At 70.8% G+C, this 56,839-nt stretch carries 52 protein-coding genes and 3 tRNA genes (1 of these 55 cut by a window edge); 27 read left to right on the top strand and 28 right to left on the bottom strand.

Going from position 1 to position 56,839, the window contains the following annotated elements:
- Nucleotides 1–394: the 5' portion of a LacI family DNA-binding transcriptional regulator gene (locus tag ACGFIO_RS36680; RefSeq protein ID WP_392833950.1), read on the bottom strand. It extends 587 nt beyond the left edge of the window; the window shows 394 of its 981 coding nt (coding positions 1–394); it begins with the start codon at nucleotides 392–394; its stop codon lies off the left edge, out of view.
- A gap of 149 nt (nucleotides 395–543) precedes the next feature.
- On the opposite strand from ACGFIO_RS36680, the gene ACGFIO_RS36675 reads away from it, so the two are divergent.
- The 4 genes from ACGFIO_RS36675 (at nucleotide 544) to ACGFIO_RS36660 (ending at nucleotide 4,503) form a co-directional block, all read left to right on the top strand.
- Entirely contained in the window at nucleotides 544–2,334 is a 1,791-nt protein-coding gene (locus ACGFIO_RS36675) for a ricin-type beta-trefoil lectin domain protein (protein WP_392833947.1), read from the top strand.
- Between the two features lie 9 nt (nucleotides 2,335–2,343).
- Entirely contained in the window at nucleotides 2,344–2,595 is a 252-nt protein-coding gene (locus tag ACGFIO_RS36670; RefSeq protein WP_392833945.1) for a hypothetical protein, read from the top strand.
- Nucleotides 2,596–2,647: 52 nt separating this feature from the next.
- Nucleotides 2,648–2,878 carry a hypothetical protein gene (locus tag ACGFIO_RS36665; RefSeq protein ID WP_392833943.1) on the top strand — a complete coding sequence of 77 codons (231 nt, stop codon included), beginning with the start codon at nucleotides 2,648–2,650 and terminating at the stop codon, nucleotides 2,876–2,878.
- A gap of 311 nt (nucleotides 2,879–3,189) precedes the next feature.
- Entirely contained in the window at nucleotides 3,190–4,503 is a 1,314-nt protein-coding gene (locus tag ACGFIO_RS36660) for a squalene monooxygenase (RefSeq protein WP_392833940.1), read from the top strand.
- A gap of 39 nt (nucleotides 4,504–4,542) precedes the next feature.
- Here the strand turns inward: ACGFIO_RS36660 and dhaK are convergent, their stop codons facing one another.
- The 7 genes from dhaK to ACGFIO_RS36625 form a co-directional block, all read right to left on the bottom strand.
- The gene (gene dhaK, locus ACGFIO_RS36655; RefSeq protein ID WP_392833939.1) at nucleotides 4,543–5,538 is read right to left on the bottom strand and encodes a dihydroxyacetone kinase subunit DhaK; all 996 of its coding nucleotides are present in this window, start codon (nucleotides 5,536–5,538) and stop codon (nucleotides 4,543–4,545) included.
- On the bottom strand, nucleotides 5,535–6,149 hold the full coding sequence (gene dhaL, locus ACGFIO_RS36650) for a dihydroxyacetone kinase subunit DhaL (protein WP_392833937.1): 615 nt from the start codon (nucleotides 6,147–6,149) through the stop codon (nucleotides 5,535–5,537). The genes dhaK and dhaL overlap by 4 nt, the downstream gene beginning before the upstream one ends.
- Nucleotides 6,146–6,883: an HAD-IA family hydrolase gene (locus ACGFIO_RS36645; RefSeq protein ID WP_392833936.1), complete on the bottom strand. Its 738-nt coding sequence runs from the start codon at nucleotides 6,881–6,883 to the stop codon at nucleotides 6,146–6,148. Before ACGFIO_RS36645 ends, dhaL begins: the two co-directional genes overlap by 4 nt.
- Nucleotides 6,880–7,740, bottom strand: coding sequence for a class II fructose-bisphosphate aldolase (locus ACGFIO_RS36640; RefSeq protein WP_392833934.1), 861 nt, complete (start codon nucleotides 7,738–7,740; stop codon nucleotides 6,880–6,882). Before ACGFIO_RS36640 ends, ACGFIO_RS36645 begins: the two co-directional genes overlap by 4 nt.
- Before the next feature lie 19 nt (nucleotides 7,741–7,759).
- Nucleotides 7,760–8,461, bottom strand: coding sequence for a LuxR C-terminal-related transcriptional regulator (locus ACGFIO_RS36635; RefSeq protein ID WP_392833932.1), 702 nt, complete (start codon nucleotides 8,459–8,461; stop codon nucleotides 7,760–7,762).
- A 26-nt stretch (nucleotides 8,462–8,487) separates the two neighbouring features.
- The gene (locus ACGFIO_RS36630) at nucleotides 8,488–9,357 is read right to left on the bottom strand and encodes a hypothetical protein (protein ID WP_392833930.1); all 870 of its coding nucleotides are present in this window, start codon (nucleotides 9,355–9,357) and stop codon (nucleotides 8,488–8,490) included.
- A 73-nt stretch (nucleotides 9,358–9,430) separates the two neighbouring features.
- The gene (locus ACGFIO_RS36625) at nucleotides 9,431–10,144 is read right to left on the bottom strand and encodes an MBL fold metallo-hydrolase (protein WP_392833928.1); all 714 of its coding nucleotides are present in this window, start codon (nucleotides 10,142–10,144) and stop codon (nucleotides 9,431–9,433) included.
- A gap of 92 nt (nucleotides 10,145–10,236) precedes the next feature.
- Here ACGFIO_RS36625 and ACGFIO_RS36620 point away from each other — a divergent pair, with 92 nt between their 5' ends.
- Together ACGFIO_RS36620 and ACGFIO_RS36615 are read left to right on the top strand one after the other, a co-directional pair.
- Nucleotides 10,237–11,640, top strand: coding sequence for a class I SAM-dependent methyltransferase (locus ACGFIO_RS36620; protein ID WP_392833926.1), 1,404 nt, complete (start codon nucleotides 10,237–10,239; stop codon nucleotides 11,638–11,640).
- Between the two features lie 270 nt (nucleotides 11,641–11,910).
- Nucleotides 11,911–12,726 carry an SAM-dependent methyltransferase gene (locus ACGFIO_RS36615; protein ID WP_392833925.1) on the top strand — a complete coding sequence of 272 codons (816 nt, stop codon included), beginning with the start codon at nucleotides 11,911–11,913 and terminating at the stop codon, nucleotides 12,724–12,726.
- A gap of 44 nt (nucleotides 12,727–12,770) precedes the next feature.
- Here ACGFIO_RS36615 and ACGFIO_RS36610 read toward each other — a convergent pair whose 3' ends face one another.
- Entirely contained in the window at nucleotides 12,771–13,712 is a 942-nt protein-coding gene (locus tag ACGFIO_RS36610; RefSeq protein ID WP_392833923.1) for an AraC family transcriptional regulator, read from the bottom strand.
- 100 nt (nucleotides 13,713–13,812) lie between these two features.
- Here ACGFIO_RS36610 and ACGFIO_RS36605 point away from each other — a divergent pair, with 100 nt between their 5' ends.
- Nucleotides 13,813–14,694, top strand: a complete 882-nt coding sequence (locus ACGFIO_RS36605; protein WP_392833921.1) for an NADP-dependent oxidoreductase — start codon at nucleotides 13,813–13,815, stop codon at nucleotides 14,692–14,694.
- A gap of 91 nt (nucleotides 14,695–14,785) precedes the next feature.
- Here ACGFIO_RS36605 and ACGFIO_RS36600 read toward each other — a convergent pair whose 3' ends face one another.
- The 3 genes from ACGFIO_RS36600 to ACGFIO_RS36590 are packed head-to-tail and all read right to left on the bottom strand — an operon-like array spanning nucleotide 14,786 to nucleotide 16,351.
- Nucleotides 14,786–15,175, bottom strand: a complete 390-nt coding sequence (locus tag ACGFIO_RS36600) for a hypothetical protein (RefSeq protein WP_392833920.1) — start codon at nucleotides 15,173–15,175, stop codon at nucleotides 14,786–14,788.
- A gap of 50 nt (nucleotides 15,176–15,225) precedes the next feature.
- Nucleotides 15,226–15,774 (bottom strand): peptidase inhibitor family I36 protein, encoded by a 549-nt coding sequence (locus ACGFIO_RS36595; protein ID WP_392833917.1) that lies wholly within the window; start codon nucleotides 15,772–15,774, stop codon nucleotides 15,226–15,228.
- A gap of 16 nt (nucleotides 15,775–15,790) precedes the next feature.
- Nucleotides 15,791–16,351, bottom strand: a complete 561-nt coding sequence (locus ACGFIO_RS36590; RefSeq protein WP_392833915.1) for a peptidase inhibitor family I36 protein — start codon at nucleotides 16,349–16,351, stop codon at nucleotides 15,791–15,793.
- 161 nt (nucleotides 16,352–16,512) lie between these two features.
- Here ACGFIO_RS36590 and ACGFIO_RS36585 point away from each other — a divergent pair, with 161 nt between their 5' ends.
- A complete protein-coding gene (locus ACGFIO_RS36585; protein ID WP_392833913.1) occupies nucleotides 16,513–20,250 on the top strand; it encodes a hypothetical protein in 3,738 nt (1,245 codons plus the stop codon).
- Nucleotides 20,251–20,589: 339 nt separating this feature from the next.
- Here the strand turns inward: ACGFIO_RS36585 and ACGFIO_RS36580 are convergent, their stop codons facing one another.
- Complete coding sequence (locus ACGFIO_RS36580) at nucleotides 20,590–21,429, bottom strand: alpha/beta fold hydrolase (protein WP_392833911.1); 840 nt, start codon at nucleotides 21,427–21,429, stop codon at nucleotides 20,590–20,592.
- 161 nt (nucleotides 21,430–21,590) lie between these two features.
- Here ACGFIO_RS36580 and ACGFIO_RS36575 point away from each other — a divergent pair, with 161 nt between their 5' ends.
- Both ACGFIO_RS36575 and ACGFIO_RS36570 read left to right on the top strand, forming a co-directional pair.
- Nucleotides 21,591–22,094, top strand: coding sequence for a SigE family RNA polymerase sigma factor (locus ACGFIO_RS36575; RefSeq protein WP_392833910.1), 504 nt, complete (start codon nucleotides 21,591–21,593; stop codon nucleotides 22,092–22,094).
- Between the two features lie 33 nt (nucleotides 22,095–22,127).
- On the top strand, nucleotides 22,128–22,835 hold the full coding sequence (locus tag ACGFIO_RS36570) for a hypothetical protein (protein WP_392833907.1): 708 nt from the start codon (nucleotides 22,128–22,130) through the stop codon (nucleotides 22,833–22,835).
- A 6-nt stretch (nucleotides 22,836–22,841) separates the two neighbouring features.
- Here ACGFIO_RS36570 and ACGFIO_RS36565 read toward each other — a convergent pair whose 3' ends face one another.
- Nucleotides 22,842–23,237, bottom strand: a complete 396-nt coding sequence (locus ACGFIO_RS36565; RefSeq protein ID WP_392833905.1) for a DUF4440 domain-containing protein — start codon at nucleotides 23,235–23,237, stop codon at nucleotides 22,842–22,844.
- A gap of 48 nt (nucleotides 23,238–23,285) precedes the next feature.
- Nucleotides 23,286–25,217, bottom strand: coding sequence for an alpha/beta fold hydrolase (locus ACGFIO_RS36560; RefSeq protein WP_392833902.1), 1,932 nt, complete (start codon nucleotides 25,215–25,217; stop codon nucleotides 23,286–23,288).
- Between the two features lie 130 nt (nucleotides 25,218–25,347).
- Here ACGFIO_RS36560 and ACGFIO_RS36555 point away from each other — a divergent pair, with 130 nt between their 5' ends.
- From ACGFIO_RS36555 to ACGFIO_RS36545, 3 genes are all read left to right on the top strand, one after another.
- Nucleotides 25,348–26,520 carry a sensor histidine kinase gene (locus tag ACGFIO_RS36555; RefSeq protein WP_392833899.1) on the top strand — a complete coding sequence of 391 codons (1,173 nt, stop codon included), beginning with the start codon at nucleotides 25,348–25,350 and terminating at the stop codon, nucleotides 26,518–26,520.
- A complete protein-coding gene (locus ACGFIO_RS36550) occupies nucleotides 26,517–27,188 on the top strand; it encodes a response regulator (protein WP_392833897.1) in 672 nt (223 codons plus the stop codon). Before ACGFIO_RS36555 ends, ACGFIO_RS36550 begins: the two co-directional genes overlap by 4 nt.
- Before the next feature lie 119 nt (nucleotides 27,189–27,307).
- Nucleotides 27,308–28,408: an FAD-dependent oxidoreductase gene (locus ACGFIO_RS36545; protein WP_392833894.1), complete on the top strand. Its 1,101-nt coding sequence runs from the start codon at nucleotides 27,308–27,310 to the stop codon at nucleotides 28,406–28,408.
- A 15-nt stretch (nucleotides 28,409–28,423) separates the two neighbouring features.
- Here ACGFIO_RS36545 and ACGFIO_RS36540 read toward each other — a convergent pair whose 3' ends face one another.
- From ACGFIO_RS36540 to larE, 7 genes are all read right to left on the bottom strand, one after another.
- The gene (locus tag ACGFIO_RS36540; protein WP_392833892.1) at nucleotides 28,424–28,693 is read right to left on the bottom strand and encodes a hypothetical protein; all 270 of its coding nucleotides are present in this window, start codon (nucleotides 28,691–28,693) and stop codon (nucleotides 28,424–28,426) included.
- A 264-nt stretch (nucleotides 28,694–28,957) separates the two neighbouring features.
- Nucleotides 28,958–29,230 carry a hypothetical protein gene (locus tag ACGFIO_RS36535; protein WP_392833890.1) on the bottom strand — a complete coding sequence of 91 codons (273 nt, stop codon included), beginning with the start codon at nucleotides 29,228–29,230 and terminating at the stop codon, nucleotides 28,958–28,960.
- Nucleotides 29,231–29,354: 124 nt separating this feature from the next.
- Nucleotides 29,355–30,320, bottom strand: a complete 966-nt coding sequence (locus ACGFIO_RS36530) for a lysophospholipid acyltransferase family protein (protein ID WP_392833888.1) — start codon at nucleotides 30,318–30,320, stop codon at nucleotides 29,355–29,357.
- Entirely contained in the window at nucleotides 30,317–31,894 is a 1,578-nt protein-coding gene (locus ACGFIO_RS36525) for a lactate racemase domain-containing protein (RefSeq protein WP_392833887.1), read from the bottom strand. The genes ACGFIO_RS36530 and ACGFIO_RS36525 overlap by 4 nt, the downstream gene beginning before the upstream one ends.
- Before the next feature lie 32 nt (nucleotides 31,895–31,926).
- Nucleotides 31,927–33,120, bottom strand: coding sequence for a zinc-binding dehydrogenase (locus ACGFIO_RS36520; protein WP_392833885.1), 1,194 nt, complete (start codon nucleotides 33,118–33,120; stop codon nucleotides 31,927–31,929).
- Entirely contained in the window at nucleotides 33,117–35,393 is a 2,277-nt protein-coding gene (locus tag ACGFIO_RS36515; RefSeq protein ID WP_392833882.1) for an HAD-IB family hydrolase, read from the bottom strand. The genes ACGFIO_RS36520 and ACGFIO_RS36515 overlap by 4 nt, the downstream gene beginning before the upstream one ends.
- Before the next feature lie 100 nt (nucleotides 35,394–35,493).
- Nucleotides 35,494–36,306, bottom strand: a complete 813-nt coding sequence (gene larE / locus ACGFIO_RS36510) for an ATP-dependent sacrificial sulfur transferase LarE (protein WP_392833880.1) — start codon at nucleotides 36,304–36,306, stop codon at nucleotides 35,494–35,496.
- Nucleotides 36,307–36,394: 88 nt separating this feature from the next.
- Here larE and larB point away from each other — a divergent pair, with 88 nt between their 5' ends.
- The 4 genes from larB to ACGFIO_RS36490 are packed head-to-tail and all read left to right on the top strand — an operon-like array spanning nucleotide 36,395 to nucleotide 39,923.
- Nucleotides 36,395–37,081 (top strand): nickel pincer cofactor biosynthesis protein LarB, encoded by a 687-nt coding sequence (gene larB, locus ACGFIO_RS36505; protein WP_392833877.1) that lies wholly within the window; start codon nucleotides 36,395–36,397, stop codon nucleotides 37,079–37,081.
- Nucleotides 37,078–38,277, top strand: a complete 1,200-nt coding sequence (larC, locus tag ACGFIO_RS36500) for a nickel pincer cofactor biosynthesis protein LarC (RefSeq protein ID WP_392833874.1) — start codon at nucleotides 37,078–37,080, stop codon at nucleotides 38,275–38,277. The genes larB and larC overlap by 4 nt, the downstream gene beginning before the upstream one ends.
- Nucleotides 38,274–39,092, top strand: coding sequence for a hypothetical protein (locus tag ACGFIO_RS36495; RefSeq protein ID WP_392833872.1), 819 nt, complete (start codon nucleotides 38,274–38,276; stop codon nucleotides 39,090–39,092). The genes larC and ACGFIO_RS36495 overlap by 4 nt, the downstream gene beginning before the upstream one ends.
- An 18-nt stretch (nucleotides 39,093–39,110) precedes the next feature.
- Nucleotides 39,111–39,923 (top strand): hypothetical protein, encoded by an 813-nt coding sequence (locus ACGFIO_RS36490; protein WP_392833870.1) that lies wholly within the window; start codon nucleotides 39,111–39,113, stop codon nucleotides 39,921–39,923.
- On the opposite strand, the gene ACGFIO_RS36485 is transcribed toward ACGFIO_RS36490, so the two are convergent.
- Entirely contained in the window at nucleotides 39,910–40,476 is a 567-nt protein-coding gene (locus tag ACGFIO_RS36485; protein ID WP_392833867.1) for a hypothetical protein, read from the bottom strand. The two genes, ACGFIO_RS36490 and ACGFIO_RS36485, sit on opposite strands and share 14 nt — an antisense overlap.
- Before the next feature lie 260 nt (nucleotides 40,477–40,736).
- On the opposite strand from ACGFIO_RS36485, the gene ACGFIO_RS36480 reads away from it, so the two are divergent.
- Nucleotides 40,737–41,183 (top strand): hypothetical protein, encoded by a 447-nt coding sequence (locus ACGFIO_RS36480; protein ID WP_392833865.1) that lies wholly within the window; start codon nucleotides 40,737–40,739, stop codon nucleotides 41,181–41,183.
- Nucleotides 41,184–41,246: 63 nt separating this feature from the next.
- Here the strand turns inward: ACGFIO_RS36480 and ACGFIO_RS36475 are convergent, their stop codons facing one another.
- Nucleotides 41,247–41,864 carry a TetR/AcrR family transcriptional regulator gene (locus tag ACGFIO_RS36475; protein WP_392833862.1) on the bottom strand — a complete coding sequence of 206 codons (618 nt, stop codon included), beginning with the start codon at nucleotides 41,862–41,864 and terminating at the stop codon, nucleotides 41,247–41,249.
- A 123-nt stretch (nucleotides 41,865–41,987) separates the two neighbouring features.
- Between ACGFIO_RS36475 and ACGFIO_RS36470 the strand changes: the two genes are divergently transcribed.
- Entirely contained in the window at nucleotides 41,988–42,392 is a 405-nt protein-coding gene (locus ACGFIO_RS36470; protein WP_392833859.1) for a Dabb family protein, read from the top strand.
- A gap of 9 nt (nucleotides 42,393–42,401) precedes the next feature.
- Here ACGFIO_RS36470 and ACGFIO_RS36465 read toward each other — a convergent pair whose 3' ends face one another.
- Complete coding sequence (locus ACGFIO_RS36465; protein WP_392833856.1) at nucleotides 42,402–43,274, bottom strand: hypothetical protein; 873 nt, start codon at nucleotides 43,272–43,274, stop codon at nucleotides 42,402–42,404.
- Between the two features lie 276 nt (nucleotides 43,275–43,550).
- Here ACGFIO_RS36465 and ACGFIO_RS36460 point away from each other — a divergent pair, with 276 nt between their 5' ends.
- From ACGFIO_RS36460 to ACGFIO_RS36450, 3 genes are all read left to right on the top strand, one after another.
- On the top strand, nucleotides 43,551–44,507 hold the full coding sequence (locus ACGFIO_RS36460) for a hypothetical protein (protein WP_392833854.1): 957 nt from the start codon (nucleotides 43,551–43,553) through the stop codon (nucleotides 44,505–44,507).
- Between the two features lie 210 nt (nucleotides 44,508–44,717).
- On the top strand, nucleotides 44,718–45,854 hold the full coding sequence (locus ACGFIO_RS36455) for an FAD-dependent oxidoreductase (RefSeq protein ID WP_392833852.1): 1,137 nt from the start codon (nucleotides 44,718–44,720) through the stop codon (nucleotides 45,852–45,854).
- 10 nt (nucleotides 45,855–45,864) lie between these two features.
- Entirely contained in the window at nucleotides 45,865–49,464 is a 3,600-nt protein-coding gene (locus ACGFIO_RS36450; protein ID WP_392833849.1) for a BTAD domain-containing putative transcriptional regulator, read from the top strand.
- 136 nt (nucleotides 49,465–49,600) lie between these two features.
- Here the strand turns inward: ACGFIO_RS36450 and ACGFIO_RS36445 are convergent, their stop codons facing one another.
- Nucleotides 49,601–51,232 carry a VWA domain-containing protein gene (locus tag ACGFIO_RS36445; protein ID WP_392833847.1) on the bottom strand — a complete coding sequence of 544 codons (1,632 nt, stop codon included), beginning with the start codon at nucleotides 51,230–51,232 and terminating at the stop codon, nucleotides 49,601–49,603.
- A gap of 92 nt (nucleotides 51,233–51,324) precedes the next feature.
- Entirely contained in the window at nucleotides 51,325–52,500 is a 1,176-nt protein-coding gene (gene eis, locus ACGFIO_RS36440) for an enhanced intracellular survival protein Eis (RefSeq protein ID WP_392833845.1), read from the bottom strand.
- Between the two features lie 146 nt (nucleotides 52,501–52,646).
- Here eis and ACGFIO_RS36435 point away from each other — a divergent pair.
- The 5 genes from ACGFIO_RS36435 to ACGFIO_RS36415 all read left to right on the top strand — a co-directional run bounded on the left by ACGFIO_RS36435 (nucleotide 52,647) and on the right by ACGFIO_RS36415 (nucleotide 55,244).
- Nucleotides 52,647–52,719: transfer RNA gene (locus ACGFIO_RS36435), tRNA-Gly, on the top strand.
- Between the two features lie 39 nt (nucleotides 52,720–52,758).
- Nucleotides 52,759–52,829, top strand: a tRNA-Cys gene (locus tag ACGFIO_RS36430).
- Between the two features lie 15 nt (nucleotides 52,830–52,844).
- Nucleotides 52,845–52,919, top strand: a tRNA-Val gene (locus ACGFIO_RS36425).
- A gap of 311 nt (nucleotides 52,920–53,230) precedes the next feature.
- Nucleotides 53,231–54,142 carry a hypothetical protein gene (locus tag ACGFIO_RS36420; RefSeq protein WP_392833843.1) on the top strand — a complete coding sequence of 304 codons (912 nt, stop codon included), beginning with the start codon at nucleotides 53,231–53,233 and terminating at the stop codon, nucleotides 54,140–54,142.
- 148 nt (nucleotides 54,143–54,290) lie between these two features.
- Nucleotides 54,291–55,244, top strand: a complete 954-nt coding sequence (locus ACGFIO_RS36415) for a restriction endonuclease (RefSeq protein WP_392833840.1) — start codon at nucleotides 54,291–54,293, stop codon at nucleotides 55,242–55,244.
- 120 nt (nucleotides 55,245–55,364) lie between these two features.
- Here ACGFIO_RS36415 and ACGFIO_RS36410 read toward each other — a convergent pair whose 3' ends face one another.
- Entirely contained in the window at nucleotides 55,365–56,351 is a 987-nt protein-coding gene (locus tag ACGFIO_RS36410) for an abortive infection family protein (RefSeq protein ID WP_392833839.1), read from the bottom strand.
- Nucleotides 56,352–56,839: the final 488 nt, after the last annotated feature.

The following is a 56,839-nucleotide window of genomic DNA, read 5'->3' as shown; positions in this document are numbered from 1 at the left end:
CGACGAACGGGAAACCGGTGCGACGTAACGCGATCAGCTCGTCGCCGGACTCGGGCGGGAGGATCAGCAGGGCCCCGGCGACGTCGCGGCGGGAGGGCAGGCCGGGCAGCACCGAGCGGTCCTGGGCCAGCTCACCGGCGTCGAGCAGGCAGTTGTCGAGCCGTTCGGCGATCGACGAGACGATCGCGCCGAAGTAGTCGGTCAGCACGTACGGACAGCGGACCAGCACCGGCGCGGCGGGACGAGGCAGCGGGGCGCCCCGGCGTTCGTAGGCGCGGCGGACGAGCGCGCGGGTGTGGTCGGCGACGTTCGGGTGGTCGTTCATCACCCGGGACACCGTCGCGATGGAAACGCCCGTCTCGGCGGCAATCTCCCGGACCGACGGCCTAGCCATCTGTTACATCGATCCGTTTCATCGGATCACCATACTCCACGTTGTTAATTAAGACTCTTGACGAATAGAGCAGGGCGGATGTCTCATGTTCCCAGGCATCACGTAACACATTTGTTACAAGCTGTTTCATCCCCAACGGAGGTGCCATCGTGAAACGCATCCTGGCGGCCGTCGTCATCTCGGCCGCCGCTGTCGTGGCGGTCCCGGCGAGTGCCGAGGCCGCGACATCCGCGAACGTCTGGCTCACCACCCCCGACCGAGCCAACCTGCTCACCCAGAAGGCGGCGGTGAACTTCGGCTCCGGCGGCAGCGGACCGGTGATCACCGTCAACCCCGGCACCACGTACCAGTCGATGGTCGGCTTCGGCGCCTCGTTCACCGACGCCGCGGCGTGGAACGTGTTCAACTCTCCGCAGCGCACCAACATCATGAACGCGCTGTTCAGCCCGTCCGGTGGCATCGGCCTGAGCTGGCTGCGCCAGCCGCTCGGCGCCACCGACTTCAGCCGCTCGTTCTACACCTACGACGACGGCGCGGCCGACCCGTCGCTCTCACGGTTCTCCGTCGCGCACGACCAGGCGTACATCCTGCCTCTGGTCCAGCAGGCCCGGAGCCTCAACCCGCAACTGTCGGTGATGGCCACGCCGTGGAGCGCGCCGGCCTGGATGAAGACGAACAACAACCTGGTCGGCGGTTCCCTGGCCGACGACCGGGTCGCGGTGTACGCCGACTACCTGGTCAAGTCGGTGCAGGCGTACCAGGCGGCGGGCGTACCCATCGCGTACCTCAGCGTGCAGAACGAGCCGAACTTCTCCCCGCCGGGCTACCCGGGCATGCTCATGCCCGCGTCCCAGCAGGTGTCGATCATCAACAACCTTGGGCCCAAGCTCCGCGCGGCCGGTCTCACCACCAAGATTCTCGGGTACGACCACAACTGGGACGACACGACGTATCCGCAGACCGTCAACAGCCAGGCGAGCGCCAACGTGGCCGGGTCGGCCTGGCACTGTTACGGCGGCAACCCGAGCGGCCAGTCGACAGTGCGTAACGCCCAGCCCGGCAAGGACATCTTCTTCACCGAGTGCTCGGGCACCGAGTCGGGCAACACGTTCGCCGACTCGCTGCGCTGGCAGGGCCGCAACCTCGCCATCGGCACCACGCGCAACTGGGCGCGTACGGTCACGACCTGGAACCTGGCCCTGGACAACAATCACGGCCCGGTCATCGGCAGCTGCGGCAACTGCACCGGTGTGGTCACCACCAACGGCAACAACGTCACCTACAACGCCGAGTACTACGTGCTCGGTCACCTGAGCAAGTTCGTCAAGCCGGGCGCCGTGCGGATCGACTCCACCTCCTACGGCGAGGGCGGCATCGAGAACGTCGCCTTCAAGAACCCCGACGGCAGCATCGCGCTGGTCGCCGTCAACACCGGCGGCCCTCAGAACTTCCAGGTCTCGTACGGCGGCCAGTCGTTCGGCTACAACCTGCCGGGCGGCGCCATGGCCACCTTCACCTGGCCCGGCGACGGTGGCACGACCCCGCCGCCGGCCGGCCGCACCGGGGCGATCAGCGGGCTCGGCGGCAAGTGCCTGGACGTGACCGGCGGCTCGACCGCGAACGGCAACCCGCCGCAGATCTGGTCCTGCACCTCGGGCCCGAACCAGACCTGGACCGTGGGTACCGACGGCACGGTCCGCGCCCTGGGCAAGTGCCTGGACGTCAAGGACAACGGCACCGCCGACGGCGCGCAGGTGCAGCTCTGGGACTGCTTCGGCGGCGCCAATCAGCGCTGGACCGCCAACGCCGGCCGGGACCTGGTGAACGCCGGCTCGGGCAAGTGCCTGGACGTGATCGGCAACAACGCCACCGACGGGACGAAGCTGCAGATCTGGACGTGCACGGGCGGCGCCAACCAGAAATGGAACGTACCGGCCTGACCGCGCACGGTGGACTCCCGCCTCCCATCCCCGGGCGGGAGTCCACTACGTTCCCGCGGAACGCTGGACACCACCACCGTCAGCACGCAGGCGCTGCCCAACAAGGAGGCCCTCGCCAGTGAGGGCCAGGTCAGCCAGCTGGAGCTCACCATGCCCGCCGAGGCCGGCAACTGGCTCGTCGAGATCACCGACAACGGGACGGCCCGGCCCGCTCCGGCGCCGCCGGCGGCCAAGGTCAAGAAGCTTCCCCAGGCCTCGTGAAGCCGCTCACCGACGGGCTCAACGCCTGATCCAGGCCGTAGAGTGCTCGGCCGTGGACAAGAATTACATCTTCCTGAACATCGTCATCACTCTGGTCGCGCTGGGGATCCTGTACCTGGTGATCAAGGCCGCGGTACGCAACGGCATGCGGGAGTTCCTCCGCGACGTCGCGCCGCCCGAGAGTGAGCACGCCGGCCACGAGACGTCGGCCCGGATGGAGCGTCTCGCGGCCCGACTGGCCGAGGTGACCCGCCGCGACCCGGCCGACCCGCCGTCGTCCTGATCGTCCGCGAGCGGTCAGAGGTCTTCCAGTCCGGGTGGCCCGGCATCGGCGGGGTGTCCCGGCTGTGAGCAGGCGGTGAGGAACGGCGTGGCGCGCATCCCGGGCGCGGCCGCGTACGCCATCCGGGCAGCCCCTACTCCCGATGGTAGGGCCAGCCTCTCCCCCAACGCAGCCGGCGGACGCGGGTTCATCGCGACAGTCAACGCACACACTGTCCTGTCGGATCATCCCCTTTCTCTGGTTTGCGGTGATGTCGCGGCGTTACGTTCGGCGGCGCGAAAGGACCCGACGGAGGGGGAAGGTGCGTTCGCGTGCGGACATCGAGGAACGGGCGGGCCGTGGTGATCGGCGCCTCGCTGGCGGGGCTGCTCGCCGCGCGGGCCCTGCACGAGTCGTTCGGCGAGGTCGTGGTGCTCGACCGGGACACGCTGCCGGAGCGGCCACGGCCACGGCGCGGCCTCCCGCACGGCGGCGACGCGCACTGGCTGACCGTGCGCGGCCGGTGGGAGCTGGACGAGCTGTTCGAGGGGCTCAGCCCGGAACTGATCGGCCTGGGCGCGCCGACCTTCGACGTGCGGACCGAGTTCCGGTGGTGGATGGACGGCCGGCCGCTGGCCACCGGGCCGTCCGGGCTGATCGGGCTGGCCGCCGGCCGGCCACTGCTCGAGTTCGCGATCCGCCGGCGGGTGGCGGCGCTGCCGAACGTGCGGATCCGGCCCGGCCACGCGGTGTCCGACCTGATCACCACGCCGGAGGGCGACCGTGTGACCGGTGTGGTGGCCATCGCGGCCGGCGGCGACCAGGTCACCGTCAACGACGTCGACCTGGTGGTGGACGCCTCCGGCCGAAGCTCGCGGGCCCGGTACTGGCTGGCCCAGCTGGGGTACCCGGAGGTCGAGGAGGAGCGGATCGAGACCCGGGTCACGGCCGTGACGCGCCACTACCGCCGCCTCCCGGGCCAGCTCGGCGGCCGGTACGGCACCTCCGTCCCGGCCTACCCGGGCCTGCACCGGGGCGGCTTCCTCCTCGCCCAGGAGAACGACACCTGGATCGCCGCCCTGCACGGCTGGTTCGGGGCGACCCCGCCGGACGACGACGCCGGCCTGGTCGCGTGGGCCGAGGAGCTCGACTCCCCCGACCTGGCCGAGGTCATGCGGACCTCACCCGCTCTCGGCGAGCCGGTGCGGACGCGGTTCCCGGCCGGCGTCCGGCTCCGCTACGACCGGCTCGGCCGGTTCCCGGCCGGGTTCCTGGTCACCGGCGACGCGATGTGCGTGTTCAACCCGGTACACGGGCCGGGCATGACCGTGGCCGCGCTGGCGGCGAGCGCACTGGCCCGGCTACTCAAGGACGGCGCCGACGACCTGGCCGCCCGGTTCTTCGCCGAGACGGCCGCGATCCTGGACGGTCCGTGGACCACGGCCTCGGCCGACGACCTGCGTTTCCCGGAAACGGCCGGCGACCGGTCGACGCTGGACCCTCGGCGCGACGCCTACCTGCTCCGGCTGCGGGCGGCCGCGACCGGCGACCCGGTGCTGGCCAACGCCTTCCTGCGGGTGACCCAGATGGTGGACCCGCCGGCGGCGCTGTTCGCACCGGAGATCGCCGGTCGCGTACCCACGTGATCAGAAAACCGGACATCGCCGGCCGCGGACCCGCGTGATTCAGAAGATCCGGATGGCGGCCTCGGCCGGCGCCGCCAGCAGAGTCTCGATCTCGTCGTCCAGGCGGACCAGGGTGAGCGAGGCGCCGGCCATGTCGAGCGACGTGCAGTATTCGTTGACGTAGCTACGGCCGACCGTGATGCCCTGCTCGGCCAGGCGCCGGTGGGCGTGGCGGTACAGAATGTACAGCTCGCTGATCGGCGTACCCCCCAAGCCGTTGATCATCAGCGCGACCCGGTCGCCCGAGGTGTACGGCAGGTCCGGCACCACCGCGGCCAGCAGGTCGTCGACGATCTGATCGGCCGCGGCCAGCTTGCGGCGTTCGCGGCCGGGCTCGCCGTGGATGCCCACCCCGAACTCCATCTCGTCGGCGCCCAGCTCGAACAGCGGCGAGCCCTTGGCCGGCGGGGTGCACGCGGTCAGCGCCACGCCCATCGTGCGCGTCACGTCGTTGACCTTGTTGCCGATCCGCAGCAGCTCGTCCAGGTCGGCGCCCTGCTCGGAGGCGGCACCCACGGCCTTGATGACGAAGAAGTTGCCGGCCACCCCGCGACGGCCGACGGTGTACGTCGAGTCCTGCACCGCCACGTCGTCGTTGACGGTCAGGATCGCGCAGCGTACGCCGTCCGCCTCGGCCATCTCCTGGCCCATGTCGAAGGCCATCCGGTCGCCGGTGTAGTTGTTGACCAGCAGCAGGACACCCTGGTCGGAGGCGAGCAGCTTGGCCGTCTCGTACACGTAGTCCATCGGCGGGGCGGCGAACACGTCACCGGGACAGGCCGCGTCCAGCATTCCCTGGCCGACGGCCATCACGTGGGCCGGTTCGTGGCCGGAGCCGGAACCCTGCACGATCGACACCTTGCCGGCGTACGGGGCGCCGGCCCGCATGATCAGGTTGTAGGCGGGAACGTACTTCAGGGTGTCCGGGTTGGCGAGGGCGATGCCCTCCAGCATCTCGGGCACGAAACTCTTCGGATCGTTGACGAATTTCTTCACGACGGCGCTCCTTGCTTCCAGGTCTCGCTGATCCGTTCGGCCAGGACCGCGACCGCCGTGGCGCCGGCGTCGACCGATCCCCTGCTCCGCTCGCCGGTGTACGACGCGCGACCCCGCTTGGCGACCATGTCCCGGGTCGCGTCGGCCGCCTCCCGCGCCGCCACGGCCGCCGCCCGTACGGCCTCCTCCTCGGTCGCGCCTTCGTCCAGAACCGCATGCAGGCGATCGGTCATCGGCACCAGCGCGTCCAGCAGCGTCTTGTCCCCCACATCGGACTGACCACGTGCCTTGATGCCCTCGATCGCCGCCCGCAGCATCGTGACCGCGTCGCCACCGGCGGCCCCCGCGCGCATGAACGCGGTGCCCCAGATCGGCCCGGACGTGCCGCCGATGCGCGACGCGATGACCATCCCGGTGCGTTTCAGGAACGTCCCCGCGTCGCTGCGATCGAGGTCGTCCCAGCCGTCCAGCAGCTTCTCGAAGCCGCGGGCGAGCGAGTACCCGAAGTCGCCGTCGCCGACCACCGAGTCCAGGTCGCCGAAGTACTTCTCATTCTCGATGGCGGTCTCGGCGATGGTCCGGACCACCCATTCGGTACGCGACACACTCATCGTGGTTCCTCCAGCAGCACGCGCAGGTCGTCGAGCGTCAGGTAGTCACCCGGGGTGGCCGCGCCCCGGTTGGCCAGCACCTCGATCGGCGTCCGGCCGGGCTCGCCCAGTTCGGAGACGACCAGGGCGGCCTCGGTGAAGTCCTCGCCCCGGGTGTAGTCGTTGACCGTGATCAGGCAGCGCAGCCCGGCGCCGGTGGCGGCCAGCAGCCCGTTGCGGGAGTCCTCGACGACCAGGGTGTCGTCCCGGTCGAGGCCGAGCCGTTCGACCGCCAGCTCGTAGATGGCCGGGTCGGGCTTCTTGGCCGGCACCACGTCACCGGCGAAGACCGGGAGGTCGTTGTCGCCGATCGCGGTGTGCAGGACCGCCCGCACCGACTCCTCGGCCGAGGTGGAGGCGACGGCGACGGTCCAGCCGGCGTCACGCGCGGCGCCGATGATCCGGGCGACGCCGGGCCGCGGCGGGACTCGGCCTTCGGCCACGAGTCGTCTGAACGTCGCGGTTTTGGCTTTGTGCCAGGTCAAGAGCAGTTGGGTACGGTCGTCCACGCTGTCGTCGAGCAGGGTGGCCATGCGCTCCTTGCCGCCGCCGATCTTGAGCTTCTCGCCGTACTCCTCCTCGCTCCACCGCACCGGCAGGCCGAACTGCTCGAACGTGGCGTTGAAGGCCGGCAAGTGGCCGTACCGCTCGGTGTCGGCCAGCACGCCGTCGCAGTCGAAGACGAGCGCGGTCACCACGCCTTCCCCGATCCCCCGAAGAGCCGGATGTGCTGCTTCGCCATCTCGGTCACGGCCTTTTTCTGGTGCCGGAACAGCGAAGGTGGATCCCACTTCTGCTGGTTTTCCGCCTCTTTCAGGAACGAGAGGCCGGACCGCATGAAGCTCTCCTTCAGGGCGGTCGAGATGTTGACCTTGGCGCAGCCCCGGGCGATGAGGTCGGTGAACTGCTCGTCGGACAGCCCGGTGCCGCCGTGCAGGGCCATCGGCACGCCGGTGGCCGCGACCAGGTCGCTGACCCGCTGCGCGTCAAGCTTCGGGGCCTGCTTGTACTGACCGTGGGCGTTGCCGATGGCCGGCGCGAAGCAATCGACACCGGTGCTGGTGATGAAGTCGACGGCCACCTCGAGCGACTGGATCGGCGCGGCGTCGTCCGAGCCGATGCCGTCCTCGACACCCTGGATGCCCTCGATCTCACCCTCGACGTGCGCACCGGTACGCCGGGCCTCGGCCACCACCTCGGTGGTCTGCCGCCGGTTCTCGGCGACGTCCAGTTCGTGCGCGTCGAACAGCACCGAGTTCCACCCGCCGGCCAGGCAGCCGGAGATGACCGCGCGGTCCGGGCAGTGGTCGAGGTGCAGCGTGACCGGCACGTCGACGCCGCGCATCAGCGCTCCGAAGATGTCGTGCAGCTGCTCCCGGCCGTACTGCCGGACCGTCTTGACCGAGGTCTGCAGGATCACCGGAGCGCGTTCCTCGACCGCGGCGGCCAGCACCGCCTCGATGCTCAGGTCGTTGACGACGTTGAAGGCGGCCACCCCGTACCGCTCGGCGAGGGCACGGTCGAGGAGCTCCTTCAGGGGCACGACGGGCATGCGCCCAGTCAAGCCACCGTCATCCGATCGCGGTATGGGGTGTATCCCCCATGCCGAGCCAGCCCTGTTCGAGGGCTTTCACCACCGCGGCCGTACGGTTGGAGGTCTCGGTCTTCCGCATGACCGCGCCGACGTGCTTCTCCACCGTCTTCGGCGACAACCCCAGCCGGGTCGCGATCTCCTTGTACGTCAGCCCGTTGCGCAGCAGCCCCAGCACCTCGCCCTCGCGGCCGGTGAAGGGCGAGACGGCCGGAAGGTATCGGAGGTCGGCCCGGACGATGGCGACCGCCGCGGCCTGGGTCAACGCCTCCAGATCGTCCACGACGCGCGCGCTGAACATCCCGCTCCGCGGCGCGAAGGTCACGCTGACCGCTATCACGTTCCCGCGCCACCAGATCGGCACCGCGACGGCCGGGCCGCGCCGGGCCGGGTCGGTGCCGGCCAGGTGCCCGGCCCGCAGCCGGCCGTACTCGGGGATCACCACCGGCCGGCGGGTGCCGAACGCCCGGCCGGTGGCCCCCTCGTCCAGGGGAAACGTGTCGCCGAGCCGGCAGAACAGCCCGTACTCGGCGGCCTTCACGTACCGGCCGGCGGCGGAGTCGATCAGCGACACGCTGCTCGCGGCCGACCCGGCCAGCCGGGAAGTGTGCCGCACCAACCGGTGCAACACCGGGGCCAGCCGCACATCGCCGCAGACGTCCGCGACCGCTTCGTCGCTCACTCCTCGAACATAGGTAACACCCGGTCTCAGCGCCAGGCGTCCAGCCGGTAGCCGGACCGGCGGCCCAGGTGCACCGCGTCGCCGCGGTCGGCCGAAAGGTTCTCCCAGCCGGAGGTAACCACGAACGCGACCGCGTCGCCGACCCGGACGGCCGAGAAGTAGCGGTGATGCAGGCTTCCGTCCCCGGTCGGCTCGCCGTCGCCGCCGAAGGCCGGCTGGTTGCGGTCGATCAGGACCGACTCGTCACCGGCGCCGACGCCGCCGCGCAGCACGTTGGTCACGGTCACGCTGCCACGGGTCTCGGTCGGGCAGGCCCGCACGGCCTCGCGCAGCCGGTCCATGAAGCGGTCGGCGCCGTCCCCGCGGAACACCATGATGTCCTCGATGGCCGTGCCCGCCGGGGTGGAGTTCTCCGGTGGGTTCTTCTCGGTCAGGTACATGAACTGGGTGGCGCGGATGCCGAGCCGGCCGGTCTGCTGGTAGTTGAGCCCGCAGAAGTCCGGCAGCTCGCCGCTGTCCCGGCGCTCCGGCGTGCTGCCGGCGCCGGGCGCGTCTGAGGCCTGCAGGAAGGCCCGGGGTGGGATGGACGACGGGATCCTCGTGGCCGTCGTCGTGACCGGCCCGGCGGCCGGCTTCGGAACGGGCGCCTGGCCGCCCGGCGCGGTGACGACGACCGGCCGGGCCCCCTTCTTGTGTTTCGCCTCGCCGGCCTTCTCCGGCGCCGGCGCGCTGCCGAGTCCCGCGTTGAAGGCCACCGGCGACCCGGCGACCGGCGGCGGCGCGGCGTCGTCGGCCAGGACGACCCGGGCGCCCAGCGTCGCGGCCGCCGCGAGCACGGCGAATCCGGCGACGCCGGCCGCGGCCCGTACGGCGGTGCGGTGATTGATGTTTCGCATGATGTTCCCCCCGGTGTTCGGCTGCTCGTGTCAGGGGAACGGCTGACGCCACCGAAATGCTGCGTACTGTCAGCTACTGGACGGATGCGGCGAGTTTCCGGAGGGCGTCGGCGGCCCCGGCGGTCAGAGGGTCGCCGTGGCCCGGGAGGATCTGCTTGACGTCCAGGCCGGCCAGCTTCTTCACCGAGGCCGCGGCCTGGGCCTGGTCGGCGGTGTACTGCGGGTCGCTGCCGGCCAGGCCGTCGGTGGTACGCAGGGCGTCGCCGGCGACCAGGACGCCGGTGCCCGGGTCGAAGACCGACACATGCCCGGCGGTGTGGCCGGGCGTACCGATGATCCGCAGCCCGAAGACCTCGTCACCGTCCTTGACCGGCGTGAGTGCGGTCGCCGACTGGATGCCGGCCACGTCGGCCTGGCCCGCGTACCAGGTGGCCTTGACGTGCGGTTGCACCCCGCCCAGCCCACCGGCGTGGTCGGGGTGCTTGTGGGTGAGGATCACGTGCCGGACCTGGTCCCACCCGGAGCCGGTGGCCTTCAGGCCCTGCTCGATCGCGCCCTCGGAGCCCGCCGTGCCCAGGTCGACGACCGCCACCTCACTCCCCCGGACCAGCAGGTACGCCGACACGAAGTTCAGGTTGACCCGCTGCCAGCCGGGCTTTTCCGCGCTCGCCGACGTCGCTGGGGGCCCGGGCGCCGCCGGTGTCTCCGCTTCCGTCGAGCACGCGGACAGGACGGTCACGCCGAGCACACCGGCTCCGGCGCTGAAGAGCAGTCTGCGTCGTTTCATGTTCAATCTTTACCACCGCCGCCTGGTTCGTCCCGGGACTCGCCGTCCACTTCCGGTACGGCCGGCGGCACTCGCTGCTCGATGATTGACCCATGATTCTCTTCCCCGGCCGGCACCACCTGCTGACCCGCTTCCAGGCGGAGCACCTGACCAAGCTGGGCGAGACAGTGGTGTGGGCCGTCACCTCGGCCAACCACGCCAACACCCGGCGTAACCCGGTGCCGTACCACCGGCGGGAGGCCGCGATCGAACGGTTCAGCGTGCGGACCGGGCTGCGGTCGGTCGTCGTACCCATCTTCGACACCGCGCCCACCACGCGGTTCGCCTCGATCACGCTGAAGAACATCACCGTCGCGACCGGCCTGGTGCTGACACCGGACAACACGGTCGTGGCCTGCTCGACGCCCGCGGTGGCTGAGTTGTACGCGTCGCTGGGCTTCTCGATCGACCTGGTCGAGGCCGCCTACGACCCGTCGCCCGCACGCCCCTGGGATGTGCTGCTCCGCCTCGCCGCCGGGGATTCCTCGTGGCGCGAGCTGGCCCACCCGGCCACGATCGACGTGTACGAGCGCTACCGCCTCGACGAGACCGTACGCACCGTCGTGAACGACCCGGTCGTCGGCGACGAGGGCGGGCTGACCACCACCCGCGACTACCGGACGTACGCCGAGGCCTTCGCCGACGCCGCCGAGCGCAAGTGGAAGCTGGTCAAGGAGCACGTCCGGCCCGGCCGCATCGTCGACATCGGCTGCGGCGCCGGGGCGATCCTGGAGATGGCCGACCGCGAACCGGCACTGCGCGAGAGCGACCTGATCGGCGTCGAGGTGGCCCGGCACCTCTACGACGAGTGCGTACACAAGAAGTCGCAGGGGGTCTTCGAGAACGAGAACGTCTACTTCTACCGCCGCAACGTGCTCGGCGGCGCGGTCTTCCCGCCCCGGTCGATCGACACCACGCTGACCTTCGCCCTCACCCACGAGATCTGGTCGTACGGTTCGCAGGAAGCGTCGATCCGCGCGTTCGTCCAGGCCATCTACGACCACACGGCACCCGGTGGCGTCTGGATCAACAGCGACGTGTGCGGGCCCGACAACAAAGACCGTCCGGTCGCGTTGCGCCTGGACGCCGCCACCCGGCCGGTCTTCGACCGATTCGCCGCCGACTACAAGTTCACGTTCGACTTCTCGACCGACGGTCCCGGCACAGTTGTTCTCCGGCTGGCCGACGCCATGGACTTCCTGACTCGCAAGGACTACACCGACAACTGGGAGTCCGAGACCCGGGAACAGTTCTGCGGACTGGAGTTCGCCGACTGGAAGCAGCTGCTCACCGACGCCGGCTTCGAGATCGACCCGGTCAGCCACGCGTACCGCAACGACTGGATCATCGACAACCGCATCGCGCCGGTGGCCGCCCTGGCCACGCCTTCCGGCGAGCCGCTGGAGTGGCCGGTCACCCACGTCCTGCTGGTCGCCCGCCGCCCTCTGAACACCTGATGGTGTGGCTGGATGCGGGGTTGCGGTGGGGTTGGCCAGGCGGCGGGGTTGCCGGTCGTCGCATAGCTCCGGGTCAGCGGATGGGTCACGAAGCCGGCTATCGCGTCGCGGGAACGGACGTCGCGGAGCCGACCCAGGGCGGCTATCACGAAGGCGCGGACCGGGACAACCATCACCGTCGATCGAAATCGGTCCTTGATCCGTCAGTTTCCGCAGGTCAGACTTCTCGGGGTCCACCGTGGACTGTCGCGCGGGTAGGATCTACCGGTCATGAGCGACAGCGATGTGCCACCTGGGATCGACACCAGCCGGATGCATCCGGCCCGACGGTACGACTACCTGCTCGGCGGCAAGGACAACTTCGAGGCCGACCGGGCCAACGCCGAGATGCTGACCAGGGCCTTCCCGGCCGCGCGGGTCGCCGCAATGGAAAACCGCAAGTTCCTCCGCCGGGCCGTCAGCACGCTCGCCCGCGAGGCCGGCATCCGCCAGTTCCTCGACATCGGCGCCGGCCTGCCCACCTCCCCCAACGTCCACGAGGTGGCGCAGGACATCGCGCCCGAGTCGCGAGTGGTCTATGTGGACAACGATCCGATGGTCCTGGCCTACGCCCGCGCCCTGCTGACCGGCTCCGAGGCCGGCGCGACGGCCTATGTGGACGCCGACCTGCGCGACCCCGACAAGATCCTCAACGGCCAGGAGCTGTGGGGTACGCTCGACCGCTCCCGCCCCGTGGCCCTGCTCCTGGTCGCGATCATGCACTTCATCACCGACGACATGAACCCGTACGGCATCGTCCGCCGCTACGTCGAGGCCATGCCGCCGGGCAGCTACCTGGTCATGTCCAACGGCACCCTGGACGCCCTCCCGCCAGAGAAGGCCGACGCCCTGCGCGCGGCGTTCGCCCGCAGCGGCGAGCCCGCGGCCCCGCGTACCCGGGCCGAGTTCGCCCGCTTCTTCGACGGCCTCGACCTGCTCGACCCGGGCATCGTCGCCGCCCCCGACTGGCGCCCCGACCCGGGCGACGACGACCGTCCCGGCCTGGCCGACGCGGCCGTACACACCGCCGTGGCCCGCATCCCCTGAGGCGTGTCTCATGACCCAGCCCCGGCCGGGTCGTGCAACACGCCTCAGATTTCGGCTCCGCCCTTGCGGTACCGGCCCGGCGCGATCCCGAACCGGCGTTTGAACGCGCCGGCGAACGCGAACTCGGACGTGTAGCCGGCCTGCGCCGCGATGACGCCGAGCGGCGCGTCCGACTGGCGCAGGAGCCGGGCCGCGGTGGTCATCCGCCACCAGGTCAGATAGGTCAGCGGCGGCCGGCCCAGCAGCGCGGTGAACCGGCGGGCGAACGGGGCCCGGGACAACCCCGCTTCGGCGGCGAGCGTCGCGACGGTCCACGGCCGGGACGGGTCGCTGTGGATGGCCCGGAGGGCGGCCGCGGTGGCCGGATCGTTCAGAGCCCGGGCCCAGCCGGTGGTCGCGGTTCCGCTCGCCGAGTGCTCGTCCAGCCAGGTACGCAGGATGTGCAGGATCAGGGTGTCGAGCAGGGCCGGAATGATCGCGTCGGTGCCGAGGCGGGGGCGCTCCAGCTCGGTGGCGAGCAGGTCCACGGTGGCCCGCAACTCCGGGTGCCGCCCCAGGTGCGCGGGCAGGTGGATGAGCTCGGGCAGGTCGTCGACGAGCGGGTGGGTGCGGGCCGGATCCAGTTCGTACGCGCCGCACAGGGTGACCGTGGTGACGCCGGCCGGCGCGCCGCCGGTGCCGGTGGCGACCCGCTCGAGGGCCCGCGGATCGTTGGGGTCGCAGGCGGGGCCGGTGGGTGCCGTCGCCGGGCTGTCGGCCAGGGTGTGCCCGCGCCCGTGGGGCCGGAAGACGATGTCCCCGGCGGCCAGCGGCACGGGCTCGGCGTCCGGTGCGATCAGCCAGCACGGTCCCTGCAGGACTATCTGGAAACCGGCCGAGCCGGGTACGGATGCGAACTCCTGCGCCCACGGGACCGGCCACGCCAGCCGTGCGGAACGCGGCCGGCCGGCTCGCATGACCGTGATCACGTCGCTCAGGACATCCATGGGGGTCAGAGTATCGCCAGGAAGACGAACGAGTATGAAACGAGGATCAGCACGCATGGATCGTCTCCGGCTCCGGCCATAGGTTCGATCCGTGCTAGCCATGAGAATTCACCGGTACGGTGCCGCGTCGGTCATCCGTACGGAAGACGTCCCCCGCCCGGCCCCGGGCCCCGGTGAGGTGTTGATCCGCGTCGCCGCGACCTCGTTCAACCCTTCCGACGTGGGGTTGCGCCGCGGCCTGCTGCGCTCCGTACTCCCGCTGGATCTGCCGTTCACCCTCGGCGGGGAGCTCGCCGGCACGGTCGTCGAGACCGGCGACGGCGTGGACACCCTCACCCCCGGCGACCGCGTCGTCGGCCGGGTCGACACCGGCGGCGGCGCGGCCGAGTACGCCGTCGCGGCGGCCGGCACTCTGGTCGCGGCGCCGGCCGCCATCCCCCTGCCGCACGCCGCCGCCATCCCGATCGCCGGGGTCACGGCCTGGCAGGCGGTGTACGAGCACGCCCGCGTCACGCCGGGCCGGCGGGTGCTGGTCAACGGCGCCGGCGGCGGGATCGGCGGCTTCGCGGTCCAGCTGGCCAAGCACGCCGGGGCCCACGTGACCGCCACCGCCGGCCCGTGCAGCGCCGACGTGGTGCGCCGGCTCGGCGCCGACCGGATCGTCGACTACACGACCACACCCCTGGCCTCGGCACTGGACGAGCCGGTCGACGTGGTCCTCAACTTCGTCGCGCACCGAACCACGACGTTGACGTCCCTGCTGCGACCGGGCGGCGTGGTCGTGTCCGCCACCCCCGCGACCGACGCCGTCCACTTCGTCGTCCGCAACGACATCGGCCACCTCGCCGCTCTGGTGGCACTCATCGACGCGGGCGCCGTCGGGGTCGACATCCATCGGTCGCGCCCGCTGACCGAGCTGGCCGCCGTGCACCGCGACGCCGAGGCCGGCCACCTGCGCGGCAAGACGATCCTCGTTCCTTGACCTCCGGCGCCCGGGCCGGCGAGCTCGCGCACGACGCGTGAGTGCCCCGGGCTGCCGGAAGGCAGCCCGGGGCCGGTCGAGCCAGAGACTTCTAGCGCGGCACGAACACCCTGTCCCCGCACGCGTCATCGACGTACGGCGGCTTGGGCCGCGTTTCGCAGACCATCACCGACCTGACCCGGAACAGGCCGGGCGAGGTCCGGTTGCCGCACCCGCCGGCCGAGCCGTTCGGGTCGCCGACGTCGAAGCCGCCCCCGTCGGTCGCGAACACACCGTAGACACCCCGGCCGTCGTTCTCCATGTCGCAGACCTCTACGGTCCATCCGTCCTCGCCGACGCTGGCGTAGTCACTTTCCTGGTAGGCCCGAGCGATGTACGCGTACGCCGGCGTCGAGGTGACGATGGTCAGACCCATGACGGCGGCCGTGACGAGGAGCAGCCGCCTGCCCCCGCGGTGCGCTCGATTCCCGATGATGCTCATGGACAGTCCCTTCGTGAGGCCGTGGCCCGCAGGACCTCGGCGCTGACGGATCAGCAGTTGGGGAAGCTGTTCTGCCGGACCACGTGGTCGGCCATGTTCCGCGCCGAACCGACATCGGCGATCCAGCTGTACGCCGGTACGCAGAACAGCCCCTGATCGTTGCCGTGGCCGCCGGAGGTGTGGTTCTGGAAGATGACGGCCGTGTTGGTGTTGTCGTGCACCGACTCGGTCCGGTCGTGCCAGTTCCAGGTGGCCAGGTCCTGCCAGCCCTTGTCGCTGAGCCGGCCCCGCGGATAGCCGAAGTTGAGGTAGTCGTAGAAGCAGAACGAGCCGGAGGGACAGTCCGGCACCGCCAGCGGGGCCGCACCCGGCCGGGCGAAGGTGACGACGAACCGGCCGCCGCCGTAACTGACCTCGTTGACCGCCGTCTGCTCACCGCCGGGAACGACCTGGAGCTGACGGTCGATCTGCGCCCGCAGCTCGGCCGCGGACGTCGCCTGACGGCTCAGCAGATCGTCGGTCGCCGGGCCGGCCACGGCCGGGGCCGGTACGGCCAGCACGGCCACCGCCGCCAGCGCGATCAGCGTCTTTCTCCGCATGATGGCCTCCGCCCGATCAGCAAGTGGTGTCGGTGAAGCGGTGCACGTGGTCGGCCACGTTCGCGTACGGATACACGTTCGGGTCGGCGCTGAGTGCCCGCTGGCAGAACAGGACCTGGTCGTTGCCGTGCCCACCGGAGGTGTGGTTCTGGAACACGACGCCGGTGTTGGTCATGTTGTGCACCGACTCGGTGCGGTCCTGCCAGTTCCAGGTGGCCAGGTCCTGCCAGCCGTAGTCGCTGAGCCGGCCGCGCGGGTAGACGAAGTTGAGGGAGTCGTAGAAACAGAACGAGCCGGACGGGCAGTCCGGCGCCTCCAGCTGCGTCGCTCCCGGCCGGGCGTAGGTGACGACGAACCGGCCGCCGCCGTAACTGACCTCGTTGACCGCCGTCTGCTCACCGCCGGGAACGACCTGGAGCTGACGGTCGATCTGCGCCTGCAACTCGGCCGCGGACGTCGCCTGACGGCTCAGCAGATCGTCGGTCGCCGGGCCGGCCACGGCCGGGGCCGGTACGGCCAGCACGGCCACCGCCGCCAGCGCGACAAGCAACTTTCTCCGTACGGTTTCCTTCAGCATCGAGTCCCCTCCGCCTTCGGTGATCGACGTTCGTCGTCGAGACCTCTGTCTAGCGGTGTGCTGGTTGTCTGGCCCCTGGCCGAGCCGCTCAGACAAACAACGCTGGACAACGCAGAGACAATCGACAATGGATTTGGTGGACAGCGCGGGGAGGTCGGGGGATGCCGAGGCCGGAGCGACCACTGGACGGGCCGGACGGGCCGGTCGCGCGATTGGCGGCCGGGCTGCGGCGGGTGCGGGAGAAGGCCGGCAAGCCGGGTTACCGGCAGATGGCCGCACGGGCGAACTACTCGGTGGCCACGCTGTCGGCGGCGGCGTCGGGCCGGCGGCTGCCGACGCTGGAGGTCACCCTCGCGTACGTCGCGGCGTGCGACGGAGACCTGCGGGAGTGGGAGCGGCGCTGGCGGGAGGCCGAACGCCTGTGCGTGGCACCGTCGGACGAGCCGGCTACGGGCAAGGGCGACGGCCGGTCCCCGTACCCCGGACTGGCGATGTTTCAGCCGGAGGACGCGGAGTTGTTCTTCGGCCGCGGCGCGCTGGTCGACGAGTTGGTACGGCGCCTGGGGCAGCGGCGGTTCCTGACGGTGTTCGGCGCGTCCGGCGTCGGCAAGTCGTCGGTCGTCCGGGCCGGCCTGGTTCCGGCCCTGGGCGGGCCGGCGGTGGTGCTGACGCCGGGCGCGCATCCGATGGCGGAGCTGGCCGTGCACCTGGCCCGGCACGCCGGGGTGCCGGTCGGTGGACTGCTCGACGAGTTGCGGGCCGACCCGGCGCGGGCGTCGCTGACGGTCCGCCAGGGTCTGCCCGGCAGCCCACCGGACGCTGACCTTCTGGTCGTGGTGGATCAGTTCGAGGAGACGTTCGCGATCTGCGCGGATCCGGCCGAGCGGGCCGGGTTCGTCGCCGCGCTGCTGGCGATGTGCCGGGAGCCGGACGGCCGGGCCCGGGTCGTGCTGGCCGCACGGGCCGATCACTACGCCCGGTTCGCCGAGCATCCAGCGCTGCTGGCCGCGCTGGCCGACGCGCAGGTGCTGATCGGCGGGATGAGCCCGGTCGAGCTGCGCGAGGCGGTGACCGGACCGGCCGAACAATGCGGGGCCCGGGTCGAAGGCGCGCTGGTGGCCACCATCGTGGCCGAAGTGGCCGATTCGCCGGGGGCGTTGCCGCTGGCCGCGCACGCGTTACGTGAGGCCTGGCACCGCCGCCAGGGCGCGATCATCACGCTGGCCGGTTATCAGGCCGCCGGTGGGGTCGCCGGCGCCATCGCACAGACCGCCGAGGCGGTGTACGACCGGCTCGACGACCGTCAGCGCGACACGGTCCGGCAGGCGCTGGTGCGGCTGGTCGCGTTCGGCGACGGCGTCGAGGACACCCACCGGCGAGTGCCGCGCGGCGAGCTGGACCTGCTGCCCGGCATCGGTTCCGTGCTCGACCGGCTCGCCGCGGCCCGGCTCGTCGTGCTCGGCGGGGACACCGTCGAGATCGCCCACGAGGCGCTCATCCGGGCCTGGCCGCGACTGCAGAGCTGGCTGTCCGCCGACCGGGACGGGCTGCGCGTCCACCGGCAGCTCACCGAGGCGGCGCGATCCTGGGTGTCGCTGGCCCACGACCCCGGCGCGTTGTACCGGGGGGCGCGGCTGGCGGTGGCCCGTGAGTGGGTGACCCGCGACCGGCACTCCACCGCCACGACCGAGGTGGAGCAGGCCTTCCTGGACGCGTCGGTCGACCTCGACGACCGGGAACGCGCCGCCGCCGCCCGCCGCAACCGGCAGCTCCGCTCGCTCGTCGCCGGGCTGAGTGTGCTGTTGGTGGCCGTGGTCGGCGCCGGCGCCGGCGCCGTGCTGCAACGCCGGGACGCGGTGGCGCAGAAGCAGATCGCGGTCTCCCGGCAGCTCGCCGCCGAGTCCCTGGGCCTGGCCGGCACCGAGCCCGGCACCGCCATGCAGCTGGCCGCGCAGGCATACCGCACCGCACCCACGATCGAGGCCCGCAGCGCGCTGCTGAGCATGTCGTCCCGCCGGGGCCACCTCGGCAAACTCCTCGGCCACACCGGCGCCGTCTCCCGCGTCGCCTTCCACCCCGACGGCAACACGCTGCTCAGCGTGGGCCGCGACCGCACCGTGTCGCTCTGGGACACCGGCCGCCGCGCCCGGACCGCCGTCCTCGGTGGACACGACACCTGGCTGACCACGGCCGCGGTCAGCCCCGACGGGCGCACCGCCGCCACCGGCGGCGACGACAGCCGGATCGCGCTCTGGGATCTCGGCCGGCGCGCCCGCGTCGCCACGCTGACCGGCCACACCAGCCGGGTCAACGACATCCGGTTCAGCCCCGACGGCCGCACCCTGGCCACCGCGGCCGGGCACGAGGTGATTCTGTGGGACGTGGCCGGGCGTACCCGCTCGGCCACCCTCACCGGTCACACCGGGGTCGTACGCGCGCTGGCGTTCAGCCCCGACGGGCGCACCCTGGCCACCACCTCCGAAGACTCGGCGGTGAAGCTCTGGGACGTCGAACACGCCGCCCCGACGGCCACCCTGACCGGTCACGTCGGCGCCGTCCTCGCCGTCGCGTTCAGCCCCGACGGGCGCACCCTGGCCACCGGCGGCGGGGACACCACCGCGATCCTGTGGGACCTGGCCACCCGTACCCGCATCGCCGCCTTCACCCACCACAAACCCGACGCCCTGGTCATGGCCCTGGCGTTCAGCACCGACGGGCGCACCCTGGCCACCGCCGGGGACGACTCGGCCGTGCTGCTGTGGGACACCCGCCACCGGATGCTCCGCGCACGGCTCACCGGACCCCGCACCGCCGTCTACACGCTGGCCTTCAGCCCGCGCACGGCCATGCTCGCCGCCGCCGGCGAGGACGGCGCCATCCTGCTGTGGGACGCCGGTCAGCCGGCCGTCACCGAACACGCCGACATGGTCAACGCGGCCGCGTTCAGCCCTGACGGGCGCACCCTGGCCACCGCGAGCATCAACCAGGCGACACTGTGGAACACCGCCGACCGCACCATCCGGACCGTCCTCACCGACCGCCGGGTGTTCGTCAACGCCGTCGAGTTCAGCCCCGACGGCACCACGCTGGCCACCGTCACCCAGCCCTCACCCTGCTGCCCCGCCGGCGCCGCCGGCAACACCCTCACCCTCTGGAACCTCGCGACAGGTACGCCGGCCCGATTCAACCGGCACACCGACCAGGTGCTCGACGTCGCGTTCAGCCCCGACGGCCGCCGGATAGCCACCGCCGGCGTCGACCGGAACGTCATCATCTGGACCGCCGCGGGCGAGGTGGTCACGACCCTCCGCGGTCACGTCAACGCCGTCAACGGGGTCGAGTTCAGCCCCGACGGGCGCCTGCTGGCCACCGCCGGGCACGACGGAACCGTACGGCTCTGGGACGCCACGACCGGCGCCGCACTGGCCACACTGTCCGGTCACACGGGCTGGGTCAGGGCGGTCCGGTTCAGCCCCGACGGGCGCACGTTGGCCACCGCCAGCCACGACCAGACCATCATTCTGTGGGATGTGGCCACCCGGACCCGGCTGACCACCATCACCGACCACAGCGACGCCGACTTCACCGGGGCCGCCTTCAGCCCCGACGGCCGCACCCTGGCCTACACCAGCGGCGAGACGACGGTCATCCTCTGGGACATCGCCGGCCGCGCCGCCACGGCCCGCCTGACCGGCCATACCCAGCGCGTGCACGCCGTCGCGTTCAGCCCCGACGGGAACACCCTGGCCACCACCAGCTCCGACCGCACCGCCATCTTCTGGGACGTGCACCCGGAGCAGGCCCTCACCCACATCTGCGCCGCCACCGGCGGCACCCTGACCCCGGACCAGTGGCGCCGCTACCTGCCCGCCACCCCGCACCCCTGCCCAGCCCGATGACCGCTCCTCGGCACCCGGCTCGGGGCGGCCGGCCGATGGGGGATCACCCGGACGGGACGACATTCGGCTCAAGCGCCGGAGGCCGCGCCCGCGAGCGCGACACCGTCCCGGCCCGCTGTGACGCCCTCGTCGCCGGCGCGACGACATGGGGTCCTGCTACGCGTTCACCGCGGCCTGGCTCGACGCCACCGTCGAACAGGCGCTCGTTCGTGGGTTGAGGGTGACCACGCACGCGGAATGAAGGGTGGGCGGCTCTGTTCTGGCCGCCCCGCGGCCTTGGAGCCGCCCGCCCGGCCCGGCGGGAGCGACGGTCAGCACCACCCACCCAGGCGCGAAATCCTATTCTTTGACCATCTTGGCGGTTTCCTGGAGCACCAGGGCGGGGTTGTCCCGGGGTACGTCGTGCGAGCTCCCCCGCGCGGTGACCAGCGTGCGGCCAGGGCCGGCGGCGACGAAAGCGGCGGCCGCCGACCGCCAGTGCCGGGCGTCCGGCGGGGAGCCGTCGAAAGGCGTCTTCTCCGACACGATGACGGTGACCGGGACATCCGCGGGCCAGGTGAGCTGGTGGAACGCCCGGTGGGTCGGCCCGAAGCCGTCGGCTGTGGCGATGAGCTGGCGGTTCTTCTTGGTCGAGGGCTGCTTCTTCAGCTCCTCGATCTGGGGCGCGGTGGTCCGCACGATGCGCTTGATCTGCGGGTCGGTGAAGAACTGCGGCAGGTTGGCGTCGACGAGGACGGCGCGGGCGACCACGCCGGGGTTGGCGCGGACGAGATAGGCGGCGACCTCACCGGCCTGGGAGTGCGACACCAGGACGGCGTGGCCGGTGACACCGAGCGTGCGCAGGCCGGCGGCCAGGTCGGAGGCGGCGGCCCGGCCGTCCCAGGGGCCCTGGGTCTCGTCGCTGGCGCCCATGCCGGCCCGGTCGTACGTGATGATCCGCGACCCGGTCGCCGCCGACAGCTGGGCCACCAGAGGCTCCCAGTACGAGGAGTCCTCGCCGCCGCCGGCGTCGAGCACGATGGCGGGAGAGTGCCCGGGCGTGTCGTGGAAGGCGAGCCGGTGGCCGTTGGTGGCGATCATGTGCACGGACGGGGCGGGCGGTGGCGCCTTGGGCTGGGCGCAGGCGGCGACGGCCACCAGCACGGCGGCGGACAGGACGAGGATGTTGCGACTGGTCATGGACGATCATCGTTCGCGACCGGGCGGGCCCGATCGATCCCGCTGGCCACCCGATCGGACCGGGGGTCAGCCCTACACCGGCCGGTTCCACGTGCAACGGTTCGCCCGGCGATCCCGTAGTAGAGGCGTCCGAACAGCGAGACGACGAAAGGTTGGTGACTGTGGGACGGCCTTCCGAGCGGGATCACGAGTTCACCGAGTATGTGACGGCACGGCGTTCGGGGCTGGTGCGGGTGGCCGCGCTGCTGGTCTCCGGCGACCTGGCCAAAGCCGAGGACATCGTGCAGACGGCCCTGGTACGCCTGTACGCGGCGTGGCCGAAGGTGCGGAAGGAAACGCTCGACGCGTACGCCCGGCGGTGTGTCGTCAACGCGGCCATCGACGAGCGCCGCAGCCTGTTCCGGCGCCGTGAACAGGTGTGGGCGCAGGTGCCGGAGGTCGCCGTGGAGGACTCCGGCGACGACGCCACGACGGTCCTCGCGCTGCTGGCCACGCTGCCGGCGGGCATGCGCGCGGCCGTGGTGCTGCGCTACGTCGAAGGGCTCAGCATCGCCGAGACCGCCGACGCCATGGGCTGCACCGAAGGGAACGTGAAGAGCCAGAGCGCGCGCGGACTGGACCGGCTGCGCACCCTGTTTCCCGCCCATGCGCACCACTTCGCCTGATCGATCCGACGCACTGGAATGAGGGATACCGACATGCCTGACGTACTGGACGTCCTGCGGAACCTGCCGCACGCCGTCACGCCCGCCCCCACCAGCCCGGACGTCGTCGCCGGGGACGTGACCCGGGGACACCACGCCGTCAGCCGGCGACGGCGGCAGCGGCTGGCGCTGTCTGGCACGGCCGTCGCCGTGGTCGCCGCCGTGGCGGTCAGCGCCGGTGTGCTCGGCCGGCCGTCCGGGCCCCCGCCCGGCGCTCCGCCCGGCGCGACCGCGCAGCCGATCCGGCTGGAACTGGTGACCTACGCCGGCACCCAGCCGACCGGCTTCAAGGTCAGCACCGTGCCGAAGGGCTGGCAGGTGCTCTCCTCCGACGAGTGGTCGTTCGTCGTCGCACCGCCCGGCGTCATCGACAGCCCGGTGCCGAGCGCCGACCCCGGCTCACCCCGCCGCATCGCCCCGCCGAACCAGGACAGCATCCGCGTGGAGCTGCAGGGTCTGTCCCACTTCCCGGACAACTCGCCGATCAAGAAGGTCGACATCAACGGCAAGGTGGGCCGGCTCGGCCACCCGCTGAACGCGCCGGGGCAGCTGTCGGACACGCGTTGGCTGATCTTCCCGGATGCCGCCGGGCACAACATCCTGGTCCAGGTGCCCGCGCCGCTGCGGCTGACCGACGACCAGGTCGCGAGCTTCGCCGCCGGCATCACCGTCACCGGGCAGGCCCGCACGGCCGGCGGGTGACAGACCTCACGACGTCGGTACGCGTTCGTCGTCCCAGGCCGCGGCACTGATCCGCCAGCCCGCGCCGGTGCGGACCAGCTGCAGCGACTTCATGCCGCGGCCGCCGGTCTTGCCGTACGCGCAGAAGTGATGGGCGATGTCGCCGTACAGGTCGGTGTGCCCCGCCCCGGCCCACTCGCGGAAATCGGTGAGCCTGCCGTCGGTCAGCATCGCCTCGCGCGGGGCGATGAACGACTCGACGTCGTAGACGGTGGGCTCACCGCCGCACGTGCGGATGACGACGGCCCGCGGCAGGAACAGCGCGCGCAGGGCCGCCATCCGCTCGGCGACACCCTCGTCGGTCGAGAAGGCCGCGAAGAAGGTGCGGACGATCGCGGCGATCTCGTCGTGGTCGGTGGTCATGCGCCGTTCCGCAACCGGTCGGGGAGGGCACGGTCGATCATCGCACCATTATCGCCGGAACCGGACCGCCAGCAGCCCCAGATTCGTCACCGTCGCCGCGCCGGCCACCGCGATCACCGGCGCGGTGATGCCGGCCCCGGCCCCGAACCCGAGGATCGCCCCGGCCAGCGCGCCGCCGACGGCCGCGATCAGCCCGAGCCGCCGGGTCCGAGCATCGCGGTCGTCCCGGTTCCAGGCCGCCCACGCGCCGAGGCCGACGCTCAGCCCGACCGCCGGCACCGCGACCGACGCGCTGCCGACATAGGTGCCGGGCCACGCGATCCAGACCAGCAGCGCCGCCAGGCACCAGCCGCCCAGGCCGAGCGGGACCGGCGTCAGCAGCCGCAGCAGCACCCCGGTACGCGGCCGGAAGCGACGGCGCAGCAGGATCACCAGGAGCAGCACGGCGATCAGGGCGAGCCCGCTGGTGACCCCGATCAGGAGTTTGCCGATCGCGGGCATGCTCAGCGGCGTCGGCGTGAAGTCGACCGGACGCTTGTCGAAGTGCGACGCGTCCACCGCGCCGGTGTCGTAGAACGTGGTCAGCAGATGCCGGCCCGCCTCCGGCCGGTGCTCCCAGAAGTCGGCCGTGTGCCCCAGCTCGCCGAGGACCACCTGGTGGCCGTGGGGCAGGGACGGCAGCAGTTCCCGGGTGGCCAGCTCGGCCGGGGTGGAGAAGTCGACGGTGCCGCCGACCAGCAGCGTCTCGACGTCGCTGGGGCGCATGGCGCGGTACTCGGCGTTGCCGGGGCTGTCCGGCCACACCGTGGCGACGCCGCCGGGGCCGCCCCACAGGAATTCGCTGCCCGCGTTGTGCAGGATCGAGCCGGGGTCGCCGCCGGCTTCGTAGTACTTCTTGACGGCCGGAGCGTCGATCATCGCGAAGGAAGCGAACTCGCCCCAGACGATCGAGTCGGGCAGCAGCACGTCGCCCAGCGCTGACATGGCCCAGAAGCCGCTGCGGTCGCCCTCGGCGGCGCTGAGGTAGGCGTCGATCAGGGTCGGCGCGTTGACCGGGCCGGACGCCGGGCCGTTGTAATGCATGCCGTACATGCCCTCGATGCGGACGTTGGTGCCCTTGACGCGCAGCGGGCCCCAGCGCTCGGGGATGTCGGTCGCGGCTTCGCGCATCGAGGCCGCGAGATCGGGGGTACGCGCGGAGCACCGGCTGTCGGCCCGGCACAGCTGGGTGTACTGGCCGATCTGGGAATCGGTGATGCGCGGGTCCCAGATGAAGTGGCCGGGCGGGTTGACCGACACCATGGCCGAGCGGAACAGCGACGTGGGGTGACGCCACGAGTAGACCATCGCGGTGCGGGTTCCGGCGCTGGAGCTGAGCAGGTTGATCCGCTGGTAGCCGAGGGCGGTACGGGCGGCCTCGAGGTCCTCGACCCGGTCCACGATCGAGTATGAGGTGAGGTCGACGCCGTCGCCGGTGAGCCGCTTCGCGCAGGCCCAGAACGCCTTGGCCGTGAGGCTCTGCGCCTTCGGGGCGGCCAGGTCGGCCGACGACCGCAACGAGCCGGCGACCTCGGGGCAGTCCAGCCGGCGGGACCCGTCCACGCCCCGGTAGCCGACCAGGACCAGGTCGTGCCCGGTGGTCAGCCGGTTGGCCTGCGGAAACGTCAGGTTGGTGATACCGGGGCCGCCGCCCAGCCGGAAGATCGGCTCCCGCCGGGCCGGCCCGGTGGCCCGGACCCGGATCACCGGCAGCGCGATCAGGTCGGACTTCGGGTCGCGCCGGCTCTCGGGTACGACAAGCGTGCCGCAGTCGGCCGGCACCCGGCCCGCCTCGGTGTCGTACTCGCAGTCCCGCAGCGTCATCGAGCCGGGCCTGGCACCCTCGGGAACCTCGAGCGCCCGCGTCGGCAGGTTGAGGTAGCCGAGCCCGAGGACGACCAGAACGCCCACGGCGGCGGCGATGATCTTCGACTTCGTCATGGCCGGGAACGCTAGGAATTGGGCGGCCCGGAAACGTCCCTCCGCGGTCGTGGTTCTTCTCCCCCGTACGCGGGATGTGGGGGTTGCCGCCACCGGCCATGATCGCGGAACCCCCCGTCGAAGGAGCCCGTTGACCACTCCCACCTGGGCGCGCGACCGCCTCACCCGCCAGTCCCTGCTGATCGCCGGCGTCTGCGTGGTGACCGATGTGCTGCTCTTCCTGCTGCAGGACGTGCCGGGCGAGCACCCGGCGTGGCCGGTGGTGCTGTTGGCGATCGTGGTGAGCGACGCCGCGCTGGCCACCCCGACCCGGTGGTCCGGCCTGGTCGCCACGGCCGCGGTGGCGGTCAGCGTCGGCGGCGCCGTGCTGCTCGGTGGCGTACCGCTGGACCTCAACGAGGCCGGGCTGCTGGTCGCGACCTACCGGGCCGGCGCCTGGCTGCGCGGCGCCCAGGCCGTCGCCACGCTCGGTGTGGTGGTCGGTGGCCTGCTCGTCGCCCACCTCGTCCGCGGGTTCCCGATGGACGCGGCGGTGCTGGTCGAGGGCGGCAAGTTCGGCCTGGTCTCGTGGCTGGTGGGCCGGTACACCACGGCCCGGCGCAAGCACCTGGATGAGTTGCGGCGGCAGGCCGAGCTGGAGGAGCGCGACGCCCGCGAGGCGGTCGAGCGGGCCGTCGCCGAGGACCGCGTGGCCATCGCCCGCGACCTGCACGACGTCATCACCCACCACGTCAGCGCGATCAGCGTGCACGCCGGGGCGGCCCGGCTGCGCCTGTCCCGCACCGACACCGACGAGCCCGCGCTGGCGTCGCTGCGGTCGGTCGAGGACGCCAGCCGGTCCGCCCTCGGCGACCTGCGCAACATGCTGGACCTGCTGCACGGCCGGACCGCGACCGACGAGGAGCAGCCCCGGCTGGCGAAGATCAGCGACCTGCTGGCCGGCGTACGGGCGGCCGGGATCGAGGTGCGGCTGGACGTGTCGGGCCCGCCCCGCGCTCTGCCCGACTCGCTCGACACCGCCCTCTACCGCATCGTTCAGGAGATGCTGACCAACGCGCTGCGGCACGGCGACGGCCACGCCATCGACGTGACGGTTCGCTACGGCGCCGGGGTGGTCGAGCTCGAGACCGTCAACGGGTACGCCCCGGCGGATCACCCCGGAACCGCCGGTCGGGCCGGCCGCGGCCTGACCGGCATCCGCAACCGCGCCGGCCTCTTCGGCGGCCGGGTCGACAGCGGCCCGTGCCCCGACGGCCGCACCTGGAGCACCGCCGTTTCCGTCGACCTGGAGCCGAGCCGATGACCACCCCCATCACCGTGCTGATCGCCGACGACCACGCCCTGTTCCGCTCGGGTTTCCGGGCGATCCTCGACACCCAGGACGACATCGACTGCGTGGCCGAGGTGGCCGACGGCGAGCAGGCCGTGGCCGAGGTCCAGCGGCTGCGCCCCGACGTGGCCGTCCTGGACGTCCGCATGCCCCGCCGGACCGGCCTGGGCGCGGCCCGGTCCATCCTGTCCGTGCCCGGCAACCGCACCCGGATCATCGTCCTGACCACCCACGACAGCGATGACTACGTCCGCGAGGCGGTGACCGCCGGCGCCCTCGGCTTCCTGCTCAAGTCGATGCCCCCCGAGGAGCTGATCTCCGCCATCCGGATCGCCGCCCGCGGGGACGTCCTGATCGACCCGTCCATCGTCCGCCGCCACCTCGGCCGCTTCGCCGAGTCGCTGGCCACCCCCGAGCCCGACGCGGCGATCAACCGCCTGACCACCCGCGAACGCGAGGTGCTGCAGCTGCTGTCCCGGGCCCACAGCAACGCCGAGATAGCCGACCGCCTGCGGGTGGGCGAGCAGACCGTCAAGACCCACGTCTCCAACATCCTCCGCAAGCTGGGCCTGCGCGACCGCACCCACGCCGTCGCCTACGCCCACCTCACCGGCTTCGCCACCCGCGACAACGCCGGTTGACGCCCGGCCCGGCCGTCCTCGCGTGCCAGCGTCCTGTGCGCCTCGCGCCAGCGGCCTGAGCGTTCCGTGCCAGCCGCCCGGGCCACGGTGTCTCCGACATTCCGCTCGGAGGAGGAAGCATGACCACACCAGTCACGATCATCGGTGCCGGCCTGGGCGGGCTGGTCCTGGCCCGCGTCCTGCACGTGCACGGCATCCCGGCCACGATCTACGAGGCCGAGGCGTCCCCCGGGGCGCGCGCCCAGGGCGGCATGCTCGACATCCACGACTACAACGGGCAGCTCGCGCTCGAGGCGGCCGGCCTGACGGACGAGTTCCGGGCCATCGTCCTGGAGGGCCGGCAGGCGTTCCGGTTCGTCGCCCCCGACGGCCGGTTGCTGTACGAGAAGAAGGACGACGGCACCGGCGGCCGGCCCGAGGCGCAGCGCGGCGACCTGCGGCAGATGCTGATCGACGCGTTGCCGCCGGGCACGGTCCGGTGGGGACACAAGGTGACCAGTGTGGACAGCCGCCGCGAGGTGACCTTCGCCGACGGCTCCACGATCACGGCCGAGCTGCTGGTCGGCGCGGACGGGGCCTGGTCGAAGGTCCGGCCCCTGCTGTCCACCGCCACCCCCACCTATGCGGGACAGTGCTTCGTGGAGACCTACCTCTATGAGGCCGACACCCGGCACCCGGCCACCGCCCGGGCGGTCGGCGGCGGGTCGATGGCCACCCCCGGTGAGCGCGAGACGATCATGGCGCACCGCGAGCGCGGCGACACCCTGCACATGTACGCGGTGCTCGACCGGCCACTGGACTGGTTCGACGAGGACGACCTGGCCGGGCCGGTGGCGCGCGAGTTCGCCGGCTGGGCCCCCGAGCTCACCGCCCTGATCACCGAGGCCGACCACGGCCCGATCCTGCGCCCCATTTACACCTTGCCGCTGGGCCACCGCTGGGAACCGGTCCCCCGCGTGACCCTGATCGGCGACGCGGCGCATCTGGTGCCGCCCAACGGCGAGGGCGCCAACCTGGCCATGCTCGACGGGGCCGAGCTGGGCCGGGCGATCGCCGCGCACCCCCGGGACCCCGATGCGGCCATCGCCGAGTACGAGCCGGCGATGTTCCCCCGCACCGCCGAGGTCCCGAAGGACGAGGAGCTCATGGCCAGCATGTTCGGCGACAACCCGCCCGCGGAACTGGTCGCCCTCCTCAGCGACCAGAACCGGCCGGCGTGACGAGTCTGAACCCCGTCACAGCCCGTTGTAGGCCTTGCTCTGGAGGGACAGGATGCGGTTGCCGGCCGAATCCCAGACCACGACCCGGCTCTTCGTCCTGGTCGGAATGGACACCGTCGCGTCCGTCGTCCCCTGGATCGTGGTGCACGGCAGCGCGGACGTCGAGGTGAGGAGGACATCGCCGTCGACTCCCTCGGCGACCAGGTAGACCCGCCAGGTCGCGCAGCTCGCGGGTCGGACGTTGAGTTCGCCGTTGGCGTAGGCCCAGTCGCCCGAGTGGCTCACGCAGGCAAACGCACTCCATCTGCCCTCGACCACGTATTGGCCGCATCCCCGGCCCGCCTGTGCCGGCGAGCTCGACAATGCGACCACTCCCGCGCTCGCGACCAGAGCCGCGATTCCCGCTGTCGCATACCTGCGTACCTTCACAGCACTCCCCCGCTTCATTCGCTTTTACAACGCAGTCAAAGCTATTGATTTCGAATGTCGCATGTCAACGCGGACGCCGGGCGCGCCGTACGAGGAGCAGTCGATGACCTTCTGAGGCCCCTACAGCGGGCCGTCGATCAGCGGCTCGGCGTTGCAGTCGCGGAAGCCGCCGCTGACATCCCGGCGGCGGAGGCGACGGACCCGATTCCGCGGGCTGTCGATGACGCAGCTGACCGGTTGGGCGCACCGCACCGCACCGCACCGCACCTCGACCGCGACCGTACCGGTTGTCACCTCCGGTACGCCGATCGAGGTCAGGCGGTACACATCGGACGAGCCGTCCACGCGGTGGGCGAGCGCGGGACGAGGTTTCGGCAGTAGTTTCCGGGGCATGATGGCAGCCTCCTCACGGGGCGGTGTCCCTCATGTGCTCCTCGGAGTGTCCGCCGGCCACGGCCCGCGGCTCAACGCCCCAGGACGATGCTGCGAAAACCTCCTCGCCGGGCAACCCAGGGGGCTAACGCTTCTTGTCGCCCGGTGGCATCGGACGGCTCGCCTCCCAGACACGGCGCCAGGAGCCGGACGGGACGACCGCGCGCGGGCCCTGCGGCGACGGCTGATCGCCGGAGGTGATCTCCAGCGGGCCGGTCGGCAGCGACAGCTCGCCCTTGGCCTGGGCTCGCAACGAGCCGTACCAGCCGAGCTCGTCCTCGGCCCACAGGCGGGCCAGCGCGTTCATCATCCGGGCGTGCAACGCGCGGGCGCCCTCGTTGGGCTCGGGGTGGATCGGCTTGCCGTAGCGGACCACGACACGGTGTTGCCCGGGGCGCCAGTTGCGGTCGCGGGGCATGGCCGCGTACGTGCCGCGGAGCACCACCGGGACCATCGGCACCCGGCGCTGGACGCACAGGTGGGCCGGGCCCAGGCGCGGCGGGGTCATCCAGCCGTCCTCGCTGCGGGTGCCCTCGGGGAACAGCAGCAGGTTCCAGCCGTCGGCCAGCAGCTGGGGGGCCAGGCTGCGGCGGCGGTCGGAGCCTCGCCGTTCGATCGGGAACGCGTTGAACACCACCGCGGTGATGACGGCCGCCCACTTCTTGTCGAAGAAGTAGTCGGCGGCCGCGCCGACGGCCAGGCGGCGGCGCAGCCGGGTCGGCACCGAGCCGATGATCAGCGGGGCGTCGAGGTGGCTCGAGTGGTTGGCCACGATGACCACCGGGCCGTCCAGGCCGTCGAGGTGGTCGAGCCCCTCGACGTCCGGCTTCACGGTGTTCCAGGTGACCGGCTTGAGCAGGCCGGTTTGGATCACCTGCCGGGCCGCCTGGACCACGGGGGTACGCGCCCACGCGGTGCCGAACGGGCTCGGCCGGTGCACGATCTCGTGGGACTGCGCGGTCCGCGGCGTACGCGTGCGCCCTTGAACGTCGCGCGACTGCCGCAGCATCCGCCAGTCCTCACGCAGGCCGGCGAGCCACGACCGCTTCATCGCACGTCCGCCATCGTGATCGGCGGGGTGTGCTGGTAGGTGATGGTCGGGCTGCTGCCGACCCGCTCGCGGGCCATCTGCAGCGCGTCGTCGAGGGTGGAGGCCGAGCGGAAGCCCATCCGTTCGGTGGTCTTGCGGTCGCCACCGACGAAGATCACGTCACCGAGGTGCTCGAGCGCGTGCGAACCCCAGTACCACATGTAGAGCGGGTGTACGCCGTGGTAGGCGTAGCTGTTCCGGTACAGGTGGATATACCACGGGTCGGTGGCGAACTGCTCCTCGAACTTGGTCTCGATGGCCACCGGGTCGGTGGTCTCGGCCAGCACCTCTTCGAAGAAGTCGATGTAGCTCGGGTGGTGCACCGAGTGGAACTCGTTGGGCACCGGGTGGTAGAAGATCGCCACCCCGCCGGGCCGGACGATCGGCTGGTTCCGATACATGTTGAACAGGTATCCGAGGCCGAGGCTCATCACCAGGATCGGGTTCATGATCGAGTTGACGTTGTAGGGGCAGATGTACGGCAGGCCCCAGATGCCGATGTCGGACGGCCCGTTGACTTCGGTGAGCTGCTGCCGCAGGACGTTCTTGAGGGTGAGCGGGTGCACGTCCTCGGGCGCGCCGGCGTTCACCCCGGTGACGCCGTACGGGGCCGAGGTGCGGTGCCAGATCTGCCGGCGCTTGGCCGGCGGCACCAGTTCGTTGGCCCGCCGGACGGCCAGGAACGCGGCCTGGTCCTTGAGGTTCCACTCCCATTCCCGCTTGTTCAGGAAGTCCATCTGCTTGGGGAACATGTTGTTGTTGACCGTCGTCTCGATCTGGAAGACGTTGACGTTCTCGGCCAGCAGGGCGGCCATGCGGTCGTACGAGTGGTGCATCGCGCTGTTCGGCGGGTCGTTGAACGACTTCGAGTTCCGCAGCGTGTGCACGTTGTGATGGTGCTTGAGGCTGCGGTACGAGGCCAGCCCGACCGACACCGACTTGGGGCCGCCGCTCATCGGGGTGAGCGTGATGTTGACGTACACGATCAGGTCGCTCTCGGCCGCCCGGCGGTTGATCTCGACGACCTCGCCGTGCCGGGTGTGCCCGATCTCCTTGAGGTTTTCCTTGTCCTCGGCGTCGTGGTTCTTCAGGTGGTGCGGGAAGAACGAGCGGTAGACCCGGTCGCCGACGGTGCGCTTAAGCTCGGCCGGGGTCATCCGGCGGTGCAGCGCGTTGCCGGCGATCAGCTCGACGTCGTCGACGCCCTTGGCCGCGGCCGCCTCCAGCACGTGCTCGATGACGCGCTGCCGGATGTCCGGCGTCTGCATCTGGGGCAGGGGTAGCGACAGGTCGTCGAAGACGATGGTCAGGCGCATGCCGGCGTACAGCAGCTCGGACAGCGGCGGACGACCGACCGGGGCGGCCAGCGCCTTCCGGATCTCCTCGTCCACGTCCCGCAGGCCGGGCAGCGACTCCGGCGGATAGATCACACGGCTGCCGAGTGGCAGCTTCTCGAGGCGGAAGCCCTCGCCCTGGTGCATCAGCAGGGCGGGCGTACGCTCGTCCACCTCGAGCACGAACCCGGGCCGGCTCATCGGTCTCCCTCTTCATCTTTCGTGGTCATCTGCTAATCCAGTCTCGGGTTGAAGACGACCTTCGTGGAACCCAGCCGTCCGGCTGACGTGGCGTGCTGAACGGCTTCCGTCCAGCGTCGCAATGAGTACACCGCGTCGACGAAGCCCTTGAGCGGTGCGTCCTGGGCCAGGCCGATCGCGTCCGGGAAGTCCTCGCCACCGGAGGCGTACCCGCCGACGATGTTCAACTCGCGGAACCACACCGGCGTGAGGTCGGCGCCCGAGTTCGGCATGCCGGCCATCACGACCGTGCCGCCCGCCTTGACCGCCCGGGTGGCCGTGGTCATGCCGCTGCCCGAGGTGCAGTCGAAGGCGACGTCGGCCCCGCCGAGCAGGAACTCCTCGCCGAGCTCGGGCTTGAGCACGAAGCCGCCGGTCTTGCGGCGCAGCGTCCGCAGCGCCCGGTCGGAGCCGATCACGTCGGTGGCGCCGAGTTCGCGGGCCCGTTCCCGCTGCCGCGGGTGCTTGGCGATGACCACGATCGGACCGGCCTTGGTGAAGGCGCGCAGGGCCAGGATGGTGAGCAGGCCGACCGTACCGGCGCCGATGATCAGCACCGTCGCGTCCGGCGGCACGTCGGCCCGTTTGACCGTGTGCACCGCGCAGGCCAGCGGCTCGACCAGCACGGCGGTCTCGTCGGGCAGGGTGTCGGGCACCGCGTGCAGCTGGCTGCGGTGGGCGACGAACTGCCGGCTCCAGCCGCCGCCGGTGTCGGCGCAGAACCCGGTCTGGATGCCGGGCGTGAGCTTGCCCGCGGTGATGTTGTCGCACCGGCTGTGCTGGCCCATCGCGCAGTTCGGGCACGGTTCGAGCCCGCGGGGCACGCAGCCGAGCACCGGGTCGAGCACCACCCGGCTGCCCTTGGGCAGGCCGTCCAGGTCGTCCAGAGTCTCGCCGACGACCTCGTGGCCCGGGACGAAGGGCGTCGAGATCAGGGGCGAGAGGTACGGCGAGTTGCGGCCGGTCAGCAGGCCCAGGTCGGAGCCGCAGATGCCGGACAGCAGCGGGCGGACCCGGGTCCATCCGGTGCCGGGCAGATCCGGGTCCTGTCGCTGCACGTGCTTGAGCGGTGCCACCTTGGCCGCGACGGTGCCGGACACCCGGCCGCCCATCCGGGTGCCGGTGACCACCCGCCCGGCGAAGTACCGGCTCGGCGAGCGGTGGTATTCCAGTGCTTGTTGCTTCACCAGACCGTCTCCACCATCGAGTCGACCGCGCTCATCGTGTGTTTCGTCCAGTCGGCCACGGCCCAGCGTTTGCGGGTGGCGTGCCGGTAGAGGTGCGGGTCGGGGTTGACCGCGACCGGGTTCCCGACCGCTTCGAGCAGTGGCCGGTCGGAGTAGCTGTCGCCGTACGCGTAGGACGACGCCAGATCCAGGTCGGCGGTTTCGGCGTACTGCACCAGCCAGGCCGCCCGGGCCTCGCCGACCAGCGGGGGCCGGTCGAGGAAGCCGGTGCAGACGCCGTCGCGGACGTGCAGCCGGCAGGTGACCGTCTCGTCGAACAGCGGCGCGATCGGCTCGACCAGCACGTCCAGCGTGCCGGTGATGAGCACGGTGCGGTGCCCGGCCCGGCGGTGCTGCCGGATCCGCCGGATCGCCTGCGGGTGGGCCCGGCGCAGCAGCGCGTCACCCACCTTGTCGGCGACCACCTTGCGCAGCTCGGCCTCCTCGAAGCCCTCCCACCGGCGCATGAAGGTGCGGATGAACTCGCCCCGGTCGTTGCGCTCGGCCCGCAGGTAACGCGGCATCTTGCTGAGCAGGTCGGCCATCTCGCCGGCCCACTCGCCCCGGGGGAGCTCGTTGAGCTTGGCCATCAGGTAGGTCTCGATCAGGTTGGAGCTGACGATCGTGCCCTCGAGGTCGAAGACGGCGACCGTGCGGCTGTCCCCGGTCGGGTTGACCTCGCGGGGCCCGCGGCTGCGGGACCGGCGCCGGTCCGGGCCGCGCCGGCTGCCGGTCACCGCCGGGAAGTGGATCTCCCGCAGATAGACGTTCCAGTCGATGTCGGCCGGGTCGAAGCCGCCGGATTCCCTCTCCTCGGCGGTCAGCGAGTTGTTCAGCGCGAGCAGCTTGTCGGTGCGGTAGACGGCCTCGTTCTGCACGTAGTCGCCGTACAGGTCGGCCAGCCGGCGCAGCGCGTCCGTCTCTTCCCGCGTGGTGGTGAGCCGGTCCTGCCAGCGCCGGGAACGTTCGCTGTGCCCGCTGCGGAGCAGGGCGTCCTGAGCCAGGTCGAGGATCTTCTCACCGGTCCGCAGCATCCGGTCAGCCCGCGAGAAACCGGGGAACTCCCAGGTCGGCGCGATGACGTGGCCGTACGAGCCGTCGGTCATCGGGTTCTCGGTGAAGAACCGGTGCAGGTGCTCGTACGTCTCCCGGAACGTCAGCGGGTTGCGGTCGCCCGAGCTCACGTGCAGGTAGTGCGGGTCGTCGGGGTCGGGCGGGCGCAGCGCAGCGGCGAGCACCGCGCCGACCACCATGTCGACCGGGATCACGTCGAAGATGCCGTCCGGGCGGCCCGGGAACTCGGTGAGCTGGCCCCGGCCGTAAGCCATGATCAGCGGCTCGGCCATCTTGAAACCCTGGATCCAGCCCGGGTACGGGTGCCGCAGCGCGCTCTCGACGATGGCCGGACGGACCACGGTCAGCGGGCGCTTGCCGGTCAGCAGGGTCTCGGCGACCCGCTCCCCCAGCGCCTTGGTGAACGTGTACACGTCGTGCCAGCCGGCCACCTTGGCCCGCAGCCGGCCGTGCTCGACCAGCTGCTTCTCCACCCACTCCTGGCGGCGGGCCTCGGCCGCGACCGCGGTGGAGCGCGGACCGGACTTGCCGTGCACCTTTTTGGCCTCGGCGAACAGCCCGCGCAGCACGGCCGGGCGGCGCGAGTCGGCCTCGCTGAACGCCCGGGCGGCCTCGGCCGCGGCCAGCTCGGCCCGCCAGTCGACGTCGTGCTTCAGCGACAGCTCGGGCACGGGGCCGTGGTGTACGCCGTTGACGTACGCGGTCGAGACGTGCACGACGTGCGGGTTGCCGCCGGATCGCAGCACCGCGTCGTACAGGTCGCGGACGCCCTGCACGTTGGTCCGGAAGGCCTCGTCGACGGGCGGGTCGAAGGACACGGTCGACGCGCCGTGGATCAACGCGGTCAGGTCGTCGGGCAGGGTCAGGTCACGGTTGCCCAGGTCCGCGTCGAGCACGCGGACCCGGTCGGCGACCTGCGCGGCCGCCGCCTCGGCGCCGACCCGTTCCCGCCACTTCGAGAAGACCGGCTGCCGGAGCAGCCGGTCGACGCGTTCCTGGGCGGTCGTGCCCGTACGGCCGCGCACCAGGAGCGTGACGCGCAACTGTGGATGGCTGGCCAGGACGCGTTCCAGCACCGCCTGGCCGAGGAAGCCCGTCGCCCCCGTCAGGAGCAGGTGTCCGGCCTGCCCATGCCCCTCGGCCTGATCGATATTCCCCAATGTCCACCTAACCGAACGGCCTGCTTAGACGTTGATCATCGGCAATGACGATTACGTTACAGGATGCGTGAGCTCACATCGTGCGACGAGATCGACAGACTTACGCGTGACGCCACCGCTCGGGTTCCGCCAGCATCTCGTTCATCGACCCGGACCGGAACGGCTCCACCACCATTGGTGTGCCGTCGAAGCCCGCCTGCTGGACGGTCCGCCGTACCTCCTCGTCACCTCTAGCCTGGTCGACCAGCCTCGCATCAACCTCGACCCGCACGCTATCGCCAAGATCACGCACGCGCAGGTCGCGTAACCCGTGCGGGGTAAGCACCCGTCGCAGGTCCCGCTCGGCCTGTTCAACGCGGTTCAACCGGGCCGGGGTGATGGCCAGACCGTACGCGATCCGGCTGGACAGGCAAGCAGCCGCCGGCTTGTCCCACGTGGTGAGAGACCAGGCCCGGGCGAGCGCCCGCACCGCGGCCTTGTCCAGCCCGGCGTCGGCCAGGGGGGTCCGCACCCCGCGCTCGGCCGCCGCCCGGATCCCGGGACGGAAGCCCGCCGCCAGGTCGGAGGCGTTGGTGCCGACCGCGATGCTGTCGAAGTGCTCGTGCCGGGCCAGCTCGGCGGCCGTGTCGAGCAGCGTGCTCTTGCAGAAGTAGCAACGGGTCGGCCCATTCTCCCGATACCCCGCCACGTCCATCTCGTTCGTGTCGACCAGCCGGTGCTCGACGCCGAGGGCAGCGCAGAATTCACCACTGAAGGCGACCTCGGCGGCGGGCACAGCGGGTGACACGGCGGTGACGGCGATCACGCGGTCGCTGCCGAGAGCACGGGCGGCGGCGGCCACCACGACACTAGAGTCGACGCCGCCGGAGAATGCCACCAGCGTGCGACCGTACCCGGCAATGTCGCCGAGCATCCGGTCCACAGCAGGCGAAACGGCAGAGACGACCACGGTCCAACTCCTATCGAGACGGGGAGCGATGGCTCAAGCTAACCACCAGGGGGTGTCCCGGTCACCTGTCGATGATCTCGGTTACGCGAGGCTCGATGTCGACCGGGCCACCCGCACCGGCGATCCGGAGGTGGTGTTCGGGACGGGCAAGACGCCCGAGCAGATCGTCGGCGCCCTCGCCGCGCTGCACCGGGCCCACCCCGATCGGGCCGTGCTCGCCACCCGCCTGTCGGCCGAGGCGGTCGCGCGGTGCCGGGCCGAGCTGCCCGGGGCCGAGCTCGACGAGGTCGCCCGCACGGCCACACTCGGACCGTTGCCCACGCCGGTCGGGGTGGTCGCCGTGGTCGGCGCGGGTACGGGCGATCTGCCGGTCATGTCCGAGTGCGCCAGGACCGTCCGGGTCTTCGGCTCCACGCCGGACATGGTGGTCGACGTCGGCGTGGCCGGCCTGCACCGCCTGCTGGCCGAACGGGACCGGATCGACGCCGCCGACGTGGTGATCGCCGTGGCCGGCATGGAGGCCGCGCTGCCGTCGGTGATCGGCGGCCTGACCGGCACCACGCTGATCGGGGTGCCGACCAGCGTCGGCTACGGCTGGAACCTGGAGGGCGTCACCGCCTGGCTGGCCATGATCAACAGCTGCGCCCCCGGCATCGTCACCGTCAACGTGGACAACGGGTTCGGCGCGGGCGTGGCAGCCGCCCGGATCGCCCGCCGGTTGGGGACACTCCCGGCATGAACCTGCTCTGGGCAGACCCGTCCAACGGGGCGGCCGGCGACATGCTGCTCGGCGCGCTCCTCGACGCCGGCGCGGACCGGTCGGTGGTCGCGGCCGGGCTGCGCGCGCTGCGGGTCGAACCGATCGAACTCCAGGCCACCGAGGTACGCCGCCACGGCTTCCGCGCCACCAAGGCCGACGTGACCGCGCCCGAGACCACCACCCACCGCGGGCTGCCCGACCTGCTCGCGATCATCGGAGCCGCCGCGCTGCCCGCCGCCGCCCACGACCTCGCCGCGACCGCCTTCACCCGGCTGGCCGAGGCCGAGGCCCGGGTGCACGGCATCCCAGTCACCGACGTGCACTTCCACGAGGTCGGCGCCCTGGACGCCATCGCCGACGTGGTCGGCTGCGCGCTCGCCCTGCACGACCTGGGCCTGCTCGCCCCCGGCGCGGTCCGGGTGGTCGGCCCGGTCGCCGCCGGTTCCGGCACCGGCCGGTCGGCCCACGGCCGCATGCCCCTGCCCGCCCCCGCCGTCCTCGAAATCCTGACCGCGGCCGGCGCCCCGATGGCCGCGCACCCGGCGACCATGGAGCTGTGCACCCCGACCGGCGCCGCCCTGCTCGTCGCCCTGGCCACCGCCTGGGGCCCGCCGCCGGCGATGACCGCCCGTGCCGTCGGCGCCGGCGCCGGCACCCGCGACCCGGACACCCACCCCAACATCCTCCGGGTGCTGCTCGGCACCGGCGCCGGCGCCGCGGCCGCCACCGACTGGTCGGCGACAGAGCTGAGTCAGATCGAGGCCACGATCGATGACCTGGACCCCCGGGTCTGGCCTGATCTGCTGGAACGGTTGCGCTCGGTCGGTGCGGCGGACGCCTGGTGTACGCCCGTGCTGATGCGCAAGGGCCGGCCCGGCCAGGTGCTCACCGTGCTGGCCGGCGAGTCCCGGATCGACCTGGTGTGCCGTCAGATCTTCACCCATACGACGACGCTAGGTCTCCGAATCCACGGTGTACGCCGCTTGCACCTTCGCCGCGACGAGGTCAAGGTCACTGTTGCCGGGCAACCGGTGGCGGTGAAACGTGGATACCTGGGCCCCGACCTGGTGACCGTGCAGCCGGAGTACGACGATGCTCTGGCCGCGGCGACCGCGACCGGCCGGCCCGTCGCCGACGTGATCGACCAGGCCCGGAGGGAGGCAACCGAGAAGTGACAGAGGTGCAGGAGAGGACGACGGACTTCGACGTCCGCGCGTTCACCAAAACCGCACAGGGCCCGTTCCGGGCCGAACTCGACCTGGCGCCGTTCGAGGCCGAACCGCTCGCACCCGCCGACCGCGAGCTGGTTCGTTTCCTCGGCCGGGTCGAGGGCGCCACCATGGAACACCTGCGCGACGTGCTGATGACCGCCACCCACAAGGACGCGCGGGTCACCGCCTTCCTGGTGACCTGGGCGTACGAACGGTCCTGGATCGCCGACGCGCTGGACGCGGTGCTCGAGGCGCACGGCGACCCGCGGGCGCGGGCGGCGGCCGAGGGCGAGGCCCGCAAACGCTGGGGCGAGCGGCGGGCGTGGCGGGGGCCGCTGTGGCGCACGGTGATGGCGATCGGGCAGCGGGACGCGATCGTCGGGGCGCACATGGCGGCCGGGCTGATCGACGAGTGGGTGCTCGGGGCGGCGTACCAGACTCTGGCCGAACGCGCCGGCAACGGCGCCCTGGGCAAAGTCATCGACCGCATCGCCTCGATCAAGCGCCGGCACGAGGAGTTCTTCGCCGCCGAGACCCACCGGCGCCTGACCACGTCCGAGCGGGCCCAGCGGCTCGCCCGGGGCGAGCTGCGGCGCGCCGTCTGGCCGATCGGCTCGCTGCGCCGGGCCATCGCCGACCGGCGCCGGTTCCACGAGGTGGTCTTCGGCTCGGCCGCCGGCCGGGCCCGGGCCGAGGCGATCGGCCGCAAAGTCGCGGCGATCGCGGGTCTCACCGAACGCATCGGTGCGAAAATCTCCGCACGACTTCGGAAACGATAGATAGGTAGCGTCGCGACCATGGCCTTCGACATCGACGAGTACGCGGCCGGCTCCCGCGCGGTCCGATGGGACGACCTCGACCTCGACCACTTCCGTGACCACCCGTTGCCCGCCGACACGTTGCGCACCCTGCGCTACATGACCGACGTCGAGTACCACACCATCTGCTACACCCGTGACCTGCTGACCACGCCGTCGCACACCGACGACGACGTCGCCCGGTTCATGATCACGTGGAACCGTGAGGAGTTCTGGCACGGCGAGGCGCTGGCCTCGGTCCTGCGCATGCACGGCATCGAGATCGGCTTCGACCAGCTGCGGGCCAACCGCCTCAAGTTCGGCTGGCGCGACTATCTCGACCCGGCCGGCCAGTCCACGCTGAGCCGCCTGGTCGGCAAGGACTTCATCGCCGTGCACATGTCCTGGGGCGCGGCCAACGAATACACCGCGGTCTCGGCGTACAAGCGGATGGCCGCCCTGGAATCCGACCCGGTCCTGTCCGAACTGCTGCGCCGCATCGCCCAGCAGGAAAGCAAACACGTCGCGTTCTACGTGTCACAGGCCCGCAAACGCCTGGCCGCGAGCCGCAAGGCCCAGATCATCACCCGTTTCCTGCTGGACAAGGTCTGGCAGCCGGTCGGCTCGTCGATCCAGCCCCGCGAGGAGGTCACGTTCGTCTTCGGCCAGCTGATGAGCGGCGAGGCCGGCATGGCCGAGGCCCGCCGCCTGGACACCAGCATCAGCGCCCTGCCCGGGTTGTCCGGCCTGCGGATCTTCCAGAACTCGTTCAGCCGCCTGCTCTCCGAGCAAGCAACACCTACTTCGGCGTGAACGAGGTCCAGTCCGGGGCCGCCTCACCGTCGGTCCTCCGGTAGTAGTCGGCCGCGGCCTCGCGCAGCAGCAGCACGGCCGCGGCGGTCAGGGCGGCGAGCACGAAGAACGCGAACACGCTGTGCACACCGGGATACCAGCCGGACAGCAGGTCGGTACGCGCCCGTACCAGCTCGGCCGGCTCCCGCCCCTCGCTCCAGGTCGGTCCCTCGGCCGGGGCGGCCAGCCCGCACCCGAGCAGCGCCCAGGCGACCACGGCGGTCACCAGCGCGGCGGCCCGCGCCCAGCGCAGCGGGAACCGCACCATCCGCCCGAGATAGCCGGCGACCAGCCCGACCACCACGGCCGACCCGGTGTCGAACCCGATCGCCCGCCCCACCTCCGCGGCCGCGTCGTCGGCGTCTCCCCCCGCGGCGGCCAGCGCCCCGGTGTAGGCGTCGGCCGAGCCACCGTCCAGATGCAACCAGGCCAGCACCCCCGCCACGACCAACGGCACCGCCAGCACCGCCGCACCGAGCAACAGCCGCGACGCCCACCGGACCACGTTCGGCATTCCGCCTCTCCCCCCGTCGAAAGCGGTCGGACTTTAGCGAGTCGCGACCTCCACATCAACCGAAAGAATCCGCCTCCGGCCACGGCCCTGATTCATCAACGCCGACGCCTGGCGACGAGCCGCCGTTCGGTCACCCAGCTCGTCGCCGGAATGTTCGTCCGGGAGACGCATCGGAACCGACGGAACCTGGCGCACGCGGCGATGGTGGTGGCTGGAGCAGGCCTTCCGAGGCCATTGACCGTGCCCTATCGTCTGTGGGCGTGAACCTGAAGCTGCAGACCCGCGCGTTCGAGATCGTCGCTCCCCGCCTCCAGCCCGGCGAGACGCCGCTGGCCGCCGCCCGGGCGATGGTCGGCAAGTTCGGCGGTAGCCGCATGGGCACGGCGCTCAAGCAGGGTCTGCTGCTCGAGGCCGGCGGCGCGATCGGCGCGCACCTGGCGTCGGCGGCGGCCAAGCAGTTCCCGGTGGTCACCGACCGGCGGATGTTCTTCCTGCCGCAGACGTTCCTGGGCGGCCCGGGCAAGACCCTGCTCGGCGAGATCCCCCGCGACCAGGTCCGGCTGGTCGAGGTGCAGATGGGCTTCATGAGCCTGCTCCGCCTCGGTTTCGGCGACGCCGGCGACGGCATCTCGCTGACCTTCCCGCGCTCGGACAAGAAGAACGCCCAGCTCCTGGTGGACGCCCTGCAGTCCGCCCCGGTGGTCTGACGGATGTCTGGTAACCCGGTGATCGTCTGTTTCGGACGGGGTTGATGGTCTTTGGGTGCGGGATCAGATGCCCTCTTGGCCGTCGGCTTCTGGTGGGCCAGTGCGCCAGCCGAGAAGAATGGCGCGGAGCGTTCGCTGGGCGAGTCGCTGTGCGCGTTCGGTGCCCACCGTGTCGAGCTGGCCGAGTGAGGCTATTCCGTACAGTGTCCCCCAGATGATCTCGCACGCCTCGTCGGCGTCGGCCAAGACGACGTCATGGGCGTCCGACCAGTTCTTGATCAGTGCTTTGAGGACTTCGATAACGGGCTCCGCCGCGCGCCGGCGCTCGTGCGCGTTGACCGTGGTGCCGTTCATGACCTCGTAGAGGTGGGGGTGTTCGCCCGCGAACCGGACGTAGTCGGCCGCGATGCGCAGCATGCGCCGGTCGATGTCGGGCTCGTCGGGGGCCTGCTGAAACACGGCCGCCATCAGGCGGTGGCCGTGCGCGACCAGCTCCAGCACGAGCGCTTCCTTGTTCGCGAAGTACTGGTAGACGACAGGCGTGGTGTACTCGGCGTCGGTCGCGATGCGCCGCAGCGTCAGTGCCGCGGCGCCCTCGGTTTCGAGCACGTTCAGCGCGGCCCCGACGATTTTCTCGCGGGTGCTCGCGCGTTCGCGGGCGCGTCTTGCACTGATCGGCATGGTCTGTCACTTCGCTTCGATGGTGTCCTCGGACACTAGCCGCCGCCCTTGACGGCCCTGTCATGGCGTCGCTAACTTAACGACGTAAGAAGTCCTGACGTCGTCAACTTAAGGGTGTAGGTCATGATCTACCACATCAATCGAGCCACGATGAAGACCACCGCGACGCGCGAGCAGATCGAGGCGGCGCTGGAGAGCTGGCGCGAGCAGGGGCGGTCGAACCCTGCGATCAAGTCCTTCATCGTGGGCCGCGACCACGGCGGCGACTTCGAATACAGCGCGGTGTTCGCCGTCGAGGACCTCGACGGGCTCTTCGAGTACCTGACGCACCCGACCACCTATCAAACCGACGATCTCGGGCTGAACCTGGTCGAGCGGCTCGAGATCTTCGACGTGAGCGACGACGACGACCCCGAGCTGAACGCGAAGATTCAGGAACTGCACCGGCGTCGCAACGAGCTCAATCCCGAAGTCGCCGGCATGCTCGCCGAGGTGCCGGCCTACACCGGCTCCGGCGTGGAGAACTGACCGGCCGGGTCAGCGGGAGTCGGCGATCGCGCGGTCGCCGTCGAGGGCGGCCAGCAGCCGGCGCAGCGAACGGATCGCCGACCGGACCTCCTGCAGGCAGTGCGCGAGCGTGAACCGCACCTGGAACCCGTTGGACAGTTCGAAGCCCGCCGGAACGCCGATCGTCTCGACCGAACAGCCGGACCCGAGACCCAGCTTGCGGACCGCGTCGAAATGCTGGAACGGCACGTAGGGCTCGGTCGTCACGATCAGGACGCGGCCGTGCGGGCCCGGGTCGGCGGCGCGCCAGGCGTCGTACGTGTCGGCGGTGTTGGCCCGCGTCGTGCCCTCGTCGCGAATGGCGCGGACCACGTGCACCGGGCCGACGCCGAACGCCGCCCGCGAACCCGCGGCGATCGCGTCGGCCTCGGTGTGGCCGGCGGCGCCCAGCTCGGCCAGGAACTCACGCTCGACCTCGATCAGCGGCCGGTCGCTGCCCAGCGCCGCGACCCCGCCGACTCGCAGGCCGCCGGCGATCAGGGCCGCCGCGAAGGCCGGCCGGGTGACGCAGGCCGGTGCGCCACCGCCCAGGATCAGCATGCGGTCGTACGCGCCGGCGGCCGGTGTGGTGCGCCCGGCCAGCCCGAGCTCACGCAGCGACGTGGTGATGGTCGCGGCGACACCCGGCTCGAAGGCCTGCGGTCTCATCGCCGAGCGTTCCCGGCCGGCCCGGAAATCCCACTCGGCCGCCGAGAAGTCGTCGAGCCAGGCCAGGGCTTCCCTCGTACCCGTCGCAGGGATCTGGGCCCCGGAGATGGCGACCAGATCGCGCAACTCGGGCGAGAAGACCCACTCCCGGGCGGAACGTTCGAGGTCGTCGGTCCCGGCCGTGAAGGGATTCACCCGGCCATCGTATCGGGTGATCCCGACCTATCGGACGGGGTGTCGCGGGCGGTGTCATCAGGTTTACGCTGACGCCAGCCGGATCGATGGGCATCTTTTCCAAAGGACCGTCCATCGTGGTCGAGCGCGACGCGATGGCTCGGTCCGGCCGCACGGGGGAAGCGGAGCTGTTACATGCCGTCCAGGGCGCGCGAGGACGCGTGCCCGCGGTACGCACGGGGGTGTGCTGCCGCTTGACCGGCTGCTTACTGCGAGCAGTCTTCTGGAGGAAGCGCTGTGTCTCGGAAACCTGTCCGGAGATTGACCATGTTCGCGGCCGCGCTGGCGGCGAGCGTGCTGACCGTCATGGCTGGCCCGGCCGCACCGGCGTCGGCCGTCCCGCACCCGCCGCCCCCGCCCGGCACCGTGGTCACCCAGGGCGTTTACCCGCTGCGGGCCTCGTACGGCAACGCCGACCTGAGCTCGGTCCGCGGCTGGACCGTGAGCTGGACGGTGCCGGACATCAGCAACAACGCGTGGGGCGTGGTGGGCCAGTGGTTCTCGAACATCGAGGGCGGCATCTACCACACCGACACCGAGGGCTGGTGGGTCTACTACTACGGTGACGACAACGGCCTGACCGGCAACAACCCCGACTGTTTCGTGTCCTGGGACACCGGCGGCCACTGCCAGAACTGGGGCGCCAACCTGCCGGTGGGCAAGCAGGTCACCTTCACGTACGAGTACTGCAACGCCAGCAAGGCGTTCAGCGCCAGCGGCCCGTACATCTGCCTGTACGTCAACATGAACGACGGCGTCGGCAACCGTTACCTGATGCAGGACCTGCCCCGGGCCGAGGGGCCGGAGATGTACACCCACGACATCGAGACGTTCGCCGACTCGGGCGCGACCGAGCCGGTCGTCTCCTGCACCAACCCGACCAAGATGCTGGGCCAGAAGGTACGCATCAACAGCGGCGCCTGGACCAACCTGTCCGGTTCGGCGTTCAACTTCGTCGACGAGCAGACCAACTACGAGTACCGCAACGTGGCCTACACCTCCAGCCCGGCGACATGGCAGACGTGCAGCCCGCCGTCGAACGCCTGCCCCGGCCCGATCTGGACGCCACGCAACGGGTACGCGGTCAACAACACGGTCTACTGGAACCAGCGCAAGTACAAGGCGCTCGTGGCCAACACCGGCGTGCGCCCCGGCACCAGCACCACCACTTGGCAGGACCAGGGCACCTGCTGACCTGGTAGCGCCCGATGCGTGTTTGTGCTCAGAGCGCTCTGAGCACAAACACGCATCACCGTGCCGTTGAGCGCCCGGCCGTCGCGGGCCGTCCCGCCGTGTCCACTACCTGGACACCCTCGATCTCGCGCTGTACCCCCCCGGCCGGGCTCTCACCCCGTGTCGGCGGCATGTCGGCGCCGTGTCGGCGGCCCCATCCAGCCTTTCGGCATGGCAATCACCGACATTCCCGTCACCATCGCCGGCGCCGGCCTCGGCGGCCTCACCCTGGCCCGCGTCCTGCACCGGCACGGCATCCCGGCCGTCGTCTACGAGGCGGACGCCTCGCCCACGGCCCGGGCCCAGGGCGGCATGATCGACATCCACGACTACAACGGGCAGCCCGCCCTCGAGGCGGCCGGCCTGATGAACGAGTTCCGCGCCCTCGTCCTGCCCGGCCGCGAGGCCTACCGGGTCGTCGGCCGCGACGGCACCATCCTGTTCGACAAGGCCGACGACGGCTCCGGCGGCAGCCCCGAGGTGCAGCGCGGTGCGCTGCGACAGATGCTGCTGGACTCGCTGCCGGCCGACACGGTGCGCTGGGGTCACAAGATCAGTGGGGTACGCGCCCTCGGTGCCGGCCGCCACGAGCTGACCTTCGCCGACGGCCGCGGCGTCACCACGGACCTGCTGGTCGGGGCGGACGGGGCATGGTCGCGGGTCCGCCCGCTGCTCTCCCCGGCCACCCCGCGCTACAGCGGCCGCTCGGCGATCGAGACGTTCCTGTTCGACGGGGCCACCCGCCACCCCGCCGCCGCGCGCATGGTCGGTGGCGGCTCGTTGTTCGCCTTCGACACCGACGAGAGCGGAAAGTGGTTCCTGGCCCACCGGGAGAGCGACGGCAACCTGCACACCTACCTGGTCCTGTCCCGGCCGCTGGACTGGTTCGCCGGCATCGACTTCACCGACCCGGCCGAGGCCATCCCCCGGATCGCCGGCGAGGTCAGCGGCTGGGCCCCCGAACTCACCGCGCTGATCACCGACAGTGACACGGCCCCGGTGCACCGGCCCCAGTTCGCCCTGCCGATCGACCACCACTGGGACCGGGTCCCGGGCGTGACCCTGATCGGCGACGCCGCGCACCTGCAGCCGCCCGACGGCGAGGGTGGCAACCTGGCCATGCAGGACGGCGCCGAGCTGGGCGCGGCCATCGCCGCCCGGCCCGGCGACATCGAGGGCGCGCTGACCGCGTACGAGCAGCGGATGTTCCCCCGCAGCGCCGCCTCTGCGGCCGAGGGCGCGGCCTTCAACCAGGTCCTGATGAGTGACGACGCGGCCCGGAAACTGATCGAGGTGTTCGCCGGGTGATGATGGGGCCGTGCGGATCACGACGCTCGGCCCTCTGGCGGTGGACGGCCGGCCGGTACGCGGCGACCGGCTGGCCGCCGTGCTCCGCGAACTCATCGAGGCGCGGGGCCGCACGGTCTCCACCGGCGCGCTGGTCGCCGCGGTGTGGGCAGGCGACCTCCCGGCCGACGCCGTGGCCGCGGTGCAGGCCCTGGTCGGCCGGGTCCGCCGGCTCGGCGTACCGGTGCTGGCCGCACCCGGCGGCTACCGCATCTCGGTCGGCGCGGTCGAGGTCGACGCGGTCCTGGCCCGGACCCTGACCGAGCACGGCCGGAAAGCGCTGGCCGACGGCGAGACCGCCCCCGCCCGCGATTGCGCCGACCGGGCGCGGGCCCTGTTCCCCGAGGTCCCCGACCTGTCCGCCTCCGCCGTCGCCCGCCTGTTCGGCGACGTGGTGACCCTGCGCGCGGAGGCGGCCCTGGCTGGCGGTACCGACGCCGGGGTGGCCGATCTGCGCATGCTGGTCACCCGGGTGCCGCCCGACGAGGCGGCCGCGGCGCTGCTGGTCCGCGTGCTCGCCGCGCAGGGCCGCGACGCCGAGGCCCTCGACCTGGTCGAGCAGGTGCGGGCCGAGGTCGCCGACCGGTACGGCGCCGACCCGTCACCGATCCTGGCCGAGACGCACGTCGCCCTGCTGCGGGGTCAGCTCGTGGCCACCCGCCCGAGGCGCCCCGGCACCCTGCCCGCGACCTGGCGCCGGGCCGCGACCCCGCTGGTCGGCCGGGACGCGGACGTCGCCGCCGTCGGCCGGGCGCTCCGGTCGGCGCCGCTGGTGACGATCGTGGCGACCGGCGGCGCGGGCAAGACCCGGCTGGCCGCCGAGATCGCCCGCGCGGCCGCCGGCTCCGGCCCCGTCCACGTCGTCGAGCTGGCCGGCCTCCGCTCCCCCGCCGAGGTCCGGCCCGCCGTTCTCAGCACCTTCGCCGACCTGCGGCCGGCCACCCAAGCCGCCCCCGGCGACGCCCGACCCACCACTCGAACCGCCCCCGGCGGCCCCCGTCCCACCGCTGAGACCGCCCCCGACGACATGCGGCCCGCCGCTGACGCCGCCCCCGGCGACACCCGACCCACCACTCACGCCGCCCCTGGTGACGCCCGGCTGACCGGCCAAGCCGCCCTTGGTGATCGCGTCGAGCTTGACGGGCTGCTCGTTCTGGACAACTGCGAACATCTCCTCGACGCGGCCGCCGCCGTGGTGACCGACCTGCTCGCCGTGGCGTCACCCGAGTCGCGAGTGCTGGCCACCAGCCGGGCCCCGCTCGGCCTGGCCGGCGAGTTCGTGCACCGGCTACCCGCACTGCCCGACGACGAGGCGCTGGTCCTGCTCGAATCCCGGGTTCGCGCGGCCGGATCCACTCCCACGTGGCCCCGGGACCGGGCGCTGGCCCTCTGCCACCGCCTCGACAACCTGCCTCTCGCCCTCGAACTGGCCGCTGCCCGGCTGCGCCACCTCCCGATCGCGGACGTGCTGGCCGGCCTGGACGACCGGTTCACCCTGCTCGACGACGCGCTGCGTGGCCTGCCGGAACGGCACGCCGGCCTGTGGGCGACGGTCGACTGGAGCCGTGCGCTGCTCGCCCCGGCCGAGCAGGACCTGCTGGAACGGCTGGCGGTGATCCCCGCCCCGTTCACGTCGGCCCTGGCCGCGGCCACGGCGGGCGACTCCGACGTACGCCGCGGCCTGTCGAGCCTGGTCGACCAGTCCCTGCTGCGCCTGGACGGGGACCGCTACCGCATGTTGGAGACGGTCCGCGAATACGGCCAGGCCCGCCTCGACGACGACCGGACCCGGCCCACCGACGGTCAGATCGAGCCCGTCGACCGCCCGGCCCAGCCCACCGACGGCCTGACCCGACGCGGCGACGGCCACGCCCGGCACAGCGACGACCCGGGCCGGCTCGACGACGACCGGACCCGGCGCAGTCACGATCTGGTTGGGCTGGGTGAGCGGCGGGCGGCGGCCATGGACGGGCTGGTCGGCTGGGCCGTGGAGCGGGCCGTCACGCTGGCCGGTGAATTCATCGGGCCGGGGCAGATCGCCGCGCTGGCGACGTGTGCGGCCGAGCAGGAGAACCTGATCACGGCCGTGCGCTGGGCGCTGGAACAGGACGACGAACCGGCCGCGGTCGACGTCGCCACCGCGTTGTTCCAGCTATGGACGGTTCGCGGGCGGCATGCCGAGGCGAGTGCTCTGGCGCGTACCCTGCTGAATCTGGACGACCCCACCGCCCGCCGCCGGTCGGCGATCGTGCGCGGCCGCGCCGCCGGCCGTCCCCTGCCACACGCCGATCGCCTCGCCTGGCTGTGCGTGCTGATCGCGGTCAACGCCGGCAGCACCGGACCGGCCCGGCTCATCGCGCTGGCCCGCCGCGCCCTGCGGGTCCTGCTCCTGGAACGTTCCACGGAGGTGTCGGCGCGGGCAGCCGCGCTGGCGGCGGCGTTGCCGGGGCTGGAGCAGGCCGACCCGGACCGGAGCCTGGCCGACGCCGCGGTGCTCATCGCGCGCTCCGACCCGTACCTCCAGGGAATGGGTTTCTTCGTCCGTGCCGTACTCACGCCGCAGAACGGGGCCGGCGACGCCGAGCTGGCCTACCGCCGATTCGAGGCGATCGGCGACCACTGGGGCATGGGCATGGCCGCGCACGCCGCCGGGCACGCGGCCGGCCGCGAGGAGTGGCTGCGCCGCAGCCGGCAGCACATGGAACTGCTCGGCGCGGCCGAGGACGCCGAGGCCACCCGGGTTCTGCTCGACACGCAGCTGGCCCTGGCCGGCGACGCCGAGGCCGGGCACCGGCTGCGGACGACGGCGGCGTCCGACGAGCCCGACGCCGCCCAGGCCCGGCTCGGCCTGGCCGAACTCTCCCTGCACCACGACCGCCCGGACGAGGCACTCACCCACGCCGAAGCCCTGATCTCCACCACCCGGGATCCGGCCTTCCGCATCGCCCAGGCCGTCATCCTGCTGTGGATCGCCGCAGCCCGGCCCGCCCCCTCCGACCCGGCGGCACCGAACCAGATCGCCACCGCGCAGCCCGCGCCCTCCGACCCGACGGCCCAGGATCAGATCGCCACCGCGCAGCCCGCCACCTCCAACCCGGCGGCCCAGGACCAGATCGCCACCGCGCAGCCCGCCACCTCCAACCCGGCGGCACCGAACCAGGTCGCCGCAGGGCAGCCCGCGCCCTCCGACCCGGCGGCACGGGACCAGATCGCGACCGCGCGGCCCGTGCCCTCGGATCTGGGCGCGCGGGCGGCCGACGCCCTTCGTCTGGCCCGGGCCGAGGTGCTGGCCGCCCACGACCGCCCGTTGCTCGGGGCCTGGGCGATGGGCGGGGCCGAGCTGGCCGCCTTCCACGGCGACGCCGCGACGGCTCGAGAACTCTGGGCCATGGGTACGCGCGCCGGCGCCACCATCAGCCGTTTCTTCCCGCAGGGCCGTGGCGCCCGCCTGGCCGCCGCTCTGGGCGACGACGCGACCCGCGAACCGCCGCTGGCCGAGGCCGCCCGGCTGACCGGCGCCGCCCTGCACACCCGCATCACCGCCCGGATGGACGCCCTCCTGGTCCCGTAGCCTCAGCCGATGTCCGCCGAGATCGTCGTCGAGACGCATGCCCTGACCGTCGGCCGGCAGGGAACGGGCGCCGGCGGCCGGGACGCTCGAGCCGGCCACCTCCTGCTCGCAGAACAGAGATGCGGGGAGCCGCACCTCAGTGGTGCAGGCCGCCCGCCGCGACGTGGATGAACACCGCCGACACCTCGTCGGCCGAGCGCAGGACGTCCACGTAGCCGGCCACCGGCCCGAGCGCGTTCTCGACCACCTTGGCCTCGCCCGCGTCGCCGAACGTCACCACGCTGAGCAGCACCGGCCGCCGCGGGTCGGCCGCCTTGCCGAGGGCGGTGGCCAGCTGCGCCGCGGTCAGCGACTTCTCGTCCGACTCGTTCTTGCCGTCGGTGAAGACCAGAACCTGATTGGGTACGCCGGACCGATACGAATCCTGGGCCGTCCGGTACGCCGCCAGGATCGTGTCGTACAGCCCGGTCCCGGTCTCCTGGGCGGTGAGCTTCCCGACCGCCGCCCGCAACTCCCGCCGATGACTCCCGGTCAACCCGCCCACCGCCAGCAACTGCTTGTAGTCACGGCCGCCGTCGAGTTCGCTGCCGAACTCCCACAGCCCCATCCGCGAGTCGTCCGGCAGCAGCCCGCCGATCGACTGCACGCCCTCGCGCACCAGCGCGATCCGGGACTGCCGGGAGCCCGGGGTGGCGGCCGCCATCGACCCTGACACGTCGACCACGACCAGCAGGTCGGTACGCCGGTCGGCCGGGTACCAGGTCGCGAAGACGTGGTCGACGTTGTGCGCGGCGAGCACCCCGAGCGGCTCGGCCGACGGCGCGGGAAGCGATCCGATCGCCGCCCGGGCCTGTCCCGGCGTACGCAGACCGGCCGTTTGAATCTGACTCTCGGCCCTGGTCAGCCGCAGCCGGAGCCGCTCGATCGCCGCCGACCGGGCCGGATCGGTGAGCGCCTGGGCCAGCGGGAACCAGGTGAACCGCAGCATCGCGGCGTGATCGGTGCCGGGCAGGATCGCCGGCCGAGCCGCACCGTCGCCGAGGGCCTTTCGCAGCGCGTACTCCGGAACAACCCCCACCTCACCCGGCGTGACCGGCATGGCCGTCTCGTCGCCGGTGACGATCCGGGTGCGGTGCCGGGCCCGGGACAGCCACAGCGCCGACGCGTCCATGTCCTTGGCCAGCCACACCGCCTCGGCCGGGGCGCCCGCGCCGAGCATGCCGTCGCCCGAGCTCTGCGGGTCACGGATCACCAGGCGCACCGCGCGGTCCTGGTCGGCCAGCTGGGACAGGGCGAGCCAGCCGCCACCCCGGGCCTGGATCTTCGCGCCGGTGGCGTCGTCGGTGACCATGTAGAGCGGGCTGGTGGCCAGGGTCGCGCCCGCGCCGGCCAGCGGCGGCTGAGCCAGGTTGAGCCGGCCGGCCGAGCCCGCCCAGGCCGCGTCGTCCGGGATCCAGACGTCGGCGCCGACCTCCTCGGCCTTGGCGATCGCGGCCCGGCCGTCGGCCACGGTCAACTCCACGCGTACGCACGCGTCGCCGTTGTCGAGTTGCGGTCGCAGCGCGTTCAGCACCGGCGCGAACGACGAAGCAGTGACCACCCGCACCGGATTCGCGCAGCCGAGCCGTGTGGTGTTGCCGGCCCGCTCGGCGCCGTCCCCGCCGAGCGCGGCGACGCCACCGGCCACCGCCAGCCCCGCGACCGCCGCGACCCCGACCGCGGGCAGCACCCACCGATCGAAGCCCCACCCCGCGCGATGCTTGGCCATTTTGTTCGTTCCGTCCCTCGTCAGAGGCCCCGCCAGGCCCCCGAATGCGCTCCGATCATGGCCACTTCCGGAACGTGCTGACAAGACCGCGTTCAGAAATCGGCGAACAGGTACGGCAGCTCACGCGGGAACAACGCCCGCAACGCATCGACGGCCGTGTACTCGATCTGCCCGAGACCACGGGTCATGACCTCGACCGGGTCGAGCACCCCGTACACCAGCGCACTGAGCCCAGCCACACTCAACCGCGCCCGCGGCGCCCCACCGGTGGTCACGCTGAGCCGTCCGCCTTCCCCCACAAGCCGATGTACGCCGGCCACGAACGGATCATCGACCACCTCGACGGTGACGTCCCCGTCCCCCGCCCCCATGCCGTCGAGCCCCCGCATGTCCAGCACCCTGGCCATGGGCCCGCCGTGCGTAGGAAAATCCACCAGCCCTTCCAGCGTGACCTCGAGGTCGGTCCCCCACAGTTCCGGAACCGCATCCGGCCCGACCCACACCGAACACCGCCGCACCTGATCCACGTGCCGAGCCAGAAACTGAAGCAGAAGCGCCCGCCCCAGCGGTCCCGTGGCCAGCAGATGCCGCCCGTCCAGCTCATCCCCGAAGTTCGTGATCTCGTACGGAAGTGCCCCCAGCACCTCGCCGTCGTCCCCCCGCGCGACCGCCAGCCAGACCTCCGCCTCCCCGAACTCGGCCGTACGCAGTTCATCGAAGAGCGCAAACCCGTGGGTACGCTCACAAACCCGTTCAAGCACCGTCAGGTAGTCGGCAAACCCCTCAGCATTGGTACGCAGCTCCACAGTCCCCGGCAGCTCAACCCGCGGAAGCCCCTCGGGTGCGAACCCCACCCGCCGCCGCCGAGGCATCCCCACAAACCCGAACCGCGCGTAGAAGGAAGGCCGGAACGGATAGAGCGTGCTGACCACAGCCCCTTGATCCCGCATCTGCTCCAGCAGCCGCCACAGCAACTCCCGCACATACCCCCGACGCCGGCTCTCCGGATGCGAGGCGACCGACGCGACCCCCGCCATGTCGACCACCCGCCCCCGCACGTTCTCCCGCATAGGAAACGCCGCCACACAGGCCCGCGCCCCCACCCCTTCTTCCTCACCCACCAGCGTCGTCACATGCTCGAAGTACCGCATCCGCCGCCGATACTTCTCCCGAAGCTCGCCAAACTCCCGAGTCGGCTCAAACGCGTAGGCAGTAAGCGGAAACACCACATCCGCCCGCTCCGAGGCCCCAACCTGACGGATTCTCATGCCCCACATCTAAGCCTGCCCCCACATGGCCTGCGAGTTTCCGCAGGTCGAAGGGCACACGACGCGCCGGAGGTACCCCGGTTTGGCAGGGGGTGCGGGGACCGGCTAAAGTTTCTTCCTGTCAGCGGGGAACACCCCACAGACAAGCGGACGTAGCGCAGCTGGTAGCGCATCACCTTGCCAAGGTGAGGGTCGCGGGTTCGAATCCCGTCGTCCGCTCGGAGTGGCCGCCACAGGTTACGCGTGCGGGGCCGACTCGGTGGAGTGGCCGAGAGGCGAGGCAACGGCCTGCAAAGCCGTCTACACGGGTTCAAATCCCGTCTCCACCTCGGCAACAAGCCAGAGGGCGATTGGCGCAGCGGGAGCGCGCTTCCTTGACACGGAAGAGGTCACTGGTTCGATCCCAGTATCGCCCACCAGCTCAGAGGCCATGTCCGATCGATGGACATGGCCTCTTCTGCTCCCCGAGTGACTAACTGAGTGACTACGACCTGCGAAGGCGACATCGTGCGCCGTCCGCCGAAGGCTCGCTGCCAAACGTCGCAGACATCGTGACCGTCGCCGCGACGGAACATCACATATCGCCTGGCGTAGCCAGCGCCTCGAAGCAGGTTGCCTGATGTGACCCTAGGGCTGCAACGTCGCCGGCGACAGGCGGCCTTACAGTTGATCACTTCGGTCCCGGCGCACGGGATTCTACTTTGTGCAGTGGCCCATTAAGCTGGCAGACATGCTCGCTGAAATTCTCGTAGCGGACCAGACTCCTGCTGGATCATTGCTCGACAACAAGCTACTTCTTGCGGTCGTGACTGCGATCCTTGGATTGGGCGCCGGGTATTTACTTAAGCAGGTCCGCGACAGGAACGACGAGCGAAGGCAACTGTCGTGGGACTCCGAGATTAACACTCGGCTCATTGAGATTGGCACGACAAGCAAAGAGAAGGTCAAGATTCTATATGGCCCATCCGAGACGCCTGTCGATGAACTCGCGAGCATACGGCTCCGGGTAACCAATACGGGCAACCGGGCCATCAAAAATCAATTCCTTCGCCTCCGGTTTCCCGATAAAGCAAAAGTGCTGGAGTTTCGGCCCGAGCCGAAACCTGAGCCGGAACTGAATGTCGATGATGTTTCGGACTTCGAGGCGTTGGCAATCGAACGCCGATATCAGATCGGACATCTCGAAGTCGGCCAGTCGGTTAGCTTCTTACTCGTCGCGGATGGCGGCGATTGGACGCGATGGTCGAGCATTTACCCGTTCAACGAAGAGGGCGATGTGGAATTCGTCCGGCGGGATGCTGCACGTACTAAAGAAGACCAGGAGCACGTAAGTAGCTTCTGCTTTTGGTTCTTTGCATTTGTGATGCTTGCTTCGCTGATGGCCGCTCTTCCAATACCTCCGTACTATCTCCTCCCCCTCGTGCCCATCCTGTTGGTACCTGCCGCCTTCGTTCTTGCCCACCTTCGACCCGTTAGTAGGTTGTTCGAATCTCTGGCTGCTACTTTCCTGAACAGCCGAGAGTCGGGAGAGAGCCGGCAAGCGATTCATTCGCACGGCGAACGATCCTTGGCGTTTGGGAGGGTCACAGGAGGCGTGCATGTGTACCCTGCGACGAGCAGCGAAAGCCAATCGACATCATGAAATTCCAGCTCGCGTTCACAAGCGGCGCGAATTCGCTGATTACAAAGATCACAAGGAAGCTACGCAAGGGGGCTGGCTTCCGGAGTCTCTGCACATGATGGATAACGCTAGTGGCAATAGAGCGGCCCCCAAGTGAAGGGGTGATTCGTTGTCGGATGCAGCTTGGCACTTCACGCCGGACCTTGTTGACCGGGTCGTTGAAACAATTCCGGTGCTGGTCAAATCAAAGCAGCAGACTCTGGACTTCTTTCGCGGTTCCGGTACACCTGAAGCCCTGCTTGATGACTTGAGGCGCCAGCTCGGCAGTGATCCACAGTCGGTCAGCAAGTATCACATCACGCGTACAGTTGTCAGGCGGCTCAATGAGGGCGGCGACGAGCTTCTCGCCGCCAGACGCGAGCTAGTCAAAAGAATTACGCAGTGGGAAGACTTTTCCCTGTCGTGGCCGAACGATCAAGACAAGGCGCGAGGTTTGGTCGCAGCCGTCCGGCAACTGGTAAATGCTCGAGACGCATTCACTAGAATGCAGAACGAACGCGATCAGGAACGGCGTGCGCATATTGAACAGCGGAATCAAGAGTTAGAAAGGATGGCTGTCCGCCGCGCCGAACGAACGCGCATTCGCAACCAGATCGTAGGCGCAAAGGCGGAATCGAACCCTCAGCGAAGGGGTAAGATGCTTGAGTTGATCTTGTCTGACCTCTGCGCTGTAGAAGGAATTCAAATACGTGAGCCATTCGAAATTCGAGACGGCGGCACCCCGGAAGAGCAGATCGACGGAGTAATTGCGGTCGACGGGATTCTCTACCTGGTCGAGGTCAAGTGGTGGAAGGGTCCTATCGACATCAACGCAATGTCGCAGCATCCCCTCAGGCTGTTTCGTCGTCCCGATGCGCGAGGTCTATTCATCTCCGCGTCAGGATACACTGATCCAGCCGTTAAGGCCTGTAAAGACGTACTTGCCCAAAAGTTGATGGTGTTGGCCGAACTTGATGAGATCCTCTTCCTGCTCGAAAGTGATCGATCGCTCGGTAGCTGGCTTCGCGAGAAGGCCACAATTGCTGTAAACGAGCGAGAGCCGTTACGTATAGTGGCCTCTTGAGTGGCCGAGGTTGCGGGTAGGCGAAGGTAAACCCATTCTCTACGCAGTGGGACGTCACCGCATAAGTTCAGGGTTGAGAAGTCATGGCCAGCATCGGCGCGTGCCGCCGACATCGACGAGTCAGCGCGGAGCCCGGTCGGTCATCTGTGCGATGATTTCAGCCCAGGCGGATTGGGCTTCTACGGTCGGCAGGATGGAGGCTATTTCTTTCATTGCGGATGCGACGGCCGCCCGCAAAGAGGAATCTTCTGCGAATTGTGGCGACCAAGTCGCCGCCCGTATTTTTTGATTGAGTGACTGCAGGATATCAGATGCATTCGGAAGCGCCGAGATAATGTTTGCCGCCTGACCAACGCCTCTTTGATCTGGATCTACCAAGCCGTTTCGATCAAGGAAAAGTCCTTCAGTCACGCCCGCCCGATAATGTTCTGGCCAAGTATGTAGACTTGCGCTGGCGGCACATGCTGTCACGCCATCTTCCCTGACAACGAACGTTCCGCCCATTGCTCTGTGGGCCACCGCTAGCCCAATCAATCGTTGATCGTTCGAATCGAGAGTGGCCAGATTCGCTGCCTGAAGACGCTCAGTGAGCTTCCCTCGCCTGAAAGTTCCGCGACCTAGATCTGCAGCAAATGTTGCTGGCGAACCCAGTATAAATACACCCAGCCGCCGCAATGCCCATCGCGACCAAAGAACCGCTCCGTCAACGGCTACAAACGCGAGCTCTTCTGCGATTTCTGGTGAAGCAGCGCGGCCATGCCCCGTGCCGTACCTATTACGGATCTCTGGAAGCTGCGCTGCGATCGTCTTTGCGCCTTGCGCTATGTTGCGGATCGTCGGATCAGACGCTAGGCCTTGACCGGGCTGCCGGACCAGCGCGATATGAGCACGGTTTAAAACAGAGGGCAGCTCTTCGTTGCTAGCGACTGTGTCACCGCGCGCGCTCAGTACGACTCTGGCGGTCGATTCAACAAGCTCCTTCGCCGTGCCAATCGCGAGCGAAAGGTCCTCGCTCGTAACCGCGGCCGCCAACCGCGCACGGCAAGCCTCGATGGCGTCCCATGCGTGATCTTCGAGGCCGGTCGGGCGGTGCAGCTCGAACTCCACAACCCGATTATGCCAACTCTGGCCGGTCGGGCCTAATGGCCGAACGTCGCCGGATGACCCGGATCGCCAATTACACCGTCACCATCGCCCACGCCAAGGTCACCATGCCGACCGGCATCGAATCCCATGGCGGCCGCCTGTTCGCGACCACGTGTGGCCCTGCTGCAACACGGAAGGCGACTACCAACCGCATCTGTCGCGCCACAGTTGCGGCAGATCCGGATAACGGCCGGCGGTCTGGTGGCTCGGCAGTCAGGCAGCATGATGAAGATCACCCAGCCGCCCGACGCGGACGGCGAACCACTGCCGTGAATTCCGTCGTATGGGCATGGACTTGACTCGATGATGGGCCGACGCGTGCTGGCGGTCGCGGCAGTGGCCGCTCTGATGATTGCCGAGCCGGCCGGTTGTTCGACCGGCAAACAGACTGGTCATGCCACGTTTCACGATGACCATGAGGCCTCGATGGACGGTATGCCAGGCATGCA

It is taken from the genome of Actinoplanes sp. NPDC049265 (assembly GCF_043197135.1).
GTDB lineage: Bacteria > Actinomycetota > Actinomycetes > Mycobacteriales > Micromonosporaceae > Actinoplanes.
This window is presented reverse-complemented; position numbering and strand designations above follow the sequence as displayed.

Coding starts and splice junctions, on each gene's coding strand:
- ACGFIO_RS36610 (WP_392833923.1), bottom strand. CDS start 13,712: ATGGATGTCCTGAGCGACGTGATCACGGTCATGCGAGCCGGCCGGCCG.
- ACGFIO_RS36560 (WP_392833902.1), bottom strand. CDS start 25,217: ATGACGAAGTCGAAGATCATCGCCGCCGCCGTGGGCGTTCTGGTCGTC.
- ACGFIO_RS36445 (WP_392833847.1), bottom strand. CDS start 51,232: ATGGCCAAGCATCGCGCGGGGTGGGGCTTCGATCGGTGGGTGCTGCCC.
- ACGFIO_RS36490 (WP_392833870.1), top strand. CDS start 39,111: ATGGCCTTCGACATCGACGAGTACGCGGCCGGCTCCCGCGCGGTCCGA.
- ACGFIO_RS36550 (WP_392833897.1), top strand. CDS start 26,517: ATGACCACCCCCATCACCGTGCTGATCGCCGACGACCACGCCCTGTTC.
- ACGFIO_RS36595 (WP_392833917.1), bottom strand. CDS start 15,774: ATGCGGAGAAAGACGCTGATCGCGCTGGCGGCGGTGGCCGTGCTGGCC.
- ACGFIO_RS36530 (WP_392833888.1), bottom strand. CDS start 30,320: ATGAAGCGGTCGTGGCTCGCCGGCCTGCGTGAGGACTGGCGGATGCTG.
- ACGFIO_RS36620 (WP_392833926.1), top strand. CDS start 10,237: ATGATTCTCTTCCCCGGCCGGCACCACCTGCTGACCCGCTTCCAGGCG.
- ACGFIO_RS36585 (WP_392833913.1), top strand. CDS start 16,513: ATGCCGAGGCCGGAGCGACCACTGGACGGGCCGGACGGGCCGGTCGCG.
- ACGFIO_RS36565 (WP_392833905.1), bottom strand. CDS start 23,237: ATGACCACCGACCACGACGAGATCGCCGCGATCGTCCGCACCTTCTTC.
- ACGFIO_RS36420 (WP_392833843.1), top strand. CDS start 53,231: ATGCTCGCTGAAATTCTCGTAGCGGACCAGACTCCTGCTGGATCATTG.
- larE (WP_392833880.1), bottom strand. CDS start 36,306: ATGCTCGGCGACATTGCCGGGTACGGTCGCACGCTGGTGGCATTCTCC.
- ACGFIO_RS36615 (WP_392833925.1), top strand. CDS start 11,911: ATGAGCGACAGCGATGTGCCACCTGGGATCGACACCAGCCGGATGCAT.
- dhaL (WP_392833937.1), bottom strand. CDS start 6,149: ATGAGTGTGTCGCGTACCGAATGGGTGGTCCGGACCATCGCCGAGACC.
- ACGFIO_RS36525 (WP_392833887.1), bottom strand. CDS start 31,894: ATGAGCCGGCCCGGGTTCGTGCTCGAGGTGGACGAGCGTACGCCCGCC.
- ACGFIO_RS36630 (WP_392833930.1), bottom strand. CDS start 9,357: ATGCGAAACATCAATCACCGCACCGCCGTACGGGCCGCGGCCGGCGTC.
- ACGFIO_RS36570 (WP_392833907.1), top strand. CDS start 22,128: ATGCCTGACGTACTGGACGTCCTGCGGAACCTGCCGCACGCCGTCACG.
- ACGFIO_RS36640 (WP_392833934.1), bottom strand. CDS start 7,740: ATGCCCGTCGTGCCCCTGAAGGAGCTCCTCGACCGTGCCCTCGCCGAG.
- ACGFIO_RS36590 (WP_392833915.1), bottom strand. CDS start 16,351: ATGCTGAAGGAAACCGTACGGAGAAAGTTGCTTGTCGCGCTGGCGGCG.
- ACGFIO_RS36470 (WP_392833859.1), top strand. CDS start 41,988: ATGATCTACCACATCAATCGAGCCACGATGAAGACCACCGCGACGCGC.
- ACGFIO_RS36475 (WP_392833862.1), bottom strand. CDS start 41,864: ATGCCGATCAGTGCAAGACGCGCCCGCGAACGCGCGAGCACCCGCGAG.
- larC (WP_392833874.1), top strand. CDS start 37,078: ATGAACCTGCTCTGGGCAGACCCGTCCAACGGGGCGGCCGGCGACATG.
- ACGFIO_RS36580 (WP_392833911.1), bottom strand. CDS start 21,429: ATGACCAGTCGCAACATCCTCGTCCTGTCCGCCGCCGTGCTGGTGGCC.
- ACGFIO_RS36535 (WP_392833890.1), bottom strand. CDS start 29,230: ATGCCCCGGAAACTACTGCCGAAACCTCGTCCCGCGCTCGCCCACCGC.
- ACGFIO_RS36605 (WP_392833921.1), top strand. CDS start 13,813: ATGAGAATTCACCGGTACGGTGCCGCGTCGGTCATCCGTACGGAAGAC.
- ACGFIO_RS36625 (WP_392833928.1), bottom strand. CDS start 10,144: ATGAAACGACGCAGACTGCTCTTCAGCGCCGGAGCCGGTGTGCTCGGC.
- ACGFIO_RS36455 (WP_392833852.1), top strand. CDS start 44,718: ATGGCAATCACCGACATTCCCGTCACCATCGCCGGCGCCGGCCTCGGC.
- ACGFIO_RS36545 (WP_392833894.1), top strand. CDS start 27,308: ATGACCACACCAGTCACGATCATCGGTGCCGGCCTGGGCGGGCTGGTC.
- eis (WP_392833845.1), bottom strand. CDS start 52,500: ATGAGAATCCGTCAGGTTGGGGCCTCGGAGCGGGCGGATGTGGTGTTT.
- ACGFIO_RS36600 (WP_392833920.1), bottom strand. CDS start 15,175: ATGAGCATCATCGGGAATCGAGCGCACCGCGGGGGCAGGCGGCTGCTC.
- ACGFIO_RS36485 (WP_392833867.1), bottom strand. CDS start 40,476: ATGCCGAACGTGGTCCGGTGGGCGTCGCGGCTGTTGCTCGGTGCGGCG.